Origin of the sequence: Acinetobacter sp. UBA6526 (assembly GCF_002434875.1) — a bacterium.
GTDB lineage: Bacteria > Pseudomonadota > Gammaproteobacteria > Pseudomonadales > Moraxellaceae > Acinetobacter > Acinetobacter venetianus.
In genome coordinates this window covers 1-57,671 of sequence record NZ_DJLC01000050.1, presented here as the reverse complement: position 1 = coordinate 57,671, position 57,671 = coordinate 1, and the positions used below count along the sequence as shown (strand labels likewise).

Here is a 57,671-nt window from a genome sequence, read left to right as displayed (position 1 = left end):
TTGCTGCGGGGATTTTCTTGGAAAGTAACCCATTTAATTTGAATGTAATCGGTGTACAAGCACTGGGTGTTGGTGCGGCATTTATTTGGGGTTTTGGAGTTGCATTTATCATGTTCAAAGTACTGGATAAAGTTCTCGGTGGACTTCGAGTGTCACAACAGCATGAACAACGCGGTTTAGACTATACCGAGCATGCAGAGCTGTCTTATCCAGAGTTCCAGCGTGATTTAACGTTTGAAACTGACAATATTACTCATCGTCACTAAGAGGCGTTTGTTATGGCTGAATTAACTATTGAACAAAAGAAATTAGCAGTAGAGAAAGGCTTGGCTCAGTTTATGCCTGATACCGTTTTACAACGTGTTTTGCAATATTGGGAAAGTGAATATGGTAATCAACCTTCTTATGTTTTAAATCGTTTTCTGAGTGAGATTTGCACCAATGATGAGATGCGTCTACAGCGCAAAGATATGTTACGACAAGTATTGCATGAAATATCTGTAGTAGAAAAACAGCAACGCTTAAAAGTTAAAAATGACAAAAGCGTTGCTGTTCCAAAGCAAGGGGAGGAGGTCGTTGACTCATTTCAGGCATTCTATGATTTTGTCATGGCGATTTTAAAATCTGTGGCTCGAAATGATTATCTAGAGTTTGTTGAAGAAATACAGCTCAAAATGAAGAAGCATCGATCGCTTGCGGAGTATTGGTATACCGTTGGTTCTGAGAGGGAGTCTTTGCAACAGTTCTCACCACAAAATTATGCACCGATGATTACCGTACTTTATGCAATCTATTGTGACTTTTATGGTCCGATCAAAGCTGATCAGCTCTATGCGCTGATTAAAAATGATATCAAGCAACGCTATCCTGAGGTAGATGTAAAACAGTTTTTGTAGGCATAAAAAAGCGACCGATTCGGTCGCTTTTTTTGAGCTAATTTTTAAGCTACAGATTCTGGTGCACGCCATAAGCTTTCTAAGTCATAAAACTTACGCGCAGTAGGTAACATTACATGTACAACGACATAACCTAGATCGATTAAGATCCACTCTGCATCACGTTCACCTTCGACACCGAGTGGGCGGAAGCCTGCTTTACGTGCTTCATCAGCAACATTATCAGCAAGTGCTTTGACATGACGAGTTGAAGTGCCGCTTGCGATTACAATCGCATCGGCAACATTACTAATAGCACTTACATCAAGTTCTAAGATATCTTTGGCTTTTACATCAGTAAGGGCTTCATGTACAACTTTTAAACAAGCATGTACATCTTTGTTGGATGTTTTGATTTTTAGGTCGTGAGAATTAGAAGCGCTGGGCGATGGTTCTAAATTCATAGAGGGTATATTTTCCTGACAATTGCTCATTGTCAAATATACCGTTTTTCTCTATGGAATTCAAATTTCAGCAGTAACAGTTTATGTATTCACATCATTTGAAAAATACTTGTTTTTCCATGCAAAAGATTGATCTGATTGGGTTTTTGGTCTGTATTCAGCTGCGATTAGACCTTGGTAGTCACTTTGCAATAACCAGTCAAAGATCTGCTTGTATGGGATATTTCCAGTATCTGGCTCATTACGATTTGGGCAATCTGCAAATTGAATATGCCCAATTTGATGCAAATTTTCTTGCAAACCTGTCAGAACATCTTCACCCATCATTGCCATATGGTAGCAATCGTATTGCATTTTCAGTTTTGGATGATTAACCGCTTCAAGCATTTCTTGAGCTTGTGCAATATTTTGTACCAAAAAGCGGGGCATATCTGTGCCATTGATCATTTCAATAACAGGTTCAATGCCTTGTTCTGTGAGCATATGGCAAGCAAGTTTAAGGTTGTTTGAAAGCGTATTTAGGCAAGGCAGTAAATCAGCATCCAAGGGCTGTTTGCCTGCGAGGATATTTACACGAGATACATTGAGTGCATTTGCATATTCGATTGTAAGCTCTAAGGCATGATGAAACTCAAGCTCTCTTCCGGGTACACCTGCTAGTCCATTTCCGCCTTGCATGAGGTCGCCTGCTGGTACGTTGATCAAACCAAGCGATAAATTATATTGTTCGAGTTGAGTGCGTATATCCGAAATATCAAGCTCATAGGGGAACTGTATTTCTACGTGTTGGAATCCATGTGCGTGGGCTAAAGCAAAACGTTCAATTAACGGTACTTCAGTAAAAATCATGGATAGGTTGATGGCAAGTTGGCTCATTTTCAAACTCCCTGATTTCATAAATTATTGTTCTATATATTGAATGATAGTAGCTAAATCATTCTCAGCAAAGCCATTTTCTTGGTGGGCTTGTAACTGTTGTAGAGCTTTTTGTGCAACAGGTATGTTTAAGTTAAAGCCTTCTGCAAGTTGAACAGCATTATTTAAATCTTTAGAGAGAGTTTGTACTTTCCATTGCACGGGTTCAAAGGTATGAGTTGCCATGCGTGGTGCAAGAATTTGAAAGGGTTTTGAGTCAGCGAAGCCGCCTGCAAGTGCTGGTGCAAGTAATGTGGTATCGACACCAGCTTGATCGGCAAGTGCAACGGCTTCAGCAATTAAAGTACTATTTGCTGCCACGATTAACTGATTACAAATTTTGGTGGCTTGGCCAGTTCCAGATTCACCCATACGAGTGACACGTTGGGAAAGTACATCGTAAATTGGATTGAGACGTTGAATTGCCTCAGCATTTCCACCCGCAAAGATCACCAAAGTGCCTTGTTCTGCACCGAGTGTTCCACCTGAAACAGGGGAGTCAATCCATGTGACTTCTTGCTTTTGGCTTGCTTGAGCAAGTTCCAGTGTCACCGCTACGGAGAGACTGGAAAAATCTACAATGATTTGATTGGGTTGTAAGTAAGATTCAATTTGGGCAAAAACACTTTGTACAGCTTTATCATCGGCAAGACAGGTCAAGATCACGGGATATTTTGCGATTTCATCAAGTTCGAGTGCGAGTGCACCTTCTTGAATGAGCGGGTCGCAAGCATGTTGGCTACGATTCCATACAGCAACAGTATAGCCAGCCTTTAAAAGACGACTGGTCATCCTTGTGCCCATTAAGCCCATTCCTAAGAAGGCGATAGGGGTTTGTTGGTCGATTTTCATGCTGTTTGCCTATGCTTTGTTCTTGTCCTAAAGAAGTCTCGCAGAGTTGATGCGCTATTGCTAGTCAACCTTTACTGAATTAAGGGTTAGCTTGGAAAAGTGAGCTGTTGAATATAGGTAATCCATTCTTATTTTTATAGGAATGGATTTTTTTTGTTTATTTGTATTGGCGTGGGAGAAATTGCACTTCAGGGTTTTTATCCTTTTTACGTGCAAGTCCGCTATTTTTACCTAATAGCAGTTTAAGCTGCCACAGCTTTTCTAAGCGTAAAGCTTTCTCTGGTTGGTGTTCCATTGCGTCAAGTACACGTTTCGCTGCCATAATGGCATCTGGAGAGCGTTGAAGCATTTCTTGAGCAATCGTATTTGCTTTTGCTAATGGATCATTATCCAAATGCGTCACCAGACCAATTTCTTTAGCGTATTCAGCATCAAAGATACGTGCAGTGAGCGTAAGTTCTTTGGCTAAGTCAACACCAATAAGGCCTTTCAATGAACGAGTTAAGCCCATATCTGGCACTAAGCCCCAACGGCTTTCCATAATCGACATCTGAGTATTCGGTGTTGCAATCCGAATATCAGCAGCAAGCGCGAGTTGCATACCCGCACCAAAGCAATAGCCTTCGATTGCCGCAATCACTGGAATCGGCAGGTTCTGCCAAATCAAGAATGCTTTTTGGAATAAGCTTTGTCCTGGTTTGATTAGTTCCCATGCAGCAAATGTTGTATTTTTTGGATTGTTTAAATCAGAAAGGTCGATGCCAGCACTAAAGACATTTGCTTCACCCGTTAAAATGACACAACGAATTGAACGATCTTTTTCAATTTTCTTTGCAGTCGCAACCAATTCTTTCAGTAAAGCAAAGCTCATTGCATTACGTTTATCTGGACGATTTAAAGAGACTGTTGCGATTCCATTGTTCTTTTCAACGCGTAAAAGTGCCATCTGCCTTACTCTTATTGTGTTTGATGAGGCAGCATAGCATGAGTCCTAATCGCGAAACATGACACATCAGTCACATTAATTTTCATTAGCATATAGAACGAGATTTGCTGCTTGTCTGACTTGCTCAATCGCAAAATTCAACTCATTAAAACGATGATTGGTTTCATTAATGAATATCTCATCTGCTTTACGGCGTTCTTTGCGTAAGGTTGAAACAAATTGCTCAAATTCACCCGCAACACGTTGCAATGTCGGTGTCCCGACATATCGAGTAGCACCATATAAGCGATGTAGTACATGCTCTAATTGAGGGAAGTCTTCAAGTTCGATCAGTTGTTGCATTTCAGTGAGTTCACCCTCAAAGCTGTCAACTAACATTCGCAATAAATCTTGAGCAAGGTCTTCTTTATTTGCTGCAAGCTGGACACTTTGCTGCCAATTTAGAATTTGTGGATCAATTGATTCGATTGGGTGTTTTTGCTCTGTGGCGATGGGTTGAGCGATAAAATTATTCTTAGTCCAATGGGTAAGAATTTGAATGATCTGCTCCATTTGGATTGGTTTTGTTACATAATCATTCATGCCTACTTTTAATAGTTTTTGTTTCTCATCAGCAAGCGCATGGGCTGTAAGCGCAATAATTGGCAGTTGCATGCCTGTATCTAAAGTCGACTCTAATGAACGTATTGCACGGGTGGTATCAATCCCAGACATAACTGGCATTTGAATATCCATAAAGACTAAGTCAAATGGCGGAAGATTTTGTTCGATACGTTCTTGAATAATATCAATCGCTTTTTGACCGCTCAGCGCTTTGGTAGTCGTGACATTCAATTCACCTAATAATGCTTCGAGTACGATCAGGTTTGGTAGATGATCATCTACTGCAAGGATGTGTAACCCTTGACCATTAAAGTCTTCTGGCTCTTGTTCGAAGATGGGTTGATTGCCCAACAACTGCACTAATTCACGACGGCTTAATGGTTGATACAGTGGGCGGGCGCGGTATTCATTCAGCATGTTTGGCTCAAGACTCATTTGATAGCCATAAACTGCTAAATTGCCACTATAACGTTGGCGGATTTCTTTGAGTAATGCTTCAGTATCACCACTATGGTCGACGATCAGCCAAGTGCTTTCTTGTTGATTTAGATGATTTAATCGACTAAATAAATCTAATATCGACTGCGTTTCGATATGTGAAACATGATAATTTTCTAAATACGAGCGTAGCACGCTTGCAGTTGCAGGGTGAGCCAAATAAGACACCACTTGCAAATGATCAAAATGTGGGTGCTCTACAAAGTCATGCTCTTCTTCAACTTTAAATAGGGCTGTGAACCAGAAAGTTGAACCTTTATCCGTTGGCGCACGATCTTGGTTATCTTCAAAGCCAATCTGACCATGCATCAAGTGTACAAGTTGCTTGGAAATAGCTAAGCCGAGTCCTGTACCACCGAATTGACGAGTGACGGAAGCATCACCTTGAGAGAAAGATTCAAATAAACGTTTGCGGTCTGTGCCACTTAGACCGATACCACTATCCTGTACGCTGAAATGTAGTAAACATTGGCCAATGTCATCATCTTCCATGCGGACACGAACAATGATTTCGCCGTCTGGTGTAAATTTGATGGCATTAGAAATAAGATTGGTGAGAATTTGTTTAAAACGTAACGCATCGCCAATCACATGCTGAGGAATGTTTTTAGCATAGTAGAATGCCATGTTGATATGTTTCTGCGCCGCTAGAGGAGAGAGCATATCCATCACATCAAAGATGGCTTCCTCAAGATCAAAAGGTGCGGTTTCGAGTTCTAATTTTCCTGCATCAATTTTAGAAAAATCCAATACATCATTGATCAATGCCAATAGGTGAGCAGAAGATTTACGAATCGTTTGTAGATAGAGATTTTGCTCATTACTTAAATTTTGTTGACGCAATAATAAGTGAATAAAGCCATCAATACTGTTCAGTGGTGTTCTTAGTTCATGGCTGATATTGGCTAAAAATACTGATTTTGATTGGTTTGATGAAATCGCTTGGTCGCGTGCTTGACGGTAAGTGATGTTCTGGACTTCTAAGGTATCTAAAGTACGACGTAAATCTTCTTCCGTTTGTTCTGTATGTTCTTTTAATTCTAAAAAGCTAAAGTGCAGACGCTTCACGACATTGGCAATATCTCTTTGCAATAGGCGTAACTCACCTGTGCTGTTAACGACAATATGTTGATCTAAAGTATCAGCATTAAGGCGTTGCATTTGCATACGAATTTCGTAGAGCGGTGCTAACCAGCGACGTGAGAATACATTTAAACAAAACAATAAAATAAGAAGTGTGATTAAGCCTGTCACAACTAAAGAAAGTAAAATTTTATAGCGTGCCAGCTCAAGCGGCTGGTTATCTAACTCGATCATGAGCCAAACAGAGTTTGGATTGCCAATATCTAGTTTTGAGCCATAGATACTGTTGTGATTATGTTTGATTGGCCCAAAGAAATTGCTGTTGTTTGGAAAGCTTGGCCAGAAGCGGTTATTTTGATAACCAACACTGAGATAAGTTTGACCTTTGTTGTCGATTAAAACCGCACGTTGTAGATTCTTTTCATCAAACATTTTTTGCAGAATGTTTTGCGCACGATCATATTGATCCGGACGTTCTTGTACGAGTCGGAGTAAATCAATTGCCGTTTGGTGATAGCGCGCTAAAATTGCTGAAGCATCAGAACGTTGCTGTTGTTTTGCTGCATTTGTTGTTTCAGATAAAACCCAAAGTGTCCCCACGCTGGTCAAAATAGCAATCGGCACTAAAATAAGTGCAATCAGTTGTCCGTAAGCATGATTGAGCCGTAATCGTTTCGATAAAGTTTTATTGAAATTGGACATAGTGCGGTCAGATTTATCATTCTGCAAAACATCTTAGCACGCTTTAATAACAGCGAGGCATTAGCAGCCAATAAAAAGCATATTGAAAAGGTGCAGTATTTCCGTTTTTTTCATACAATAGACGCCACCTTAATATCGGTGTCGATCATGACGAATACGCAAACTGATTTTCTAGCAGACGAATTTTTACTCGACTATTATGTTGGTAAAAGCCCACTGGTGCGTTTACAGCGTTTAGCAAGTCATACAAGCGCAACGGTATTAGCAAAATTAGAAGGCAATAATCCTGCTGGTTCAGTGAAAGATCGTCCAGCGTATAACATGATTATTCAAGCCGAAAAGCGTGGTCAAATTCAGTCGGGCGATACCTTGATTGAAGCAACCAGTGGTAATACAGGCATTGCGCTCGCTATGGTTGCAGCGATGCGTGGTTATAAAATGAAATTGATTATGCCAAATAATATGAGTCAAGAGCGTAAAGACGCAATGTTGGCTTATGGCGCAGAATTAATAGAAGTGACGCAGCAACAAGGTATGGAAGGTGCGCGTGACCTTGCCATGCAAATGCAAGCAGAAGGCAAAGGATATGTGCTCAATCAGTTTGGTAATCCAGACAATGTAGAAGCTCATTATCTGACTACAGGTCCTGAAATTTGGAAACAAACAGGCGGAAAGATTACCCATTTTGTGAGTTCAATGGGAACTACGGGTACAATCATGGGTGTTTCGAAATACTTAAAAGAACAAAATCCAGAGATTCAGATAGTTGGTTTGCAACCTTCAGATGGTTCAAGTATTGCTGGTATTCGCCGTTGGCCTGAAGAATATTTACCAACGATTTTTGATCGCAGTCGTGTTGATCGTATTATTGATATTCCGCAAATTGAAGCTGAACGCACTATGCGTCAACTGGCGCGTAAAGAAGGCATTAGCGCAGGTACTTCTTCAGGTGGCGCGGTTTGGGCTTCATTACGTATTGCGGAAGAAAATCCTGATGCGGTCATTGTTTGTATCATTTGTGATCGTGGTGATCGTTATCTATCAACGGGATTATTCTCCGTACAAGATTAGAATCTCCCTTGCGGAACTATACCGCTACTCATCTCGTTAATAAAGAGAAAAAGAGGGAGCTTGGGTAGCAATGCTACTCAGAAGTGATTTAATGAGATTTTAATATGAGCTTACGGTTTCCAATTTTAGTTTTTGATATTGAAACGCTAACTGATTTAAAAGCTGGCGCTCATTTATATCATCTTGATCTACCTGAAGCTGATGTTGAGCAAGCGCTGACTAAAATTCGTCGCCAAGAATCTGGGATGGATTTTCAGCGTCTTCCATTACATGAGATCGTTTGTATCTCAGGTTTATGGATCGATGAAAAAGGGTTTAGATTATTCTCTTTTAGCCAAGAGCAAAATTCTGAAGCTGAAATGCTGGCAAAGTTCTTGTCTATTTTTGATAAGAAGCAGCCAACGCTCGTGAGTTGGAATGGTTCGCAATTTGATTTGCCTGTGATTCTATTCAGAGCAATGTATCACGGTCTGTCAGCACCGAGTCTTTTTGACCAAGGTGAAATTGATAACCAGAAACGCTTCAATAACTATCAAAATCGTTATCATCATCGTCATGTTGACTTGATGGATGTGATGGCAATGTTTAATGGTCGTAATTTCCAAAAATTAGATGATATTGCTTGTCTTTTGGGCTTTCCGGGTAAGCGTGGTGAATCGGGTTATCATGTGCCTGAATATGTACGAACTGAACAATGGTTAAAATTAACGAGCTATTGTGAGGGTGATGTGCTTAATACATGGTTGGTTTACTTACGTTGGTTATTACTGAAAGGTCAACTGAATCAACAAGATCATCAACAGCTTACGCAAGCAACGATTGATTATTTACAAACTCAAACGCAACAATCAGATTTTTTACAGGTATGGCAACAAACATCGCAATATACTGTATTCACCGCTCAAACTTTTGCGCCCCAAATTTAGGTTCATCTTTTGAAACATAAAGCGAAACATCGACCAGTCCAAAATCCTATTTATACCTTTCAGATTGAAGCATTTTCGCATGAGGGGCGAGGGATTGCGCATTATGGTACGCATCCTGATCATCCTAAAGAAAAGCATGGTAAGAAAGTTTTCATTCGCTATGCTTTAGTTGGTGAAACGGTTCAGGCGAAAGTAACCCATCAGACCAGTCGACTTGAAGAAGCTGAGATGGTGAAATTAGAAAGTGAACCAGCAGCCTCGCGGATTGACCCCATTTGTCAGCATTTTGGGACTTGTGGTGGTTGTAGTTTGCAACATATAGATCCAATTGAGCAGATTCGTTTAAAGCAAAATGTTTTGCAGTCGCATTTGCAGCACTTTGCAGGTTTGCAACCTGAACAATGGTTAGAGCCAATTCGCGCAACTAAAACAGACTATCGTCGTCGTGCAAGAATTGGTGTTCGTTATATTGCGAAGCAGAATCGATTGGTGATGGGTTTTCGTGAACATCACAGTAATCATTTAACTGCGATTCAGCAATGCAAAGTACTTGATCAAACTTTGTCTGATGCGTTGCCAGAGTTGCGAAAATTACTCGAAAGTCTAACAGGCAAAGCGCATATTGGTCATATAGAATTAGCCATGGGCGACAAGGAGGTTGCGTTATTAATTCGTCACTTAGATGAATTAAATGTGTCGGATGTCAACCAATTGCGTCAATTTTCGTTACTCAGAGGGTGGCAGTTATACTTTCAACCGAAAGGTATAGAGAGTTTACATCGCGTTGATGATTCTCAGGCTGAGATGCGTTTGCACTACAGTTTGGACGATTTTGCAGTCAAATTTGCGTTCTCTCCACTCGATTTTACTCAGGTAAATAGTGAAGTAAATGCAAGAATGGTTCATTTGGCATGTGAATTGCTTAATTTACAAGAAGGTGAAAGGGTTCTTGATCTATTTTGTGGATTAGGTAATTTTTCTTTACCTTTAGCACGTTGTGTTGGTGAGACTGGTCAAGTCGTTGGTGTTGAGGCGAGTGATGAGATGGTACATAGAGCAACTGAGAATGCGAAAGCAAACCAGTACACTCAAGCCGTGTTCTTTTCACAAGATTTAACAAAAGACTTTTCGCATCATTCTTGGGCGAAGCAAGGATTTGATGCATTATTAATTGATCCTCCACGATCAGGTGCTTTTGAGGTTATGCAATATGTACCGAATTTTGGAGCGAAAAGAATCGTTTATGTTTCATGTAACCCATCTACACTGGCAAGGGATGCAGGTGTACTGGCACAATATGGCTATCAGCTCAAAAAAGCTGCAGTGATGGATATGTTTACGCATACTGAACATGTTGAATCAATTGCCTTATTTGAAAAAAATGAGCAGCTTGAAAAGATCGAAGAGATAAACGATTAGAAAATGAGTTACATATCCAGAGGAGAATGGTATGGTCACAGTACGTGAGCAGTTACCTGGACCGCTCCATGAGTTGTCCGAGGAAACGACTGTAGAACATGCCGCTGAAGCGCAAAGTGGTCTAGTGTCTTGGCTAGATCGAGTGCGTGATATCTTGGAAGGGGCAGAGCTAAAACAGCTTGAAAAAGTTGCACAGCTCACCTTGGAAAGAGAGTTGGAGTCCACGGTTAATCATCGTACCAATACCTTTAGTACAGGGATTGGTATGGCAGATATTTTGGCGCATTTACACGTCGATGAAGACACATTGTCAGCGGCAGTGTTATATCGTAGTGTGCGTGAAGGGTTCATTACTTTAGAGGATATTCAAGCACATTTTGGCGAGCAAGTTTTAAGCCTTGTAAAAGGTACGCTTGCGATGGGTAAACTGTCTGAGTTAATTGAAAAGAACAAACGATTAGAAGATCATTTCAATAATAATCAACGAGAGCATTTAAGCGGCATTTATAAAATGCTGATCTCGGTCACAGAAGATGTGCGCGTTGTTTTAATCAAATTGGCAGAACGAACCTATGCACTACGTGAACTTGCTACAGCAAGTAAAGAGCGTCAAGAGCGTGTTGCACGTGAAATTCTGACCATCTACTCGCCACTGGCGCATCGATTAGGTATCGCACAACTTAAGTGGGAGCTTGAAGATCTTGCATTCCGCTATTTAGCGCCTGAACGTTATAAAGAAATTGCATCATTACTTAATGAAAAGCGTTTAGAGCGTGAGCAATATATCCAGTTTGTGATTGATAAGCTTAAAAATGAATTAAGTGAAAATGACATCCAATCTGAAATAACAGGACGAGTAAAGCATATTTATTCGATTTATCGAAAAATGAAAAGCAAGAATCTGAGCTTTGATCAGCTCTATGATATTCGTGCGGTTCGCGTGCTCGTGAAAAACGTACCTGATTGTTATCATGCTTTGGGCATCGTGCACCAAATCTGGCGTCATATTCCAAACCAGTTTGATGATTATGTTACCAATCCAAAAGCCAATGGCTATCGCTCATTGCATACGGCTGTAATTGCTGAAAATAAATCTTTGGAAGTACAAATCCGTACTTTTGAGATGCACGATGAGGCTGAGCTTGGCGTTTGCTCTCACTTTAATTATAAAGAAGGTGAGAAAAATACCGACCATTCATTTAACCATCGTTTGCATTCTTTACGTGCAGTTCTTGAACATTATCAAGAACGCACAGAGACGACGCCACATGCTGAAGATGAAGAGTCAAATGGTATAGATCAGATTCAAGATTTTGAAAATTTTGAAAAGATTTATGTGTTCAGCCGTGATGGTGACATCAAAGAATTACCACGCGGTTCGACAGTTCTTGATTTTGCCTATCATGTGCATACAGAAGTGGGTAATAAGTGTTACGCTGCGCGTGTCAACCAACGTTATGTACCATTAACCTATACGCTTAAAACAGGTGAGCAGGTTGAAATTTTAACCAAGAAAGATCGTGAGCCAAATCGTGATTGGTTGGTAAATTCTTTAGGTTATATCAAAACAGCCCGTGCACGTGACAAGCTACGCCATTGGTTCAGACAACAAGATCGCAGCAAGAATATAGAAGTTGGACGTGAGCTGTTAAACAAAGAACTTGCTCGTTTAGCGATTCACCCAAAAAGTATTGATCTAAAAGATTATTGCTCACATTTTAATTTTAAATCTGGCGATGATATTTTAGTTGCGTTGGTCAGTGGTGATATCAGTCTGCATGCGTTGATTAATCAAGTTAATCGTCAGATGCATTTGGATCAAGATGAGCCAGAACTTGTTTTAAAACCTGCGTTAAATCCTCGTGCTAGTCATACGTTATCTGCGCATGGCATTTTAATTGATGGTTTGGATAACGTTGAACTACATATTGCTCAGTGCTGTCAACCAGTACATGGTGAGTCGATTGGTGGTTATATTACGTTGAATCGTGGTGTAAGCATTCATAAAGTTGCTTGTCCTGATTATATTCGTATGACGACACAAGAACCTGAGCGAGCTGTTGAAGCGGATTGGGAAATGCAGCCAACGCGTGGTCAGAGTGTACAAATCGTGGTTGAAGCATATGATCGTCGCGGCTTACTCAAAGACTTAACGCAAGTGATCTTCTCCGATCAAATTAATATCCGTCAGGTCAATACCATTTCTGAAGCAGATGGGATTGCCAATATGAAATTGTTGATCGAAGTGAAAGGCTTGGCTCAATTATCTCGCTTGCTTGCTCGTTTAGAACAGCAACCCGGAATTATTAGCGCAAGACGCTTGGTTCAGGGAAGTTAACAAAAAAGCTGCATGTAAATGCAGCTTTTTTTTATTAAGAACGTTTCGATAAGAAAATATTGGTGAGTCGATTTAAGAACTGTGGACTAATACTCGACAATTGATACATCAGCTTAGTTTTGATACCTACAGGGGTATGTGTAGGAATCAGGGCATGATCTTTTTGTTGTGCCAAATGCAGCACCTGCTTCGCCACATCGGCAGGGGTTAAATCCACACCAATATTTTGAATGCTCCCTGCATCCATATTTTTCACCATATTGGTTTGCACAAATAAAGGCATAACATCGAGTACCCGAATATTATGCTTTTGCCATTCCACATCAAGGGCTTCGGTTAAACCACGCACTGCAAACTTGCTTGCGGAATAAGAAGCCAAATCTGCTTGGCCATAAATAGCAGAAGCTGAGGAGAGGTTGATTACTCGTGCAAAACTAGCTTCTTTCAGATGAGCTAAAGCTGTATGACAACCATTTAAAACACCTTTGATATTAATATCTACTGTGCGGTGATGAGATTGGATCGTCGTATTTTCAAATGGCCCTGAATATAAAATTCCTGCATTATTCACTAAAATATTGAGTTCACCAGCCCAGTTTTTAAACTCCTGAAGTGCAATCTGCCATTGGCGATAATTACTGACATCAAGATAACCTGCTTTTGCATCTGTACCGAGTTCTGTTGCTAAGGCTTGGGCTTGTTCCTCATTAATGTCATAGATCCCTACTTTATAGCCATTTTTGTGAAATAAACGCGCGATTTCAGCACCAATTCCTTGTGCAGCCCCACTAATAAAAACACTATGTTGCATTACTTTCCCTTACTTTATATTGATACTTCTTGAGTGCGTGTATATTACGCATATGCGGCTTTAAGCTGCAACAATTTGCTTTAGTTTGGAGTCGATCATGGAAAAATTATTAAATATCATGCAAGAGTTAAGACAAAAATGTCCATGGGATCAACAACAAACACCAAGTAGTTTGACGCGTTATGCGATAGAGGAAGCTTATGAGGTGGAAGCTGCGATTCGAGTCGGTGATCTCGATGAAATCCGTAATGAATTGGGCGATTTACTTTTACAGGTTGTATTCCAATCTCAGATGTATAGTGAGCAGGGCGCTTTTAATTTTCAAGATGTCGTTGAGGCGATTAGTGAAAAGTTGATTCGCCGCCATCCTCACGTTTTCCAAGCAGGACAATATCAAAATTTAAATCCCGAACAAGTCAGTGAATTATGGAAGCAAATCAAGCAACAAGAAAAACAAGCTAAAGCAAAATCTCGATTAGATGAAGTCAAACATGCGCCAGCTTTAATACAAGCGCAAGAAATACAAAAAAAAGCTGCACAATTGGGTTTTGATTTTGAAACTTTAGAAGATGCTTATGGAAAGTTAGATGAAGAGTTGGGTGAGTTGCAACACGCGATAAAAGCACAAAAAGCCGATGAAATCGAAGAAGAATTTGGTGATTGCCTATTTTCTTTGATCAATGTTGGACGTAAACTTGGCCTGTCGAGTGAGACCGCATTGTTAGCAACGATTCATAAATTTAGAAGCCGTTTCGCTTTTATAGAACAACAAGCACAACGACAACATAAAGACTTGCAAGAAATGAGTTTGGCAGAGATGGATGAACTTTGGGAGCAAGCAAAAGTACAATTAAAACATCAGGGGACATCGAATGAATTTGCCGCAGCTACGCAGCAAACCTAATTTTTTATTTATTATTGTTTTATGGTTGGGATGTTTTTCTCAAGTGTATGCACAACAGTTTGATCAATCCTATGAAAAGTGGAAAGCACAGCAGCAAGCACGAGATCAGCAATTGGCAAAACAACCCAACAATAATTATTATTTATCTAGACCAAGCCAACAGCAAACAAATAAACAACTTTCATCTTCTGTAAATATTTCAGGCGATAAAATTAGTTTAAATCAAGCGAACTTAGCACAATTGCAAAGTCTAAGTGGTGTTGGGGTAAAAAAGGCACAAGCCATTATGGAATATCGCCAAAAGAATGGTGGTTTTAAAACGGTTGATGAGCTGGTAAATGTCAAAGGAATTGGGCCGAAATTGCTTGAAAAGAATAAAGCTCGACTCATTTTATAAGAGAAAAAATGAAATGCTGTTGCTAATCATGGCCGCTGATCTGTTGAAACTTCAACAGAATAAATTGCCCTTTGTGAGCGTTAGAGCTATGATTAGCGACAAATTGTTATTTACGTCCTGACGTAGGAGACAGTGTCTTTTGCAAACTTTGCGCGCGTCAAAATGTGGTTTGTCCACAACTCAACTTCCATCCTCTATTCTAGATGTAATTGATAGCCTGACTAAAGCTGGCTATGAGGCATATATTGTGGGCGGTGGTGTTCGCGATATGATGTTAGGTTTAAATCCTAAGGATTTTGATGCTGTAACTAATGCAACTCCAGCTCAAGTCAAAGAGGTTTTTGGTCGACGTTGTCGTATTATCGGACGACGTTTCGAGTTAGCTCATGTTTACTCTGGTCGAGAGTTAATTGAAGTTGCAACTTTCCGTGCCCCCCCTAAAAAAGCAGTCACTAGCGCATCTGGTATGATTCTGCGTGATAATAACTGGGGAACGATAGAGCAGGATTTTGCTCGTCGAGATTTTTCAATCAATACTTTGTATTACCAACCTCGTAAAGGTGTGGTGCTTGATTTCTGTCATGCGGTTGATGATATTAAAACACGCACATTACGTTTTCTAGGCGAGCCAGCACAGCGTTTTGAAGAAGATCCTGTGCGAATGTTACGTGCTTTACGTTTTGCTGCGAAACTCAACTTCGATATTGATCCATCTATTCTCGATGTTTTTGATATTGAAATGACGCAGTTATTGCGTGATGTCTCTCCTCATCGTTTATATGATGAATCTCAAAAGTTATTCACGATGGGGCATCTCAGTCGTGTGCTACCAATGTTGATTGAGTTTGGTGTTTGGAAGCAATTATTTGCAGAAATTCGTCCTGAGATCACAGCATTTATCGATCGAGCTGCAAGAAATACAGATCAACGTATTCAAGTCGGTAAAACCATTAACCCTGCATTCTTTTATGCAGTGTTATTGTGGAAGCCTTTCTTAGAGCGTTGTGATTTTTATCTCAACAAAGGTGTTGTGCCCGCTGAAGCGCGTGCGCAAGCTGGACTGGATGTATTAAAGCGTCAAGCAACGCGGACCATCATTCCACGGTTCGCTGAAACTTTTATTCGTGAAGTTTGGGAAATGCAAACTCGCTTACTCAATCCAAAACCTCAGCAAATTGAAGCACTCGCTGGGCATGCACGTTTCCGTGCAGGATTTGACTTTCTTCTATTGCGTGAGAAATCTGGCGATAACAGCACTGAAGGAATGGGCATTTGGTGGGAAAACTACCAAGAAATGACCATGGATCAAAAAGAAGCTGCTATTCGTCAATATAATCGTCAGCGTAGTAAGAATCGTCGCAAAGTTATCGAAGCTGATGAGCCTAAAACGACTGAAATCGAACCCTTGGTCAATGTACCTGAGCCAAGAAGTCGTCGCGCGAAAAAAGAGCGTGTGCGTGTAGATGAATCAGCAAACCGTTTTATTGAAAAAGCAACAGCTGATTCAGGGCAAATAAATGCTGATCATCCAATATTGAAACGGAAACGTGTACAACGTGATTTGAGCCAAGTTATTTTTGGGCCAACACAATGACGGTTCGTAGTTATATCGGTCTTGGTAGTAACTTGGGTGATTCTGAGCAAATTCTCCGAGAAGCAGTTGAGAAATTGGCAACATTGGGTTCTGTTCAGGTGTCTAGACTGTATCAAAGTCCACCAATGGGGCCACAAGATCAACCACATTACTTAAATGCAGTTGTGCGATTAGATACGATGCTTGAGCCTTTACCATTGTTAGATCAGTTACAGCAGTTTGAGCAAGACGCTGGTCGTGTTCGTTTACGACGTTGGGGCGAAAGAACCTTAGATCTTGATTTATTGATCTATGGTCAAGAGCAGATCCAAAATGAACGTCTTACCGTGCCGCATATTGGTATTTTAGATCGTGACTTTGTCATTATTCCCTTATTAGATTTAGATGCTCATTTACAGTTAAATGGTCATTCTTTAAAAGATTTAGAACTGGTACAGCAAGCAAACTTGACTGTAATAGCAGACCAGTCTTGGGCAACAGCTTAAGACTGTTTCGTTCTGGAAACGCCTGTAGAGGACATCATCATGATTAGTCTAAGTGACTTAAGAAAGTTTAAAGCCGAAGGACGCAAGTTCTCATGCCTCACTTGTTACGATGCAAGTATGGCTAAAGCTATGGAATTGGCTGAAATTGATACGATTTTAATCGGTGACTCTCTAGGAATGGCGATCCAAGGAAGAGATTCGACGCTTCCTGTAACGGTAGAAGATATGGCTTACCATACTGCGGCAGTTCGCCGTGGTAATGCTCATGCTTTAATCATGACCGATTTACCTTTCATGAGTTATGCAACTATTGAAGATGGCTTAAAAAGTGCTAAAGCCGTCATGCAAGTCGGCGCACAAATGGTAAAAATTGAAGGTGGTGCTTGGTTAAGTGATCTTATTCAAGTCCTTACCCGCAATGGCATTCCTGTGTGTGTGCATTTAGGTTTAACACCGCAATCTGTACATGTATTTGGTGGTTATAAACTTCAAGCGAGAACTCGCGAAGCAGCAAATCAATTGATTGCTGATTGCCAAGCAGTTGTAGATGCGGGTGCAGCAGTACTTTTGCTTGAATGTGTTCCAGCACAATTAGGTAAAGAAATTGCAGAGTTATTCCCGAATACACCTGTAATTGGAATTGGTGCGGGTCATGAAACAGATGGTCAAGTTCTCGTTGTCCAAGATATGTTAGGTCTTACCTTTGGTAAAGTTGCACGTTTTGTTCGTAATTTCATGAAAGAACAAGCGGGTGAAACGGCAATTGTAGATGCAATTAAAGCGTATCACGTTGCGGTGCAAGATCAGTCTTTTCCAGCAAAAGAACATACTTTCCAAGTTGAGCTTTAATTCATGAAAACAGAAACAACGATACAAGGCTTAACTGCTTCGCTTGCACCTGCACGTAATACCAAAAAAATGATCGGTTTTGTGCCAACGATGGGTAACTTGCATGAAGGTCATTTAACCTTAGTGCGTGCAGCGAAAAAGATCTGCGACATCGTCGTGGTGAGTATTTTTGTGAATCCAATTCAGTTTGGTGCTGGTGAAGACTTTGATAGCTATCCACGAACGTTAGAGCAAGATAGCCGTTTATTAGCTGATGTGGGTTGCGATATTATCTTTGCACCTTCAGTTGAGCAAATGTACGGTTCACAGCCACGTTTGACCAATATCAGTGTGGGTCAAATCACTGATGATTTATGCGGTAAGTCTCGTCCAGGGCATTTTGATGGTGTTGCTGTGGTGGTGACGAAATTATTTAATATTGTACAGCCTGACTATGCCTTCTTTGGACAGAAAGATTATCAGCAACTTGCTGTTATTCGTCAGTTCGTACAAGATTTAAATATTCCGCTTGAAGTCATTGGTGTCCCAATTGTACGCGCTGAAGATGGTTTAGCACTCAGTTCACGCAATGGATATTTGTCTGCTGAACAACGAGAAATTGCACCAACGATTTACCGTTTGTTAAAGCAAGCAGAGCAATCATTGCAAGAGGGGAAAGCCCTTTCTGAAGTGTTAGCAAATATCTCTGCTCAATTGACACAAGCTGGTTTTGTTGTGGATTATGTGGAGGCGCGTCAGCCTAATTTGCAACCTGTAGAACAATTTGACCGAAATTTGGTTTTATTTGTTGCAGCTAAATTAGGTTCAACGCGTTTAATTGATAATTTAGAAGTTGACTTTAAAACATAAAAAACAAAGGGCAAAACGCCATGAAGCGTATTCTTATCGTGACAGGACAATCTGGCTCTGGTAAATCCTCTGCGTTACAAGTGCTTGAAGATTTGGGCTATTATTGTATAGATAACTTACCTTTGGCGTTGCTGCCTGAAATTGTGGCAAAGCTGGATCATGAAAATAATCTTGAGCAACTCGCACTTGGGGTCGATATTCGAAGTACCCGTGCAGATATGCAAGAGTTTGATCTAGTTTTTGAGCAATTAAAAAAACATGGTTCAGTCGATATTATCTATTTGACTACTCAGGATCAGGACTTGATTGCACGTTTTAGTGCATCACGAAGACCTCATCCCTTAGCGAGTCGTTTCAATAGCTTGTTGCAATGTATACAGGAAGAAAAACAGCTTTTAATTCCGATACAATTTCGCTCCACAGTACATATTGATACAACAGATAAAAGTGTCCATGATTTAAAACATATCTTGCTGTCTAAACTTGGGCAGTCTGATAATTTGATTGTCATTTTACAATCATTCGGCTATAAGCATGGCATTCCGTTAGATGCGGACTATGTTTTTGATGTACGCCATTTACCAAATCCACATTGGGATTTAGAATTACGCCGCTTTTCGGGTTTAGATGAGCCTGTACGCCAGTTTTTAGAAAGCAGTCAACAAACCAATGAGATGTTTGAGGACATTTATGCTTTCTTGGAAAAATGGTTACCTGCTTTTGCAGAAGGACATCGGCATTACATGACTATTTCTGTCGGTTGCACAGGTGGTCAGCATCGTTCGGTTTATATTGTGGATAGACTCAAACAGGCCCTTGAGGCAAAATGGTCTGTCCAAATCTTACATAGAGAAATGAAGCACTGGTCATGATAGACACAACAATTGATGTAATTAACAAACTCGGCTTACATGCTCGTGCGTCTGGTAAACTCATCGAGGTGACAAGCAAATTTCGTTCTTCTATTCAAATTGGTAAGGGCGATAAATTAGTTGATGCAAAAAATATTATGTCTTTGTTGATGTTAGGTGCTGGTAAGGGCACAACGCTTCGTTTAGTCATTGACGGTGCAGATGAAGATAAAGCACTGGAAGAAATTCAAACGCTGTTCGCAGCAAAATTTTATGAGGCAGAGTAAATAGTGGCACGTGGCACACAACGTTATACCGATGAAGATTTTGAATCGTTAGAAGGACGTGCGAGCAGAACTGAGCAAAAAAAAGCAGTACAGCGCATGGCAGCTTTGGGTGAGCAATTGGCTCAACTTAATCCAAAGCAAATTCAAAAGCTTCCTGTCGATGAGCGTTTAATTGATGCACTATTAGAAGTGCAGAGAATCAGTTCATTTGAAGCACGTCGTCGTCAGTTTCAACGTGTTGGCAAGCTATTGCGTAATGAAGATGAAAGCACGATTTTATCTTATCTAACGCCGCAACAAGGCGCAAAAAAGCAAATGCAATTGATGCGTTGGGTTGATCGCATGATCGAACAAGGCGATCCTGTAATTAATGAATTTAGTAAAGTGTTTAATGCTTCTGAACGCCATACTTTACGCCAGCATGTATTGCGTATTCATCGAGATATGAAAAAAGAAGTGAGTGAGGAAGAGCTTGCAGCTTCGAAGCTCAAATTTGTGAACTATGTACAGCAAGTGGCATTACTTTCTGATCAAGGTTAAATAAAAAGAAGTTTCCGAGGAAACTTCTTTTTTTGTCTATCAATGACCAAACTCGCCTGTCGCTCTTTGTTTTGCCCATTCTCTTAAAATAAATTTTTGCAATTTTCCTGTCGATGTTTTTGGAATCTCTGTAATCACAACATCTTTTGGGACTTTAAATCGTGCAAGCTCTTTTTGGCAGTGTGCAATAATTTCCTCAGATGATGCAGAAGCACCTTGTTTTAACTCAATAAATGCACATGGCACTTCTTGCCAGCGTTCATCAGGTTTTGCAACAACTGCTGCTGTAAGAACTGCTGGATGGCGATACAGTACATCTTCAACTTCTAATGATGAAATGTTTTCGCCGCCTGAGATAATAATATCTTTAGAGCGATCTGTGATTTTGGCATAACCATCAGGGTGGCAAACGGCTAAATCACCTGTGTGGAACCAACCACCTTTAAAAGCATCTTCTGTTGCTTGAGGGTTTTTTAAATAACCTTTCATCACGATGTTGCCACGGAACATAATTTCACCCATGGTTTCACCATCATTTGGAACTGGCTGCATAGTCTCAGGATCGAGAACGCGCATACTGTCTTGCAATGGATAAGGGACACCTTGGCGAGAATGTAGTTGCGCTTGTTCTTGAATAGATAAATCACTCCATCCAGCTTGTGATGCGCAAAGTGCAGAAGGGCCATAGGTTTCAGTTAGCCCATAAACATGATTGACGTTAATGCCAATATTTCGCATACCTTCAATGATTGCTACGGGTGGGGTAGCCCCAGCGACCATGACTTCAACATGATGTTCAAAAGCAATTTTTTGTTCTTGCGGGGCATTGATTAGCATCGATAAAACAATCGGCGCACCACAGAAATAATCGACTTTATGTTCAGCGATATATTTGAAAATGAGTGCAGGGTCTACACGACGCAAACAAATGTTGGTTCCACCACTGGCTGCAATTGACCATGCAAAGCACCAGCCATTGCAATGAAATAATGGTAGTGTCCAAAGGTAAACTGCGCGAGGCTTCATGCCACAGGCCAAGATATTACTTGCTGCATTTAGATAAGCGCCACGATGATGATAAACCACGCCTTTAGGGTTGCCCGTAGTACCTGAGGTATAGTTGAGGCTAATCGCATCCCATTCATCTTGAGGTAATAACCAATCAAACTCTGGATTGCCTTCTGCTAACCATGATTCATACTCATATTGTCCAAGTGCAATCTGTTCGCCTTCATACTCTTGATCAAATACATCAATCACAATAATTTGTCGCGTGACAAGTGTTAGTGCTTCTTCTGCGATTGCTCTGAACTCAGGATCGACTAGAAGGACTTTTGTTTCCGCATGTTGCAGCATGAAGGCAATCGTTTTCGCATCTAGGCGAGTATTGAGTGTATTTAAAACAGCACCACTCATCGGTACTGCAAAGTGTGATTCAATCATCGCAGGTACATTTGGGAGCAATACCGAAACCGTATCGTTCTTTTTTATGCCAAGATTAGAGAGTTGATGTGCAAATTGACGGCAGCGCTGATAGGTTTGTTGCCATGTGATATGTCGTTGACCATGAATGATCGCTGCTTGATTAGGGTAAATATAAGCAGCACGTTCTAAATAACGTAATGGGGATAAGGCAACAAAATTCGCGGGTGTCCGCGGTAACTCATCATATGCACTAACCATGTGTTAACTCCATTTCTGTTTTTGTCTTTTATATCTATATAAACATAGTGTGTCGTTTAGTCTAAATCATTTAGGCTTTAGTCTTGTATATGGGTTTTTCTGATTCAGAGGTTTCATCCTCAGCTAAACCTGTGTAAAATCTTGGATACTTTTTTATCCGCCGTTTTTTATCTTTTGAGGTTCTCCTCAATACATAATCTCGCGGTGATATGCTCCATTGTGCGGGGCATCACTCCTTAAGGATTCTATTATGCCAATCATTACTTTACCAAATGGTGATCAAAAACAGTTTGATCAACCGATTTCCGTGATGGAACTTGCTCAAAGCATTGGTCCGGGTCTTGCAAAAAATACCGTTGCAGGTCGTATCAATGATCGCTTGGTGGATGCTTGTGATTTGATCACAGAAGACGCAACAGTTCAGATTATTACCCCTAAAGATGAAGAAGGTTTAGAAATCATTCGTCACTCTTGTGCGCACTTGGTAGGACATGCAGTTAAGCAGTTGTTCCCAGAAGCGAAAATGGTGATCGGTCCTGTGATCGAAGAAGGTTTCTATTACGACATCTGGATGCCTCGTCCATTTACTTTGGATGATATGGCAGCGATTGAAGAGCGTATGAAAAAGCTCATCGATCAAGATTATGATGTCATTAAAAAGATGACACCTCGCGATGAAGTGGTTGCTGAATTTACTGCGCGCGGAGAAGAATACAAACTACGCTTGATTGCAGACATGCCAGAGGAAACTCAAATGGGCTTGTACTACCATCAAGATTATTTGGATATGTGCCGTGGTCCGCACGTACCCAATACTAAATTCTTAAAGTCATTCAAGCTCACAAAAATCTCTGGCGCTTACTGGCGTGGTGATGCAAAGAATGAACAGTTACAACGTATTTATGGTACTGCTTGGGCTGATAAGAAACAGCTTGCAGCATATATCAAACGTATCGAAGAAGCTGAAAAGCGTGACCACCGTAAAATTGGTAAAGCATTAGACTTATTCCATATGCAAGAAGAAGCACCGGGTATGGTGTTCTGGCATGCGAATGGTTGGACGATTTACCAAGTACTTGAACAATACATGCGTAAAGTTCAACAAGACAATGGTTATCAAGAAATTAAGACACCACAAATTGTTGATTTTACTTTGTGGGAAAAATCAGGACATGCGGCAAACTATGCTGAGAATATGTTTACGACACATTCAGAAAGTCGTAACTATGCAGTGAAGCCAATGAACTGTCCTTGTCACGTGCAAGTCTTCAACCAAGGTTTGAAATCATACCGTGATTTACCAATTCGCTTAGCGGAGTTTGGTTCATGTCACCGTAACGAACCATCAGGTTCTTTACACGGTATTATGCGTGTTCGTGGCTTTACACAAGATGATGCACACATTTTCTGTACTAAAGAACAAATTGGTAAAGAAGTTGCTGACTTCATTAAACTGACTTTAGATGTTTATAAAGATTTTGGTTTTGAAGAAGTGCAAATGAAACTTTCTACACGTCCAGAAAAACGTGTAGGTGACGATGCACTTTGGGACTTAGCTGAAAAATCTTTGGCAGATGCTTTAGATGATGCTGGCTTAGCTTGGGACTTACAACCAGGTGAAGGTGCATTCTATGGACCGAAGATTGAATTCTCATTGAAAGACTGCTTAGGCCGTGTATGGCAGTGCGGTACGATCCAATGTGACTTCAACTTGCCAATCCGTTTAGATGCTTCTTATGTCACTGAAGACAATGATCGTGATCAACCAGTCATGTTGCATCGTGCAATTCTTGGCAGTTTTGAGCGTTTTATTGGTATACTAATTGAACACTATGCGGGCTTCATGCCACCTTGGCTTGCACCAATCCAAGCTTGTGTAATGAACATTACCGATTCACAAGCTGAAGCAAGCGAGCAAGTGGTCGCAAAACTCAAAGAAAATGGTCTACGTGCTATTTCTGACTTGAGAAATGAAAAAATCGGATTTAAGATTCGTGAGCGTACTCTAGAGCGTATTCCATACCTTCTAGTTCTTGGTGACCGAGAAGTTGAAGAAGGTACAGTCAATGTGCGTACTCGCTCAGGAAAAAATTTAGGTACTATGTCAGTAGATGCATTTATTGACCTAGTGAAATCTGCCGTTGCCGAACGCGGCCGGTACATTGTGGAGTAATAAAGATTAAACAGCCTGACCGTAACCAACAACAAGGTGCTAAAAGTAACCGTCCTGCAATTAACGACGAGATCCGTGCAAAAGAAGTACGCCTCGTTGCTGCAGATGGAGAACAAAAAGGTGTCGTTTCATTAAATGAAGCATTACGTGCTGCTGAAGAGGCAAATCTTGACCTTGTTGAGATTGTTGCTAATGCAGAACCGCCTGTTTGTAAAATCATGGACTACAACAAGCACTTATTTGACTTGAAACAAAAGCAAAAAGATGCGAAGAAAAAACAGCATCAAGTGCAAGTGAAAGAAATCAAATTACGTCCTGCAACGGATGTAGGTGATTACCAAGTAAAATTGCGTGCAATTTTACGTTTCCTTGAAGAAGGAAATAAGGTGAAAATTACCTTGCGTTTCCGTGGTCGTGAAATGGCGCATCAGCAGCTTGGTTTGGCTCAATTACAGAAAATTGAGGCTGACGTTGCTGAGTTTGGTGTTGTTGAACAAGCACCAAAGATGGAAGGTCGTCAAATGGGCATGTTACTTGGTCCGAAAAAGAAAAAATAATTTTTTCTTAATAAAAAAGCACCGCTATTGCGGTGCTTTTTTATGTTCGCAAGTCTTGTGAGTAAAGAAAATAAAGCAAATCTAAATATGATAATATTAGTTGATAATTACACTATTTTAGAAAGGAGAAATAAATGACAGTAATAACAGGGTCAACTGAACTCTCCGAAATTAATCAAAAAGTTGTGCAAGATGGTGAGATTTTACCTCAAGTAAAACTTAAAGATGGTAGTCGTGTGCAAACGGGTACAGTCGCAACAATGTTGCACAATATCAATTTGTATAACACTGGTGTTCGTGGTGAAGTTGAGGATGAACTCATACTCGCAATCCCAACGCTATTCAAAGTTGGGATGTTTGAATTGTTTTCTGTTGATGAATGGATTCAAGGCGATAATCTCGGGCGTAGGTTTGTTGGAGAAAAAGCAAAAGCATTTTTGGAAAGCCAAGTGTAATTTGCATAACATGCTCTTTAAGAACATTTTTATTGTTTCTTTTCGTGCTTGTTTACTGATCGTGATAAGTGAAGTGTGCTATAACGCAACAACAGTCAAAATAAAGATGAATAGGGCAACATAAATGATTGACTTATATTATTGGGGCACTCCCAATGGGCATAAAATAACAATTGCTTTAGAAGAAATGGGACTCGAATATAAAATTTTCCCCATCAATATTTTAGAAAATGATCAGTTCCAACCTGATTTTCTAAAAATCTCTCCAAACAATAAAATTCCAGCGATTGTAGATCAAAATGGCCCTCGTGGAGAGCCGATCTCCGTCTTTGAATCGGGTGCGATCCTACAATATTTAGGTCGAAAAACTGGTTTATTTTATCCAACTAATGAACAAGAGCGTGTTGAAGTTGAGCAGTGGTTGATGTGGCAGATGGGTGGATTTGGTCCAATGCTAGGGCAGAATCATCACTTTAATAAGTTTGCTAAAGAACATATTCCTTATGCAATAGAGCGCTATGTGAATGAGACTAAGCGCTTGTATGCTGTGTTAAATAAACAGTTAATTGGTCAGAAGTTTGTTGCTGGTGAATATTCAATTGCAGATATGGCAATCCTACCTTGGGCACTGCGTTATGAGTGGCAGGGAATTCAGCTTGAGGATTATCCTTATGTCCAAGATTATATTGAGCGTTTAACAGCACGTCCTGCAATTCAAAAAGCTTTGTCGATTCAAGTTTAACTTTCTATTATGTTTATGTACGCCTCATGAGTTATTGGTTGTTATTTATATCGGCTTTTGGGGCTGCAACTTTATTACCATTACAGTCAGAAGCAGTTTTGATGACTCTGCTTGTAAAAGGTTTGGCAAATCCTATTTATCTGCTTATCGTCGCTACTTTAGGTAATGTGCTTGGTTCATGTGTGAACTGGTGGCTAGGTCTGAAAATAGAACATTTTAAAGATAAAAACTGGTTTCCTGTTTCAGAACAGCGATTATTACAAGCACAGCAGATTTATCATAAATATGGTTTTTATTCATTGCTATTAAGTTGGACACCAGTAATCGGAGATCCGATTACCTTAATCGCAGGCTTAATGAAAGAAAATTTTTGGCGATTCTTATTGATCGTCACGATTGCCAAAGGTGGGCGATATTTAACTTTGTATGCGCTGTATTTAGGTATTTTTTAGATTAAAAGGAAGGTTTTAAACCGTCCCTTTGTTGTTTGATTAATGATCAGACCCTTTGGTGATATCCACTTTAAACAGATCACTGGTTTTAAACCAACAATAGGTTACAACTGCCAGTGTCATGCAACCACCAAAAATGGTTGCAGTAATGGTTCCCATATATTTAGCTGCTAAACCAGACTCAAAAGCACCGAGTTCATTGCTTGATGAAACGAACATGCCATTGACCGCAGCAACACGACCTCGCATATTCTCCGGAGGGAAAATCTGTAAAACAGTTTGACGAACAACAACAGAAACACTATCACACGCACCAGTCATAGCAAGTGCAAAAAGTGATAGCCACATGTTATTTGAGAATGCAAATAAGATCGTAAAAATACCAAAACCAGCAACGGCTAAAAGCATATTACGCCATGCGTGATGCATCGGTGGAAATTTGGTAAGCACGATCATGGTGATCAGTGCGCCAATTGAAGGGGCGGCACGTAGATAACCTAAGCCTTCGGGGCCGACTTTTAAGATTTCTTCGGCGAAAATAGGCAGTAGTGCAATCACACCACCAAATAGAACTGAAATCAGATCTAAAGAAATGGCCCATAAAACAATTTTAGTTTTCCAAATAAAACGGAATCCATCAGTGAGGCTTTGTAAGACATTTTCAGTTTCCATTTTTGGAAAACTGCGTTTTTGTAATCGCGTAATTAAGACAAAGCAAGTTGCGAGTAACGCAGTAACAGCAAATAAGCTTGTTTCTCTTCCCATGAATGCCAACATGAAACCACCGAGCATGGGGCCGATGATCACACCACTCTGCCAACCAATCGTGGTCCATGTTGCACCATTGGCATAGAGTTCACGGGGAATTAAAAATGGTTTTAAAGATGTTGCTGAAGGATTGTAGAACCCTCGAATTGTTCCGAGTGCAAAAATAACAGCGTAAATTCCCCAAGATAGCGCGGTTATGCCTATTTTCTCTAAACCATGTAAATGGAATAAACTCCAGAGAATCAAGGGGAGTGGAATCGCAAAGAACAAACAGATTTTCATAATTGTTTGTTTATTTAGCTTATCTGCGAAATAACCGCCCCATAATGAAAGTGCGATAAAAGGAATAGCTTCAGCTAGACCAATAAAACCGAGCGTTAACGGGTCTCGCGTAATCTGATAGAGAGAGTATGCAACGATAATTTCTTGAATCAAAATAGCCAGTGTGAGGCAAAATTGATTGAGGGTAACAATCGAAAAATCGCGATAACGTAATGCCGCGAATGCATCATTCTGTATAGACATATTTGTGAGGATTCAATATTTTTCACATATTATAGGGGGTTATTTTTTATAGTTTTCTCATATTTTGAGAATTAGTTATGGGAAATAACGTTTGGCAAAAATAAATGCTTTGTTGTCAAAAAATGAGCATTTTACTTTTGTTTTATTCATAGATGCTATATGATACTGCCTTCCTTACCTGCAGGTCGATTTGTAATAGTGCAAACGTGCCGAACAGGTGCTCAAAAGAGGTTACTATGGCTAAGTTAAAAACTCGCCGTGGTGCAGCTAAACGCTTTAAAGCGACTGCAAACGGTTTCAAGCGCAAACAAGCATTCAAGCGCCACATTTTGACCAAAAAATCTGCTAAGCGTATCCGTCAATTGCGCGGTTGTGTAATGGTTCACGTAAGTGACGTTGCATCAGTTCGTGCTATGTGCCCATACATCTAAGGAGATTATAAATGGCTCGTGTAAAACGTGGTGTACAGGCTCATCGCCGTCACAAAAAAATTCTTGCTCGCGCTAAAGGTTACTATGGTGCTCGTTCACGCGTTTACCGCGTAGCGTTCCAAGCGGTAATCAAAGCTGGTCAATATGCTTACCGTGACCGCCGTCAAAAGAAACGTCAATTCCGTGCTTTATGGATTGCGCGTATCAATGCTGGTGCTCGTCAAAACGGTTTGTCATACAGCCGTATGATCGATGGCTTGAAAAAAGCTCAAGTGATCATCGACCGTCGCGTATTAGCTGACATCGCTATGCATGATGCAGTAGCATTTGCTGCTTTAGCTGAAAAAGCTAAATGCGCATTAGCTGCATAAGCTTAGAGATTCAAAAGAAGGCCGCTTTTAGCGGTCTTTTTTATTTTAAAGTATTTAATTTTTAATAATAGATAATAATTTGAGATCAACAATGAAAGATGACCGTTTCTTAAATGATTTAATTCATTACATCCAACAAGGACAAAAGTTTAAATATTTATATTTTTGGGGACATACACCCAAACAAGCTGATCTTGTTGATAAAAGTTGTTTGAGCCAGTGGTATCCATCAACATTTAAATTGGATGGCATTGAATATCTCACGGCTGAGCATTATATGATGGCGCAAAAAGCAAAATTATTTAATGATGAACTGGTTTTTGCACAAATTTTGCAAGTTAAACATCCAAATGAGGCTAAACAACTGGGACGAAAAGTGCAGCATTATGATGATCAGATCTGGAAAGAAAAGCGTTTTGATATTGTTGTACAAGCAAACCTTGCTAAATTTTCTCAAAATTCAGCGCTAAGGGATTTTTTGGTAAATACACAGGATTGCGTTTTAGTTGAAGCATCGCCAGTTGATAAGATTTGGGGTATAGGAATGGCTCAGGAACATGAACATATTCAGGATCCGTCTCAATGGTTAGGTTTAAATCTATTAGGTTTCGCTTTAATGCGTGTTCGAGAACAACTCATAGATTAGAAACTTCAAAAGAGTATTGTGGACTGACTCAATCGGTTCAAAAGTATTGATATCGAGGAAATCGTATTGCTGCAGTTGAATAATGGTGAAATACGCTTAGCCACTTCAAATGATTTGCCTCAAATTGCCGCAGTGCATATTGCATGCTGGAAGGAGACATATACAAATATCATTAAACAGGAGATATTGGATCAACTTGATGTTCAAGAAAAACTCTTGTTATGGCGAGAAATTTATATAAGTGTCGAGCATCAATTGTTGGTTTATGTGGAAAATGATCAAGTACTTGGTTTTTTGGATGGTTATTTAAATCCTAATAATGATGTTGCTGAAATTCGAGCTTTCTATTTGTTTGCAAGAACTCAAAATCAGGGTATTGGTCGTCAAATGTTTAAACAGTTTTATAGCCACGCGCTCAGTCAAAGTTATGCTTTCATTCGACTAGAAGTGTTTAATAAAAATCCAAGTCGCTTCTTCTATGAAAAAATGGGCGCTAAGTTAATAGGTGAAGCCGAACTGCCAGAGTTCGGCGAGGGCATAACAGAGTTACTTTATCAGTGGGAACTCTAATACTGTATAAAAATGATGGATTTTATAGTCCAAAATAATAAGCAGCGATACAGATAATAACTGTGATAACAATGAGTTTAATCACACTAGACGTGCTGACTTTATGATGTTGCGCCTGATTGAAATGTTGTGATGTTTCCATCGTTCTATCAATGATCTCTGGCTCAGCGGTCAGCTCGGCAGTTTGATAATGGTTCGCTATTTTTACAATCAGTTTAGAAAATAAATCATCCGTCTTTTGGGAAAAATTACGTAAACTAATTTGTTCTTCAGGGCTGATCAGTTCACCAGCTTCATTATAAGGATGTTGTCTTTGTTGTTCTAAATACTCGGTCAATGCTTCGCAACGATGTAGCAAGCGATGGGCGCAATCAGCTGGATAATCTGTTGGAATAATTGCAAGTTGATGACTTGAAATACTGCTATGGTCAACTTCATAACCATAAAATGGGAAGTCTTGTTGTGCTGGTTCTGAGAAGTATTGAGCGTATTTGCTGTCAAAGAGTTCTCGCTCCAAGTACCTTGTTACATCATTCCAATTTAGCTTTTGTAGATCAATATCAACTTTTTTTGCAAGTTTATCATTTAGGGTATAGCCCCAAAAAGTTTCTTGTCTTAAAGGGTTTCTTTGAGAAGTTGGCGCTTCAAAATCATTATCACTGTTATACCATTCTGCGAGTTCATGCCCACAGATCCAAGCTGTCTTTTTATTGGCTTGGTGGCTTACGATAAAGTGAGCAAAAGGGAATAGTTCAACATTGGCATTTGGGTTTTGTTCATCATTTAGCAAGTTCGATAAATGTAGACTTAACTTCTTCACACCTTGTTTTTTTAGGCCTTCAAGCCAAATTTGGAAATGTTGTGCCAGTAAATGTTGCGATATCAAGTCACGAAAATTGAAACTATGTTGCTCGAAGATTGGATGTTCAATCCAACGGCTGAAATTGAGGTCTCTAGATAGAAACTCATTACCATATGTGACAAGTGTGAGCTGTTGCTTCCAAATTTGATCAAGTGCCATCTTGGTCATTTCTCATTGACGATATCGTTATCTTATACATTTTATTAAATTATTGGCTAGCGTTAACGACAAATAACTGTATCTATTTCATATTATTATTGTTTCATCCATAAAGTAAAACTTATTAAGGCTCCAATTTTAACCACGGTTTAGCTTCATAAAACAGGTAAAAAGCTGATAAACTATAGCGTTTTATTATATTTTTAAATTTTGTTGCTTTGAGAGTTACTATGTCACTGGAAGCCCTGACCACTGAAGCGCTTGCTGCCATTGCAGCGGCTCAAGACCTTGCTGCACTCGATCAAGCTCGTGTGCAATTTACAGGGAAAAAAAGCCAGCTTGCAGAACAGTCGAAAGCACTTGGAAAAATGGATCCTGAAGAGCGTAAAGTACAAGGCGCTGCGATTCACGCTGTTCGTGAAGCAATTAATGCAGCATTGACTGAGCGTCAACAGACATTACAACAAGCCGAGCTTGCAAAAAAATTAGCAAGTGAAACGATTGATATTACTTTGCCTGGTCGCGGTCAGCGTATGGGAAGTATTCATCCTGTGACGCAAGTACAAGAACGTATTTGCCAATTCTTTACTAAAGCTGGTTTCCAAGTTGCACACGGTCCAGAAGTCGAAGATGACTACCATAATTTCGAAGCCTTAAATATTCCAGGGCATCATCCAGCACGTGCAATGCACGATACTTTCTATTTTGATGCCAAACATTTGCTTCGTACACATACATCAGGCGTACAAATTCGGACCATGGAAACGAGTCAGCCACCAATTCGTATTGTGTGTCCGGGTCGTGTGTATCGTTGTGACTCTGACCAAACCCATTCGCCAATGTTCCATCAGATCGAAGGGTTGTATGTTGCTGAAAATACCAGTTTTGCTGAGTTGAAAGGCTTATTGATTAACCTACTCAATGAGTTCTTTGAAAAAGATTTAAAAGTACGTTTCCGTCCATCTTATTTCCCATTTACTGAGCCAAGTGCAGAAGTGGATATCATGGATGAGCGTGGCCGTTGGTTAGAAGTTTTAGGTTGTGGCATGGTGCACCCAAATGTACTTCGTGCTGCAGGGATTGATCCTGATAAATACAAAGGTTTTGCTTTTGGTTTAGGGGTAGAGCGTTTTGCGATGTTGCGTTATGGCATCAATGATTTACGTATGTTCTATCAAAACGATGTGCGTTTCTTACGCCAGTTTGCCTAACAGTTTTTTCAGGATTAAATAAGGTTTATACAGATGAAAATTAGTGAAAATTGGTTACGCACTTGGGTTAATCCAGCGATTGATAGCGAAATACTTTCTGATCAGTTGACTATGCTTGGTTTGGAGGTGGATGAATTAGCACCAGTTGCGAAGCCATTCACAGGTGTGGTGATTGGTGAAGTTCTCACGGTTGAACAACATCCAGATGCTGATCGTTTACGTGTAACAACAGTAAATATTGGTTCGGGTGAGCCGCTACAAATTGTATGTGGTGCTCCAAATGTTCATGTTGGTATGAAAGCGCCTGTTGCAACAATTGGTGCCGTGTTACCGGGTGATTTTAAAATTAAAAAAGGCAAACTGCGTGGTGTGGAATCACAAGGGATGCTTTGCGGTGCTTCTGAAATTGATTTAGAAGATAAAATTGATGGTTTGTTGGAATTACCTGCTGATGCACCAGTGGGCGTGAATATTCGTGAATATTTGAAACTTGATGACAATGTGATTGATATCAGTATCACGCCAAACCGTGGTGACTGTTTTAGTATTCGTGGTATTGCGCGTGAAATTGCTGTCATTAACCAATTACAAGTGAATGAACCTCAAATTCAATCAATTGCAGCAACTATTAGCGATGAAAAAACCGTAACGATTAGCACAGAAGGCACACCTCGTTATTTAGGTCGTATCATTAAAAATGTAAATGTTAAAGCAGCTACTCCTGAGTGGATGGAACAAGCGTTAACGCGTTCAGGGATCCGTAGCCATAGTATTTTGGTTGATATCACTAACTATGTCTTACTTGAACTAGGTCAACCGATGCATGCCTTTGACTTGACTAAAATCGAAGGTTCGATACACGTTCGCCAAGCGCAGCCGCAAGAAAAATTAACATTGTTGAATGATCAAGACGTTGAATTGCAAGATGACATCATGGTCATTGCCGATGATCAGAAAGCTTTGGCAATCGCAGGGATTATGGGGGGATTAGCTTCGTCGGTCACTGATGATACGCAAGATATTTTTCTTGAAAGTGCTTTCTTTGCGCCATTAGCAATTGCTGGTCGTGCACGTCGTTTCGGCTTGCATACTGATTCATCACAGCGTTATGAACGTGGTGTTGATTTTGAATTACCTATGATCGCGATGCATCGTGCATCTGAACTTATTCAAGCCTTCGCTGGTGGTGAATTTGCACCAATTACAGTGGCGGAACAAACAGATTTATTACCAAAACGTGAAGCGATTAAGCTGCAACAAGCACAAGTTGATCAATTGCTTGGCTATCAAGTTGCGGGTGATTTTATTGCTGATGCACTGACTCGTTTGGGTTGTGTGGTTGAAACGATTGCGCAAGGTGAGTGGAGTGTTGTACCACCATCACATCGTTATGATATGGCAATCTATCAAGACCTCATCGAAGAAGTTGCTCGTATTGATGGTTACGATAATATACAGATCAGTTTGCCAAAAATTGACGTGAAATTAGAGACGTACCAAGATCGTTTTGAAACGGCTCAGTTACGTCAAACTGTTGCAACATTGGGTTATCAAGAGGCAATTAGTTTTAGTTTTGCTGACGCTAAACTTGAAAAACAACTTAATCCAAATGTACAGCCTTTGATGCTTGCTAATCCAATTTCAAGTGATTTGGCGGCAATGCGTAGTACTTTGTTATCAAGTTTAATTCCTTGTGTACAATACAACTTAAACCGTCAACAGCAACGTGTGCGTTTCTTTGAGTTGGGTTTGCGTTTTGATTATCAAGATGCAAAAGATATTCATGATCTCAAGCAAATCCCAACTTTAGCACTAATTGCAGTTGGTTCTTTAGTGCCTGAGTCATGGCATGCAAAGCCACAAGCAATGGATTTCTTCGATTTTAAAGGTGAGATTGAAGAAATTTTGGCAGCGGGTCGTATCAACGTTGAGTACGCACGTAGTGAGCGAGCTTGGTTACATCCAGGACAATCTGCTGAAATTTTGCTTGATGGAAAGTCAATTGGCTATTTAGGGCGATTACACCCATCTTTAGAAAATGCACTTGATTTGGGCATTACTTGGGTTGCAGAGCTTGATCAGCAGGCCGTTTTGCAATCTTATGTATCTAATTTTACAGAATTATCACGTTTTCCATCGGTTAGACGTGATATTGCGCTTTTAATCTCTGATAAGATTGAGGTAAGAGATATTCAGCGGTTAATTAAGCAAACTGGTGGAGAGTTATTAGACTCAACATGGTTGTTTGATGTGTATACGGGGCAAGGGGTTGAACAAGGTAAACGCTCTTTGGCATTTGCATTGTTATGGCAACATCCAACTCGTACGCTTGAAGATGCTGAAATTAAATCTGGTATGGATAACATTATTCAAGTGTTGGAAAACACTTACCAAGCGACATTGAGGGCCTCATGACAGCATTAACAAAAGCAGAGATGGCGGACCATTTGAGTGAGCTTACTAGCTTAAATCGCCGTGAAGCAAAACAAATGGTCGAGTTATTTTTTGATGAGATCAGCCAAGCATTAATTGCTGGCGAACAAGTCAAACTATCAGGGTTTGGCAATTTTGAATTACGTGATAAACGCGAACGTCCTGGACGTAATCCTAAGACTGGTGAGGAGATTCCAATTTCAGCCCGTCGTGTGGTGACATTCAGAGCGGGTCAAAAATTTAGACAGCGCGTTGGAAATGAGCAGATCGATTGATCTGCTTTTTTTATTTCTGTTTAAATAATACAAATTCTGAGCATAAAAAAAGAGAACCGAAAGGTTCTCTTTTTTATAATCTATAAATAGATTATTGAGCAGCAGACGCTGGAGCAGCTTCAGAAGCAGCAACGTCAGAAGCAGCTTCAGCAACGTCAGAAGCAGCAGCAGCAACGTCAGAAGCAGCAGCTTCAACAGCATCAGTAGCTTCAGAAGCAGCAGCTACAGCTTCAGAAGCAGCAGCGTTAGCGTCAGCAGCTGGAGCTTCTTCTTTCTTAGAGCAACCAACGAAAGCTAAAGTAGTAGCAATAGCAGCAACAACAGCAAATTTTTTGAATAACATGGCATCACTCTCATAAAATTGTGAGATTAAAAAAAACCTGAGCTAGTCTGTTTGTGCTTTTATTATTCCTAAACGCTTTAGGTAACAACGCAGGGAGCAGCCTAACTGGTCTGGAGCTATCGTATCAAAGCAAATCATGAATTACTACTGTTCTGTCCAACAAAACGACAAAAATGGACAGAATTTGGCTTTTTTTTGATAGAAAATAACTATAATTATTTTATTTAATATCGGTTTTAGGCTGTATCTTTCTGATTTTTCTTAAAAAATAATATATAAAACAAAGGATTGATGTTTTTGTGAGAATTTAAATCAAAATGTAAATATTATGTAATCCTGTCAACCAAATAAAAAAAGCTACCATTAAGGTAGCTTTTTAAATAATGATTTAGGTTGATGCTTTTCGTTTCATTTGATCAAAGAAATCATCATTGGTTTTGGTTTCTTTCATGCGATCTAATAAGAATTCCATCGCTGCAAGCTCATCCATTGGATGTAGTAACTTACGTAAAATCCAAACCTTACGTAGATTTTCTTCGCCCATAAGGCGTTCTTCACGGCGAGTACCAGATTTCTTGATATTCATTGCTGGGAATACACGTTTTTCAGCAATACGACGATCAAGTGTAATCTCTTGGTTACCTGTACCTTTGAATTCTTCGTAGATCACGTCATCCATCTTACTGCCCGTTTCAATAAGAGCAGTAGAAATAATTGTGAGTGAACCACCTTCTTCAATATTACGTGCAGCACCGAAGAAACGTTTTGGACGTTCCAAAGCATGAGCATCCACACCACCTGTAAGCACCTTGCCTGATGATGGGATCACAGTATTGTATGCACGTGCTAAACGGGTAATTGAGTCGAGTAGAATCACAACATCTTTTTTATGTTCAACTAGGCGTTTCGCTTTTTCGATGACCATTTCGGCAACTTGAACATGACGAGCAGGTGCTTCATCAAATGTTGATGCAACCACTTCGCCGCGAACGGTACGCTCCATTTCAGTCACTTCTTCAGGACGTTCGTCAATTAAAAGTACAATTAAGAAGACTTCTGGGTTATTACGCACAATTGATTGAGCAATTGTTTGCAGCAACATTGTTTTACCCGCTTTCGGTGGTGCAACAATAATAGAACGTTGACCTTTACCGATTGGTGCGATCAAGTCGACGACACGGGAGGTTAAATCTTCTGTTGTACCGTTACCGAGTTCCATAACCAATTGTTCGGTTGGGAATAATGGCGTAAGGTTTTCAAATAGAATTTTATTACGTGAGTTTTCAGGTGTATCGTAGTTAATTTGGTTTACTTTTAATAAAGCAAAATAACGTTCGCCTTCTTTTGGTGGGCGAATAGTACCTGTAATGGTATCACCAGTACGTAAATTAAAGCGGCGAATTTGTGATGGGCTGACATAAATGTCATCAGGGCCTGCTAAATATGAACCAGCCGCAGAGCGTAAGAAACCAAAACCATCAGAAAGGATTTCTAGAACGCCATCACCAAAAATTTCTTCGCCATTCATTGCATGGCGTTTTAAAATAGCAAAAATAATATCTTGTTTACGGTTACGCGCCATGCCTTCAAGGCCCATAAACTCCGCAATTTTAATGAGTTCGCCAATGGGTTTTTTCTTGAGTTCAGTTAAGTTCATAAGTGGTCAGACAGAATGGAATAAGTGGAGGACTATGTTAGGGAAAGAGTAAAAATCGACCGCATACATACATGCTGATGTAATTGTATTTACACAACCACAATTCAGTAGTCTGGTTCATTGTTTCAGAGAGAAATGTGAAAACAATTGTTATTGCCGAGCGGCGATCTTATGTTTTGTGTCTTGTAAGAAGTGCAATGAAGTAGATTCCATTCAAAGCTTCTTGATCCAGTAATATAGGTTAAATAAAGAAATTTGTCAATGTAAACTCAGAAATACGCCATCAATTGAATAGCGTATTTCTGAGGGATCGATAACCTAAATTAAATTAGATATTTTGATCAATAAATGCAGCAAGTTTTGAACGTGGCGCAGCACCAACTTGCTGAGCGACAACTTCACCGCCTTTGAACATTAATAGTGCTGGAATATTACGGATATTGTATTTCACAGCCGTATCTTCACATGCAGTCACGTCGACTTTTACGATTTTTACTTTACCTGCATATTCGTTAGACAAGTCTTCAAGTACAGGTGCGATTGCTTTACATGGCGCACACCAGCCTGCCCAAAAGTCAACAAGTACAGGAGTTTCAGCATCTAAAACATCTGCTTGGAAGTTTTCATCAGTTGTATTAACAATAGTCGCAGACATGAGGTTGCTCCAAAAATAAGAAATAAAGTGCGAATTCAATCATCATCAAGATGAATATTACATCGCTACTTTACTCAATGTAAGGGTTTGTTCTGATTATTCAAGTTTAGTAGATAAAAGTCCAATGGATGCTGACGATGTTCAGCATCGACATAAACAATCATTTCAGCAATAAAAAATTAAATACGGTACTTTTATTGCTTAAAATGACTTTAAAATTGTAAGCATGTGAATTACTCTAATGCGTGAATTGAACATGGGTTTATATAAATAATGTCTGATTTTCTGATTGATGAAGAATTGCTTGCTGCGATTGATATGGGATCGAATAGTTTCCATCTCGCAATTGCTCGTGTTGATCACGGTGAAGTTAAGAAAGTTGCTTCAATGTCAGAAAAAGTACAGTTAGCTGCTGGACTAGATGAAAATAAGAATTTAACAGAGGCTGCCCAGCAACGTGGGCTTGCATGTTTAGCTCGCTTTGTTGGGCGATTAAGTTCAGTGCAACCAAATCGTCTACGGATTGTTGCCACAAATGCATTAAGACAAGCGAAAAACGGCCACGAATTTATTCAAAAAGCAGCAGAAATTTTACCCAAACCGATTGAAATTATTGCTGGTCGTGAAGAGGCTCGCCTCATTTATCTGGGCGTTTCACATACCATGGCCAATGGTGGTCGACGTTTAGTAGTTGATATTGGTGGTGGTTCAACGGAATTTATTATCGGTGAAGAGTTTGAGCCATTACATACTGAATCATTACAAATGGGTTGTGTAGCATATAGCAAAGCTTATTTTGCTGATGGCGAAATCACCAGTAAAGCATTTGATAAAGCAGTGGTTGCTGCCCGTAAAGAACTCTCTGCAATTGCGAATACTTACAAATCAGAAGGTTGGGATACTGTTGTTGGCTCAAGTGGAACAATTAAAGCTTGTCGTCAAATCTCAGTAAATTTAGGTCTAAGTGACGAACAAGAAAATTTAACGCGTGAAGGCTTATATAAGTTAAAAGATCGTTTGCTGAAATTTAAGAATGTTTCAGAAATTGATTTTGAAGGACTACGTGAAGATCGTCGAGCAGTTTTGCCAGCTGGTCTTGCGATTTTATATGCCATTTATGAAGTATTAGATATCGACAAATTGGCATATTCTGACGGTGCATTGCGTGAAGGTGTCATGTATGACTTGTTAGGTCGTTTTAAGCATGAAGATATTCGTGATCGTAGTGTGCAAGCATTAATGGGTCGTTATAACGCAGATCCAAAACAAGCAGAACGAGTGGTAAATACAGCACAGCAGCTTTTCGATGGGGTTGCGCAATCTTTGCATTTAACTACGGAAGACAGTGACTTACTGCGACGGGCTGCATATTTACATGAAATTGGTTTGGCAATTAGTCATGGTGGTTATCACCGTCATGGAGCTTATTTGCTACAACATTCTGACATTCCAGGTTTCTCGCAAATTGACCAAAATCATCTCTCACATCTGGTTTCGCATCATCGTCGTAAGTTACGAGCAGATGCAAAAAATGACTTGATGAAGGTGGGGGGTAGCCATTTACTTTATCTTTGTTTATTGCTCCGTCTCGCAGTTTTGCTGAACCATAGTCGTAGTGATCAGATGCTTCCTGCCATTGAACTGAGTGTTGTAAATGATCAACAATGGCAGCTAAGCGTTTCTGGCGATGCTAAACAATGGCCTTTATTGGTTGCTGATCTGCATGATGAGCAGGTGCAGTTTAAGCATTGGGACATTGAGTTAAATATTCAGTCAGACAATTTTGTTGATTAACAATACATCCTTGTTAGGGATTATCTACGACTTATGAAAAATAAAGCGACTCAGTCCAAGGCTTGGGCTACGGTTCAAATTGCACGACATCCTGAACGTCCGCAATTTCTAGATTATGTCAGTGAAATCTTTACTGAATTTGATGCACTTCATGGTGACCGTTTATATGGTGATGACGGTGCGATGATTGGTGGACTTGCACGTTTTGATGGTCAACCAGTGATGGTCGTGGGTCAACATCGTGGGCGTAGTACCCGTGAAAAGTTGCAGCATAACTTCGGTATGTGTAACCCAGAAGGCTATCGTAAGTCACAGCGTTTACTCGATATGGCGGAACGTTTTAACTTACCTGTGTTTACTTTCGTTGATACCATGGGTGCATATCCGGGTGTTGGCGCGGAAGAGCGTGGCCAAGCTGAAGCAATTGCAACGAGTTTGGCGCAACTTTCAAACTTAAAAGTGCCAGTAATCGCAACGGTTTTAGGTGAAGGTGGGTCTGGTGGTGCACTTGGGATTGGGGTGGCGGATCGCGTGATCATGTTGTCACATAGTATTTATTCTGTTATTTCTCCAGAAGGCTGTGCGTCTATTTTATGGAAAACAGCAGATAAAGCGGCTCAAGCGAGTGAAGCACTTGCGTTAACAGCAGATAAGTTAAAAACTTTAGGTGTTGTTGAATATGTTGTGGATGAAGGTGAAGGGGCGCATTTAAACCCTGAGCAAGTCATGCATGATTTAAAAGCTGTATTAAAGCAAGCCTTAGATGAATTGCAACCAATGGGTGCTCAAGAACGATGCGAAGCACGTTATCAACGTTTAATGAAGTTTGGAAGCAGCAATTTAGGCATCGCGTCTTAACAGAGACACAGCATTTCTCAGAACAAACTCAATTTTTGATTGGGTGTAGCGGCGGCATGGATTCCATGCTGTTGCTGTATCTGATGGCTGAACTTTTCCCAACACATACTCGCGCCCTTTATGTTGATCATCAATTGCAACAGGCGAGCCGAGCTTGGGGGGCGTTAGTTCAACAGCATTCAGATCAACTCAATATTCCCTGCATTATTCAAAAAGTTTCGGTTCAAACTGGGAATCTAGAACAACAAGCACGCCAAGCACGTTATCAAGCTTATCAGCAGCACTTACAACCCAATGAAATTCTCGTATTGGCCCATCATCAGCAAGATCAGGCTGAGACAGTATTATTGCGCTTGCTTTCGGGTGCTGGTGTAAATGGTTTGTCTGCAATGCAACGGATAGATATTCGTCGTGAGATGACCATTTGGCGACCCTTTCTCGAGTTAAGTCGCGAACGTATTGAACAATGGACACAGCAACTCAGTCTTGATTATGTGACTGATCCAACCAATCATGATACGCATTATGATCGTGCGTGGTGTCGAGAAATGCTTTGGCCTGTTTTACAACAACGTTTTCCCAAAATGCAGGATGCAATATCGCGTAGCAGCTATTTAATGCAAGATGCTGTTGAAATCTTAAATGATGTTTTAAAAAACGATATACAGCAATGTGTGACTGAAAATGTCTTAGATTTGGATGCGCTTTTGCAGCGATCTGAAGCACGACAACGTCAATTACTCTCAGCATGGATCAAAGGAACAGACCAATATCGACCTAGCTTTGACATGGTGCAACGTCTACAGCAGGAAGTCATTTTAGCAAAGCCTGATGCTCAAGCAACTTTGCATATCAATCAGCATTATTATGTGCGTTATCAAAAGAAATTGTATCGACTTCGCTATGATGAGTTGTATGCAGAAAAAGTTTCTCCGTTCCCCAATTGCATAGAGCAGTATTATCAAATCGGAAATTTTATTCAGATGGCTTCAGGAAGATATAAAATTGATACGCAAAAAATTGGGCTTTCAACAAAATTATTAGGACAAAATTTAAAGCTGATTAAGCGTCAAGGTGGTGAGAAAATTCATCTCTATGGGCGAGTTGGACATAGGCCACTGAAAAAAGCAATTCAAGAAGCACAGATTTTGCCTTGGTTACGTCATACAATTCAAATATTAGTCTTGGATAATGTTATGCTTGGGGTCTTTAGCCCAAAAGGTTTTTGGTTGGCGCAATCTGATTATCTAGAGCAGGGCGGTTGGCAACCAAGTTTAATTACTGACTGTAATAATTTTTCTTTTCAGTCTTTTTTACATGACGAGTAGAACATGGCGACATCATTGAATCAAAATATCTGTTTTATTGGCGGCGGTAATATGGCGCAAGCCTTGATTGGGGGATTGCTTTCGCGTGGATTGCCAACAACCCGTATCACGGTTTCTGATCCTGTTGAGCAAATTCGCCAAATTTTGGAAGAAAAAGGCATCCAAACCACAACAGATAATCTTGAAGCAATTAAAAATGCAGATGTCGTTGTATTGGCGGTAAAACCTCAAGTTTTAGCAACGGTATTACAACCATTAAAAGATTTGTTATCAGATAAACTCGTCATTTCGATTATTGCTGGTGCTGAAATTCAAACAATTTCAGACCTGATCGGTGGTAGTCAGCGTATTGTGCGTGTGATGCCAAATACCCCAGCACTTGTTCAAACGGGTGCGCATGGTATTTATGCATCTGAAGCCGTAAATGCTCAGGATCGTGAATTAACCAGTCAGATTCTTGCTGCGACAGGATTAACGATTTGGGTAGATACTGAGGCACAAATTGATGCAGTGACAGCTGTATCTGGTTCTGGACCTGCATATTTCTTCTATTTAATGGAAAGTATGATTCGTGCAGGTAAGAATTTAGGCTTGGATGAGAAAGTAGCAACAGCTTTGACCTTACAAACTGCATTAGGTGCAGCGCAAATGGCAATCACGAGCTCAAACTCTCCAGCGGAATTACGTAAAAATGTGACGTCTCCAAATGGTACAACTCAAGCGGCTTTAGAAGTGTTTGATCGTGCTCAGATTTCACAGAACATTCAAGCAGCGCTTGCAGCAGCTCAAAAGCGTAGCCAAGAGCTTGCACAAGAGTTGAGCGACAAGACTAAATCGGTTTAAGTAGGATAAGACAATTATGGGTGCAAGTTCTGCGCTAATTTTTGGTGTTTTGATCAATGTTGCAATTTTATTGGTCTTTTTCCGTTTTTTAATGCAATTGGCGGCAGTAAGTCCTTATAACCCTGTAGTGCTTTCGACAGTGAAAGCTACCAAGGTTGTAGATATTTTTAGTCGTATTTTTCCAACAGTAGGCAAGGGCCGTGTCAATTTGGCTGCTGTAGCTCTGTTGGTTGTTCTTTATTTACTGAAAATATTTGGTTTGATGTATTTGTCAGGGCAAATGCCACATAGTGCAGTGTATCTGGTGATCACAACCTTTGTGACCATGATTCAAGATTTAATTCGTTTCTGTCGTTACTTGATTTTTGCAACCATTATTTTAAGTTGGGTGGTGATGTTTACACAAACTCGCTCTCCTTATATTGAAGTGATTCAAGAACTTGCTGAGCCATTGCTTGCGCCTTTCCGTCGTTTGCTCCCAAACATGGGCATGATCGATTTATCTCCGATTTTGGCATTCTTGGCTTTGTATGTCGCTGAAATCTTAATGAATGAAGCAGCTAAAGTGTTATTAACAGGTCTTTAATTGACTTGAAAATAAAAAGGGACTGTGTTGAACACGGTCCCTTTTTTTAGCTTATATGTTAGTGGGCCGCGTCCCAGTTTAGACCTTGTCCGACTTCAACGACAAAGGGCACTGATATTTCTAATACAGACTGCATTACATCTGCAATTTGCTTGGACAACTCGTCAGCAATGTCTGCGTCTGCTTCAAACACCAATTCATCGTGTACTTGTAATAACAGCTTGGCTTGATCTTTAGGTAATACTTTATCAACTGCGATCATCGCTAGTTTGATGATATCCGCTGCACTGCCTTGGAGTGGTGCATTGATTGCTGCACGTTCAGCCGCTTGTTTAATCATTTTATTGCTTGCCAAAATATCAGGTGTATATAGACGACGACCTAAAATCGTTTCGACAAAACCTTGTTCTCGTGCGATCTGACGTGTACGTTCCATATAGTCCAAAACACCTGGATAACGTTGGAAGTAACGCGCAATATAGCTACGTGATTCTTCACGGGTAAAACCAAGTTGGCGAGTTAAGCCAAACTCAGACATGCCATAGAGCAGACCAAAGTTGACGGCTTTGGCTTGACGACGTTGATCATTGGTCACATCTTCAATGGCGATACCTAGAACTTCAGATGCTGTACGGCGATGCACATCTTGACCTTGTTGGAATGCATGGACTAAAGCATCATCTTGAGAAAAATGTGCCATTAAACGCAATTCGATTTGTGAGTAATCGGCCGCCAATAACACACGTCCTTCAGGTGCAATAAAGGCTCTACGAATCTGACGACCAATGGGTGTGCGGATTGGAATATTTTGTAAGTTTGGATCAGTTGAAGACAAACGACCTGTCGCTGTGAGTGCTTGATGGTAGCTGGTATGCACACGATGTGTTGAATCATGTGATTGCTCGACCAAACGATCTGTATAGGTGTTTTTCAGCTTAGCCAACCCGCGATGTTCTAAAATAACTTCCGCTAGTGGGTGCTCTATTTTCTCTAAGATACTTTCGCTGGTGCTGTATTGACCAGTGGCAGTTTTTTTGCCGCCTTTCAGACCGAGACGATCAAACAAAACTTCGCCCACTTGTTTAGGCGAAGCGATATTAAAGGCTTCACCTGCAAGTTCAGTTGCTTGATTCTCAAGTGTTTGCATCGTTTCAGAAAACTCGACACTGAGTTGATCAAGAAATTGATGATCTAATTTAATCCCATCTTCTTCCATTCCTGTCAAAACGCGAGCCACAGGCATTTCGATGTTGTGGAGGATATTGACCAGTTCAGGATTACTTTTAAGTTTTGCTGAAAGTACTTCATATAAACGATAGGTCACATGGGCATCTTCGGCTGCGTAATGTGCCGCAATTTCGAGTTCAATCTGATTAAAGGTTTTTTGCTTTGCACCTTTACCAGCGATTTGCTCAAAAGTTGTCGTGAGATGACTGAGATAAACTCGTGCTACATCATCCATACCATGTCGAGTTGCAGCCGCATTGAACACATATGAAGCGAGCATGGTATCGAAATACCAACCTTGAATATGAATGCCATGGTTAGCAAAGATATGTGCATCATATTTTAAATGATGACCAATTTTTCTGACGTTGTCATTTTCAAGAATTGGTTTAATTTGAGCGAGAACTTGCTCACGATTAAGCTGTTCAGGTGCGCCTTCATAGTCATGTGCCACAGGTACGTAATAGGCATCATTCGCATCAAAGGCGATAGAAAAACCAACCAGTTCCGCAAAGCGATAATCGAGATTGGTGGTTTCTGTATCAATTGCAAAGTGATCAGCTTGCTGCATTCGGTCGAACAATACATTCCAATTTTGCTGGGTGAGCACCGTATGATAGGTGGCTGTACCGAGTTGATCATCTTGACTAGAAAGATTGGCATGATCTTCGGTGACAACTTGCTCAGTTTTCTGTTCTGCTTTGACGATACTTTTTGAAGTTTGTTGGTATGCAGAATTGTTTGGATTATTCGGATGATCCAAAGACTGTAGTTGGTTACGGAATTCTAGCTCAGTGTAAAGATCACGGAGTTGATCAACGTTTGGATTTGAAAGTTTAAGATCATGCCAATCTAAAGCTAAATCAAGATCGCAGACAATGCTGGCCAACTGATGATCAATTTTGATGTTGTCTAAGTTATCTTTAATATTTTGGCTAATTTTGCCTTTGAGCTGATCAACATTGGCGATGATATTGTTTAATGAGCCATATTCAGTCAGGAGTTTTGCTGCTGTTTTTGCACCAACACCCGGCACACCCATGATGCCATCAGATGCGTCACCCATGAGGGTGAGATAATCGATAATTTGATGTGGATGTACACCAAATTTTTCTAAAACACCCGCTTCATCGAGTACACGTTCTTTAAAACTATCCTCAAGTTTGACATGCTCATTGACCAACTGCGCCATATCTTTGTCACCTGTTGAGATGAGCACATGATGACCTTCAGAGAGTGCACGTTTGGTAAGTGTTCCAATAATATCATCGGCTTCAGCGCCCGGCAGACTGTATAAAGGAATGCCTAGAGCTTTAATTAATGCATGTAAATATGGGATTTGTTGAGACAACTCCTCAGGCATGCTTGGGCGATCGCCTTTATAAATCGGCGATAATTTATGACGAAATGTTGGCTCAGGTGTATCGAAAATAACTGCCATGTGCGTCGGTTGAGTGCGGCGCATCAATTTTTGGATTGCAGAAATTGCACCACGAATTGCGTTGGTGTGTAAGCCAGTAGATGTTGTTAATGGCGGCAGAGCGTGAAAAGCACGAAATAAAAAATATGACCCGTCAACCAAGACAAAAGGTGGCATTGTGCAAATCCTTATTATGAACTGATGCGTATTTTACGTGAAAAAGTCATGCCTGTCTTATTTCGAGGTGGATCAATACGACTTGCCATGTCGTCTAAAAATTGCAGAATTTTGTATGTAAAGTGGGTTGCTTATGGACTGATCAAGTAATATAGCTGCAATGAAGTTATCTGAACTGATATAAGTCCATGTATAAAAAAGATAAACAGGGAATTGTCATTGTCTTGGTTGCTTTGACTGTGTTGTTGGGTTGCGCAATTGCCTTTAGATGGCAAGGTATTGTCGTTGCTTCAGCAATTGGACTAACCGTTGCAATTGTGCACATACTTTCGGAAATTCATCAGCGTTTGCAGCAGCTTGAACGCACTGCACCGAGCTATTTTGCCCAATCAACGAGTATTACTTCGCAAAAGTTGGTGATCTATGCATCTGCATTAGTTACTTTATTTGCTTATGCTAATACATGGATGTGGTTAGCGGGTGGGGCTTTATTAGTTCTGATGTTGTGCTTGATTCAAACCATCAGTTCATTTCAGACACGTTTATTGCATTTAGAGCAATACGCGATACATTCTGCTGAAACTAAGATGCCAACGCCTCAGGCTTCTATTGATGATCAAAATCTTGAATTAGCACCAACCTATACCTCAAATGAGCTTGCAAATGATCATCATCCGACTTGGATGCAAACTGATCAAGCGATTCCACAAAAACAAACTAATGAAAATCTAATTTCTGAATATCCTGAAACGAAGCGAAAACAACCTGCTTGGTGGCAACCTGCGATCGATTGGATGATTCATGGTAATCCGATTTTAAGAATCGCTGTTGCCGTGTTGATGGTGGGAATCGTTTTATTATTGCGTTTTGCCAGTGAGCATTGGCAGCTTAGTTTAGGTGTGAAGTTGGGATTTATTGCCAGTGCAGGGATGGTGACGACTATTGCTGGTTATTGGTTGCAAAAAAAGAATCAACTATTTGCGGTCGCATTGCAGGGGCTTGGTTTAGCCGTTGTGTTTCTGACACTTATTTTTTCACATCATTTTGCTGTAATTGCCAGTCTAGGTACAGCCAGTACTTTATTTGTCATTTTATTATTAGTAACTGTTTACCTAAGTTTAAAGCAGCAAGCGTTATATTTGGCCATGTTGGCATTAACAATGGCTTATCTTGCACCATTGCTTATTCCACAGAATCATCCTGATGTGATTTTCTTATTTGGCTATTACTTTTTGATTAACTTAGCCGTGGCTGCGGTTAACTTTATTCAACCTTGGAAAATCCTGCACCAAATTGCATTTTTTGCCACGATGTTTATTGGAGGCACAACGATTGGGATTTATGCAGAGACGCATCAATTCGATACCTTAGACTGGATTTTATGGTTGCATATTGGGTTATTTATTTGGTTGAGTATTAGATATAGTCAATTAATGCTACGTGCTCAAAATCAAATTAAAGAGGTAGAACCCAAAGCCCAACGTTTGCAGCCTATTTTAGACGTTGGACTGATTTTTAGTGTACCTGTATTGGGTTTTTCACTACACGCCTATCTGATGCATAACTCAACACAGGCACTTACGATTGGAGCTGCTGTTCTAAGTTTAACTTATACTTTGCTGCATGTTTGGATTAAACGTCAGCATCCACAACTTTCGATCTTGGCAAAAAGCTTTTTTATTCTTGCTATGGTGTTTACTGCACTGATTTTCCCACTTGCGAAAGGAGCGCATTGGACATCTGTGGGCTGGGTGATTCAGGGCACAGCACTGATTGTTTGGGGAGTGACTGAACGTTATCGTTTAAGTCGTTATCTTGGTGTAGCTTTGGTGTTACTCAGCTCAGTCGCATTGTTATTCCAAGCTTGGTCAAATGATCATTTCCCGATTTTAAGTACAGTTATTTATGCTTCGGCTCAATTTATTTCGGCTTTCTATTTATTGCATTATCAAGAAGTTGAAAAATATTTTAGTGCACGGATGTTGAGTGGTGTTTTCCTCGCTTTAGGGATGTATGCAGGTGCAGTTGCAGGTGTTGAGTATCTACATTGGCAACATTATGGCTTAAGCCCTTATTTGATGATCTCAACTATCTGTTTGGCTTTATTTAGTTTGGTTGTTCAATTCAAATCTAGGATGCAATGGCATAACGTACAATTGATTTTGTTGAGTGGATTGTTATTTTTATTGTACGGAGAGAGCTTTGCTGCAAATGTCTATGTAATTTGGCATTGGCCGAGTGCTTTAACGCAAATAACGTTTGCCGTAACGGCGATTGTTCTTGCAGGTACATTGATCAGTTTGCAATCGACGTCATCAAAAACATTACTCATGATCGGTGCGACTCTGCTATGGCTAAGTTTAGCAATCATTGGTTTAGCGATTTTCCCAATCATTCCTGTTGTTGCCTTGGCGATTATTCCTGCTGTGTACGGTCTATGGTTATTTTATTCCAATAGAATCCAACAACTTCAGCAGTTCCCGATTTGGTGTCTCACTTTATTTTGGCTGGTGATTGTGAATATTGACCCATATTCAGCAACGCAATTCTATTTCCTGCCAGTGCTGAACCCAACAGACTTATTGAGCTTGTTGATGTTCATCGGTGTGCTCTGGGTGATTTACCATCATGACTTCAATGTCGAATCGTCAATTGAGTGGGGTTTTAAAGTAGCGACTATTTTGACAGGTTTATTTGTACTGAGCAGTGTTGTTGTGCGTGCAATGCATCATTATCTTGGAACACCATTATGGGGTGGTGCAATTTGGTCAAATGGTGATGTTCAGCTGAGTTTGACGTTACTCTGGGTAATTTTGGCATTCATCCTAATGACTTTTTCCAGTCGTCGTCATATTCGCCAAATTTGGTTTGTCGGTGCGGCGCTATTGGGAATTGTGGTGTTAAAACTATTGCTATTAGACTTATCGCAAAGCGGAACTTTAACTCGAGTGATTTCATTTATTGGATCGGGTATCGTCATGCTGGTGATTGCATATTTAGCACCTTTACCACCGACCTTGAGTGAAAATAAAAAAGAGAGCTGATTAGCTCTCTTTACCTTCACGTTTCAGTGCTTTCTGATTCGCATATTGATCTATTTCATCATTTGCTAAGGGTTGAGGTCGGTCAATTAGCCCCATCTTCGGTACTGGAATCTCAATTTCATTATCAAGGAAACCGTTACGGATGCGTTCCTGCATTTCATCCCGCACTTGAATATAGTTTTCTTGACGACACCAGACCGCAAAAAGGATCTCAATCGATGACTCTTTAAATGCTGTAACAGTCACAGCAGGTTTAGGATCATCCATTACATATGGGTATCTATTTGCAACGTCTAACAGTACTTGTCTAACTTTGATGATGTCTTCATGGAAATTGATGGCAAGCGTAATTGGGATACGCCGAATTGGATATTTGGATAAATTCATGACTGGAGTTCGAATGAGTTGTTCGTTCGGCAGTCGAATATAAACATTATCGAGGGTGAGTAATTTTACGGATAATAGATCAATTGAGATGACTTCACCTTCAATCGTTTGTCCGCGAATCAAGGTAATCTGAATGGTATCTCCAACCTCAAAAGAACCTTCACCAATCAAAAACAGTCCACTAATTAAATTGGATGCGGAAGTCTGAGAGGCGAAACCCAAAGCCACAGTTAAGATACCCGCTGCACCCAAGAAGACACTGATTTTAAATCCTGCTTCTCTCAAGCTAGTCATGATAAAGAGTAGGAAAATAAAATAGAAAATACCTCTACGCCATAACAAGCGTTGATGTGCATTAAAGCGGCTACCAATCGTTCGAATAAATGCATTCGATATCAAACGTGCGATGACAAAGCCGATAAAGCACAGAATCACGGCAACAGTGATTTCACTGAGTCGTTCTAAATTAATATTGGTAAAGATGCCAGTAAAGCTAGATGCGACATCCTTAGGAATATTGGTTTGCGCCATATCAACCTCTTAAAAGAATGAATCAAACATATTGAATAAGTTGCCACCTGGTGCGCGTGGTGGATGGACATAGGTCACAGCCCCAGCTTGGGTTGGTGTTTTATTCTCAATACGAATGCGCGCGGGTTGATCTGCCCCTTCATAATACACTTTGATTTGAGAAGTCCAGAGTCTGCCTGTTTCTTCACTATAAAATAACGGTAGTGCAGGGACGGGAACATTCATACGATCAAACCGTAATTGATGTTGACTAATGTTGTGGAATTCAATTGGAGTAACTGCTCTAAAAGCACGTGGCTTTAACAGATTTAAATCAGTGCGACCGTCGACAGATGTTGCATAGCAGATTTCACCATGTTGAGCATCTTTACCAAACCAAGTATCTTTAGGTTGGATCACTGGAACTTCAAAAAGAGGCTCTGAAATACCATCAACTAAACCTGCAATCCAAAGAGGCGTGCTGATATACAGTGTTCCTCGCTGCCCAGCAGGAATATAGATCGGATCAACGGGTTTAATTACCACTGAACGATCAGCCAAACGCGGCATTAACAGGAATGAATCATTCGTTTTTTGAAACATGTATCGTTCAATGCTGGCGGGTTTTGGCATCGCAAATTCAGTATCGTTTAATACTTGCCAATGTTGCTCGTAATCATGTTGGGTAAAAGGGCGATGATATTCCAAGCGCCATTCTTTAATGCCGCGAGTCAGGCGAAATAGCAGCGAACCGAATTGCCAAGCTTTGGCTTGTTGTATTTCAAACTGTTGTTCACCCCACCACTTCAAAGTGTCGGAATGGGGCATTTCATATTGATTATTTTGAGACAAGATGCAAAATTCCTTTGTGAGTATGCTAAACAGACTTCACGCTGTAATCTGCTTAGAGTACACTCAACTATCCCTTTCATCATTATAATTTGTGATGCAAATACTTAAACAAATACAAATTCCTTATAGTTTTGCGAAAAGACATGGCGTTTTACTGCGTTATGAAGGTGATCAAGTTTTTATCGTGCGACGGAAGGACACCGCACGTATTGCTTTGCAGGAAGCTCGTCGAATTTTGGGGAAAGCTGCTCATGATCAACTTTGTACAGATCAAGAGTTCCATGCCTTATTAAGTTCTAGCTATGCTGGTGATACTGGCGAATCTCAACAGGTTGCAGCAGGCTTGGAGGATCATCCTGATCTATTGAGTTTGGCAGATCAAGTTCCTGAAGCTGAAGACTTAATGGATCAAGAAGATGATGCGCCGATTGTTCGTTTGATTAATGCGTTATTGTCGGAGGCGATTCGTGTTAGTGCATCGGATATCCATATTGAAGCCTTTGAAAAGAAGCTTTCTGTACGGTTGCGTGTCGATGGTCAATTACGAGAGATCGTGCAACCGCGCCGTGAACTTGCACCTTTGCTTGTGTCTCGTATCAAAGTGATGGCTAAACTGGATATCGCTGAAAAGCGTGTTCCTCAAGATGGTCGTATTTCTTTACGTTTGGCTGGTCGTGAAGTCGATGTGCGTGTATCAACGTTACCATCTTCTCATGGTGAACGTGTGGTGATGCGTTTGCTGGATAAGCAAGCGGGCCGTTTGAATATGACGCATTTGGGCTTAATGCAGAATGACTATGAACGACTGACGCAGTTGGTACATCGTCCGCATGGCATCATCTTGGTTACAGGGCCTACGGGTTCGGGTAAAACGACGACTTTATACGCAGCATTATCTGATCTAAATGATAATACACGTAATATTTTGACAGCCGAAGATCCTATAGAATATCAATTGGAGGGGATTGGTCAGACACAAGTCAATACCAAGGTTGATATGACCTTTGCGCGTGCGTTAAAAGCAATGTTACGTCAAGATCCGGATGTGGTGATGGTTGGTGAGATTCGTGATCTTGAAACTGCTGAAATTGCGGTGCAAGCATCTCTAACAGGTCACTTGGTCTTATCTACACTGCACACCAATACTGCGATTGGTGCAGTGACGCGTTTGAAAGATATGGGTATTGAACCATTCTTGCTTGCAAGTTCATTAATCGGTGTTATTGCACAACGTCTCGTTCGAACACTCTGTCCTCATTGTGTAACATGGCGCAAAGCAGATGATTTTGAACGTCAAGTTTTCCAACACTTAAAAGTAGACGAACATCTAGAACTACCAGAACCCCATGGTTGCGAAAAATGCTCTCATGTTGGTTTTAGTGGACGAACAGCGATTTATGAAATTGTGCCTGTTGATGAATCTATGCGTCGTTTGATTCATGGCAATGCGGCAGAATATGAGTTAGAAAATCATGCTCGACGTCAGGCAGCATCCATTCGTGATGATGGTTTACTAAAAGTTATGGCAGGTAAAACGACTTTAGAGGAAGTTTTACGTGTCACTAACGAAGCTGCGGAAGAATAAATCAGTTCAATATTTAAAAAAGCATGGTTAACCATGCTTTTTTTATCTTAAAAATTAAGCTGTTGTCACAATATTGAAATTCACATCAATATTATTGCGTGTTGCATTTGAATATGGGCAAACAATATGAGCAGCTGCGACAAGTTGTTCTGCTTCGGCCTGTTCCATACCAATCAAATAGACATTTAAAGTCACTTCGATGCCGAAACCATTTGGAATAGGGCCAATGCCCACTTCGCCTTCAACGTATGCATCTTTACTAATTTTAAATTTATCGCGGTTTGCAACAAATTTCATAGCACCTAAGAAACATGCAGAATAGCCCGCAGCAAAAAGTTGTTCTGGATTGCTGACTTCACCACCTGCACCACCCATTTCTTTAGGTACACCTAATTTAACATCTAGTACACCATCTGATGATGTTGCACGGCCATCACGACCACCAGTTGCTTTAGCTTTCGCACGATAAACGACTTGTTCTAGAGACATTTGTTCTTACCTTTAAATAAATGTTGTTTACAATTAAATCGTACACGATATAAATTAAAAAACAAGTTATTGGTTTGTAAATTTGTATATTATTTTGTCAGATTAAGACGCAGTTCTGAGAGCTGCTGTTTTAGTTCAGATAGAGTTGCAGGGGTGCATGAGGCTGCTTGAGCAATTTGATTCGGTATATCAATTGCTTGTTCTTGTAGTTTTTCACCCTGACCAGTTAGGGTAATAATCACTTGTCTTTCATCTTTTGTAGAACGTTGGCGAGTAATTAATTTTAATGTTTCTAGTTTTTTCAGTAGAGGTGTTAGGGTAGAGGATTCAAGAAATAATCTTTCACCGATTTCGGACACAGTAAGCTGATCTTTTTCCCAAAGCACGAGCATAACAAGATATTGAGGATAAGTCAGACCAAGTGGTGCGAGTAATTGGCGATATACATGATGCAGGGCAAGATTGGTCGAGTAAATTAGAAAACATAACTGATTATCGAGTAACAGTTGATTATGTTCTTCGCCCATGTACATCTCTAAATGATTTCAATTCAATTAAGTATATCTTGATCTACGAATAGCTAAAGCGTTTGCAGGTGATTAAAATAAAAAATAACGAAGCGTTTGAATGCTGATCGTACTTATGCAGATATTTTAACTACCAAAATTCAGCGATTCTTTTCATCAAACGTGCTCGATAACGTGCGGTTGGATTATCCAAACTTTTCTGTGCTTCTTGTTCATAATACTCTTGCCATGCTTTGATCATTTCTAAAGTTGTACCTTTTTGCTTAATGATCTCAACATCTTCACGTTGAATGCTACTCAAACGTTGTCTTGCACCCTCAGCACCTGTTCCCCATCCAATAATCCATTGACCAAAAAAGTTCAGTGATAAATTTTGTGGAGTAGGTAAAGAAGAACTAACCACATCAACCTCTGTATTTGCTGATGCAGTATGGATTTGTGCGGCTGCCCCTATAAAAAATAAAATAGGAATAAATTTAAACATGAATAAAACTTAATTGCTGTGAGTGGCGAAGGGTACATCAACTTACAAGCAGAACGTATTTATTTTGTTCTACGATGATGAATAATGCTTATTAAATCATGATCATAGTTTTTATAGCTACATAAAAATTGACTGCTAGAGTCAAAAAGTGAAAGTTTTATAAATGATTTAGAAGAATTTAGTAGTTGATGATTCGACGATGTTGCATTAGAGGCATTGATGAACGCACAATTTCTTGTTCTTCAAGTTCAAAAGCGCTGGTAATTAACCCAGTACCTTCATGATTGACCATTTGCAATAACTGACCACGACTATCAGTAATTCCTGAATGACCCCATGTTTGACGCTTTTCGCCGTGCCAACCTTGCTGCGCTGCGCCTAAAACATAACATTGGCTATCCATCGCACGCGCTTGTAGCAACAATTGCCAATGTAACTGTCCTGTTGTATAGGTGAAGGCTGCTGGTGCAGTTAATATGTTGGCACCGTGTTGGCGTAGTGTTAAGGCAAGCTCTGGAAAACGTAAGTCATAGCAAACCATTAAACCAATATGACCAAAAGGTGTTTTTGCAACAATAACGTCTTCGCCAGGCTCAAAGAATTTAGACTCTTGATATCCTCCGACAGCATCACTGACTTGCACATCAAATAAGTGAATCTTATCGTAACGAGCCTCTGTTCTCTCTGGACTAATGCATAGACTAACTGTACGAACTCGACTATCGGTAATTATTGAGCCATTTGGGCGAAAAGGACATGGCAGAGTGCCTGCAATGATCCAAATTTCATAACGATGTGCAAGTTGCTCTAAGCGAGCTTGAATACTTTCAAATTGTTCAGCCGTTTCGCGTTGTTTACCCGCAGCAAAGCAGACGAAATTTTCAGGAAATACGATGAGTTCTGCACCTTGAGCCTTACTTTGCTGGATCAATGATTCAATGACAACGAAGTTCGCTTCAATGTCATTTTGAGAGTTCATTTGGGAAACAGCAAATAAGGTCATGTAGGTGCCTCGATAGTTAGTTTAACGATCAAGCATTTTGTTTTTGTACATCGTGATTTAAACAATCTTGTTCTTTCTGCAATTGTTTAACTAGAGGTTCAAACATATTTTGATTATTTTCGTTTAAGCGCATAAGTGTTTTATGTGCATCAAGAACCGTGTTTAACATTGCACTGTGGGTGACATGTTGTTCTTCAGTCAACTCTAAAGTACAAACACTTGGATCACCACAGTAATTTAAAATCACAAAAACCTGCCCTAGCCCCATGCTGTTGGCCAAGGTTGTAATATCTGGATTCGTTGATAGCATAACTGCTTGGATATGATGAACTTGTTTAAGCTTTAAACCTAATTTTGCAAGTACACCTAAAACAGTGCTGTCAATAAACGTCGTTTGGGTTAAATCAACGATTGCGCCAACAACATTTTGCTGTTGTTCAATCTTGTTGAGTAGTTTGTCTAAACTTATACAAGAATGAGCACGGACTTCGCCAATAAGCTTGAAAATATGCGTTCCGTTCAAACTTGCATATTCAACATGACCTGTTGACATATAAATGCCATTTTCAGAGAAAGGATATAAAATTATCCCATAGTGATATTCTAGACACAAGTGGTTAGATGCTTTTAAAAAAATAACTTTTTGATTTTTATATTAATTCATTCGGCATATGCTGAGAATTGCAATATCATCTGCTACATGATCTGGTGCTTGAAATGAATCATTTTGTAGATGTTCGACCAATTGGTTGAACTGATCATTGAGTCCACCATCAAAAGGCTCTAGAGCACCATCTGAACACAAAATAAACCGAGAGTGATGGCTTAATACACAATGATGTTCTTCAACTTCTAAGTCTTCAGTTAAACCTAGAGGAAAGCTACTTGTTGTTAAAATTTTTGGTGGTCGGTTCTGTTCTAAAATAATTGGAGGAGGGTAGTGGCCTGCACTAGACCAACAAACGGTATTGGTTTTGAGGTTTAATGTACCTGCAACCATGGTGATATGTTTTTCAATATTTTCTTGAACTAACATTGCATTCAGTTTTTGAATGAGTTGACGAGGTGTTTTTGAACGGCCATGAAAAGCAGCCATCCATGAGGTCAGTAAACTACTTGTGACGCCATGACCAGATACATCTGCTAAATAAAAAAGCACTTCATGATCATTTAACTTCCAATAGTCATACCAATCACCAGATAAATAGGCTGATGGTTGGAAAAAAGATTCAAATTGATAATTTGGTAGTTCAATTGGATTGGGCAAAAGACGTTTTTGTAATTCAGCAGCAGAGGGTAAATCCCTACTATCTTGATTACGCTTATATTGTGCATCTATCTTAAATAAAGAGTGAACAGGATTTTTAGGCAAATTATCCCAAACCCAACCCGCTAAAGCACCTTGCTCCCAGGCCTGTGCCAATGCTGCACCTTCATGTTCAAATGCAAGAACAATTGTTGGTAATTTCCATTGATATTTTAAAAAATCTTGTACATCAGCAATAGCAATAATTGTTTGATCGTATAAATCCAAGTCATCAATTTGAATGATTTGCAAACTTGGTAACTCTGTTAAAGCTTGATCTAAACAAGGTATGGAACGCGTGGGTTGAATGAAATACATAGATGAATAGCCAATCCTTTGTATGATCATTATAAATTCATCATAGATGAAAGATGACTTAAATCAAAGCATTGCCAGCAGTTAAACGTGCTGACAATACAGAACGTTGTAAATGTTGATTGCGATACATCATTGTTCTTCAGATGAAGCATTATCTAAATCATCGCTATCCCCAACGAAAGAGATATCATTCGAATCACCACGTTTCTCCGCGATTTGGAATGCTTTGCGTTGTAAATAAAAATCGCGAATCATTGAATATTTATCACCTTGCAGACTTTCTTCAATATCCAAAATTTGAGAGCGAGCATCGATAGCTTGCAATACATTGGTTGACCAGTAAATTCCTTCTTGATCATCCAGTAAATATTTTTGCGGGCGACCATAGCTATCAGCTGCTAAACCAAAGCCATCACGAAAAGTGCTTGGGCCAAAGAACGGCAACATAACGTATGGGCCGGATGGAATACCATAATAACCTAAAGTCACACCAAAGCTTTCTTCTTCGGTTGGTAAGCCTAATCGACGAGCAGGATCTGCGAAACCTAAAGTCGTTAATGTATTTACGGTAAAACGACCTAAAGTTTTAGCCGCACGAGCTGGGCGGCCTTGAATTAATTGGTTTACTGCATTCCACGGCTCACCTAGGTTTTTTCGGAACTGACGATAAGGACTACGAACTTGTTCAGGAACTTTTGCGACATATTGAATTGCAACAGGCTTTAATACATTACGGTCTACCATGTCATTGAAAGCATAAAACTGACGGTTCAACGGTTGTAATGGATCTTTAACTGAATCTGGTTGAGCGGCATTTGCATTCACTTTTAAATCATTTTTAGTGAGATGCTTTAAATCTTTGATAGCCTGAATAGTAGAAGGCTTCTGCTCTGTAACAACTTGAGTGCTTACAGCATTAGTTTGATCTGCTGTTTCATTGGATGTCTCTTGTGCGAATGCGGATGAACATGCTCCAGCAGTTAGCAATCCAAGCAAGATAAAATTCGAGTAATGCATATAAGTCCTTAATCGCTGTTAGAGCGAAATACAGTCATTAAAATGATTGCGTCACTTAACGCAAAACATATATATGAGGAATACAATTTAGTTGTTCTCATAGTATTAAAACAAATTCGCTCGAAAAATATAAGAAGAAATGTAAATTTGGCTTAAAAATGTTCACTCGATAATAAAAAATAAAAAAGGGGGTTGCAAGCGTTGAGGAATGCTGTAGAATGCACATCCATCGGCGGTGATGCAGATAAAAACTTGTTGAGAAACAAGGATTTGGCTAGATTGGTTAGATTCTTGGGTTGGTTGATAAGTTTATAAAATATCTAAATTACCTGTTGACTTTAAAGAAATTTAGAGTAATATAGCCGACCTAGCTTGATGGTGACGAACCATTGAGAAGATCATTAAGAGAATAGAAGAACAACTTGTGTGGATTTTTACTAGTTGATCAATCGATAAATATTATCATTGATAATTGGTAGAAATTTCTCGAAGTTTATTTGAGCAAATTTTTTGTCAGTAATTGATGAGCCAGAATTAGCACCTTGTCTTAACTAAGGTGCAAAATGATTTTAACTGAAGAGTTTGATCATGGCTCAGATTGAACGCTGGCGGCAGCGTTAATACAGGCAAGTCGAGCGAGAAAGTTTCTTCGGAAGCGAGTAAAGCGGCGAACGGGTGAGTAACGCGTA

The 57,671-nt window shown here is 40.0% G+C and carries 55 protein-coding genes, 1 rRNA gene and 1 pseudogene (1 of these 57 running past the window's edge); 35 read left to right on the top strand and 22 right to left on the bottom strand.

Going from position 1 to position 57,671, the window contains the following annotated elements; translation table 11 throughout:
* Positions 1-266: pseudogene (locus B4237_RS03525) on the top strand (ammonium transporter) (its annotated part extends 33 nt beyond the left edge of the window); the annotation flags it as partial.
* Between the two features lie 12 nt (positions 267-278).
* The gene (locus B4237_RS03520) at positions 279-896 is read left to right on the top strand and encodes a hypothetical protein (protein ID WP_286941411.1); all 618 of its coding nucleotides are present in this window, start codon (positions 279-281) and stop codon (positions 894-896) included.
* Between the two features lie 44 nt (positions 897-940).
* Here the strand turns inward: B4237_RS03520 and rsfS are convergent, their stop codons facing one another.
* From rsfS to B4237_RS03495, 5 genes are all read right to left on the bottom strand, one after another.
* Positions 941-1,339, bottom strand: a complete 399-nt coding sequence (gene rsfS / locus B4237_RS03515; protein WP_286941409.1) for a ribosome silencing factor — start codon at positions 1,337-1,339, stop codon at positions 941-943.
* Between the two features lie 81 nt (positions 1,340-1,420).
* Positions 1,421-2,215: a hydroxypyruvate isomerase family protein gene (locus B4237_RS03510; RefSeq protein ID WP_286941407.1), complete on the bottom strand. Its 795-nt coding sequence runs from the start codon at positions 2,213-2,215 to the stop codon at positions 1,421-1,423.
* A 24-nt stretch (positions 2,216-2,239) separates the two neighbouring features.
* Entirely contained in the window at positions 2,240-3,106 is an 867-nt protein-coding gene (locus B4237_RS03505; protein ID WP_286941405.1) for an NAD(P)-dependent oxidoreductase, read from the bottom strand.
* A gap of 157 nt (positions 3,107-3,263) precedes the next feature.
* On the bottom strand, positions 3,264-4,052 hold the full coding sequence (locus B4237_RS03500) for a crotonase/enoyl-CoA hydratase family protein (RefSeq protein ID WP_286941402.1): 789 nt from the start codon (positions 4,050-4,052) through the stop codon (positions 3,264-3,266).
* A gap of 75 nt (positions 4,053-4,127) precedes the next feature.
* Positions 4,128-6,938 (bottom strand): GacS-like sensor histidine kinase, encoded by a 2,811-nt coding sequence (locus B4237_RS03495; RefSeq protein WP_286941400.1) that lies wholly within the window; start codon positions 6,936-6,938, stop codon positions 4,128-4,130.
* Positions 6,939-7,085: 147 nt separating this feature from the next.
* Here B4237_RS03495 and cysM point away from each other — a divergent pair, with 147 nt between their 5' ends.
* The 4 genes from cysM (at position 7,086) to B4237_RS03475 (ending at position 12,692) form a co-directional block, all read left to right on the top strand.
* Entirely contained in the window at positions 7,086-8,009 is a 924-nt protein-coding gene (gene cysM, locus B4237_RS03490; protein ID WP_286941397.1) for a cysteine synthase CysM, read from the top strand.
* Positions 8,010-8,113: 104 nt separating this feature from the next.
* On the top strand, positions 8,114-8,935 hold the full coding sequence (locus B4237_RS03485; RefSeq protein WP_061516027.1) for a 3'-5' exonuclease: 822 nt from the start codon (positions 8,114-8,116) through the stop codon (positions 8,933-8,935).
* Positions 8,936-8,944: 9 nt separating this feature from the next.
* The gene (rlmD, locus tag B4237_RS03480; RefSeq protein WP_286941394.1) at positions 8,945-10,354 is read left to right on the top strand and encodes a 23S rRNA (uracil(1939)-C(5))-methyltransferase RlmD; all 1,410 of its coding nucleotides are present in this window, start codon (positions 8,945-8,947) and stop codon (positions 10,352-10,354) included.
* 31 nt (positions 10,355-10,385) lie between these two features.
* Positions 10,386-12,692, top strand: a complete 2,307-nt coding sequence (locus tag B4237_RS03475; RefSeq protein WP_004881758.1) for a RelA/SpoT family protein — start codon at positions 10,386-10,388, stop codon at positions 12,690-12,692.
* Between the two features lie 34 nt (positions 12,693-12,726).
* Here B4237_RS03475 and B4237_RS03470 read toward each other — a convergent pair whose 3' ends face one another.
* Complete coding sequence (locus B4237_RS03470) at positions 12,727-13,503, bottom strand: SDR family oxidoreductase (RefSeq protein ID WP_286941391.1); 777 nt, start codon at positions 13,501-13,503, stop codon at positions 12,727-12,729.
* Between the two features lie 97 nt (positions 13,504-13,600).
* On the opposite strand from B4237_RS03470, the gene mazG reads away from it, so the two are divergent.
* The 9 genes from mazG (at position 13,601) to yjgA (ending at position 20,259) form a co-directional block, all read left to right on the top strand.
* A complete protein-coding gene (gene mazG, locus B4237_RS03465; RefSeq protein ID WP_286941389.1) occupies positions 13,601-14,407 on the top strand; it encodes a nucleoside triphosphate pyrophosphohydrolase in 807 nt (268 codons plus the stop codon).
* Positions 14,376-14,804, top strand: coding sequence for a ComEA family DNA-binding protein (locus tag B4237_RS03460; RefSeq protein WP_061517997.1), 429 nt, complete (start codon positions 14,376-14,378; stop codon positions 14,802-14,804). The genes mazG and B4237_RS03460 overlap by 32 nt, the downstream gene beginning before the upstream one ends.
* A gap of 139 nt (positions 14,805-14,943) precedes the next feature.
* Entirely contained in the window at positions 14,944-16,398 is a 1,455-nt protein-coding gene (gene pcnB / locus B4237_RS03455; RefSeq protein WP_286941385.1) for a polynucleotide adenylyltransferase PcnB, read from the top strand.
* Positions 16,395-16,883 (top strand): 2-amino-4-hydroxy-6-hydroxymethyldihydropteridine diphosphokinase, encoded by a 489-nt coding sequence (gene folK / locus B4237_RS03450; protein WP_023013681.1) that lies wholly within the window; start codon positions 16,395-16,397, stop codon positions 16,881-16,883. Before pcnB ends, folK begins: the two co-directional genes overlap by 4 nt.
* A gap of 39 nt (positions 16,884-16,922) precedes the next feature.
* Positions 16,923-17,732: a 3-methyl-2-oxobutanoate hydroxymethyltransferase gene (gene panB / locus B4237_RS03445; RefSeq protein WP_061392077.1), complete on the top strand. Its 810-nt coding sequence runs from the start codon at positions 16,923-16,925 to the stop codon at positions 17,730-17,732.
* Positions 17,733-17,735: 3 nt separating this feature from the next.
* Positions 17,736-18,581 carry a pantoate--beta-alanine ligase gene (panC, locus tag B4237_RS03440; RefSeq protein WP_061523609.1) on the top strand — a complete coding sequence of 282 codons (846 nt, stop codon included), beginning with the start codon at positions 17,736-17,738 and terminating at the stop codon, positions 18,579-18,581.
* Positions 18,582-18,601: 20 nt separating this feature from the next.
* Positions 18,602-19,453 carry an RNase adapter RapZ gene (gene rapZ, locus B4237_RS03435; protein ID WP_019385177.1) on the top strand — a complete coding sequence of 284 codons (852 nt, stop codon included), beginning with the start codon at positions 18,602-18,604 and terminating at the stop codon, positions 19,451-19,453.
* Positions 19,450-19,719, top strand: a complete 270-nt coding sequence (locus tag B4237_RS03430; RefSeq protein WP_004881777.1) for an HPr family phosphocarrier protein — start codon at positions 19,450-19,452, stop codon at positions 19,717-19,719. Before rapZ ends, B4237_RS03430 begins: the two co-directional genes overlap by 4 nt.
* A 3-nt stretch (positions 19,720-19,722) precedes the next feature.
* Entirely contained in the window at positions 19,723-20,259 is a 537-nt protein-coding gene (gene yjgA, locus B4237_RS03425; protein WP_004881780.1) for a ribosome biogenesis factor YjgA, read from the top strand.
* A 39-nt stretch (positions 20,260-20,298) separates the two neighbouring features.
* Here the strand turns inward: yjgA and B4237_RS03420 are convergent, their stop codons facing one another.
* Positions 20,299-21,942, bottom strand: a complete 1,644-nt coding sequence (locus B4237_RS03420; RefSeq protein WP_286941378.1) for an acyl-CoA synthetase — start codon at positions 21,940-21,942, stop codon at positions 20,299-20,301.
* A gap of 250 nt (positions 21,943-22,192) precedes the next feature.
* Here B4237_RS03420 and thrS point away from each other — a divergent pair, with 250 nt between their 5' ends.
* From thrS to B4237_RS03395, 5 genes are all read left to right on the top strand, one after another.
* The gene (gene thrS / locus B4237_RS03415) at positions 22,193-24,115 is read left to right on the top strand and encodes a threonine--tRNA ligase (protein WP_136458367.1); all 1,923 of its coding nucleotides are present in this window, start codon (positions 22,193-22,195) and stop codon (positions 24,113-24,115) included.
* A gap of 5 nt (positions 24,116-24,120) precedes the next feature.
* On the top strand, positions 24,121-24,672 hold the full coding sequence (gene infC, locus B4237_RS03410) for a translation initiation factor IF-3 (RefSeq protein WP_079281829.1): 552 nt from the start codon (positions 24,121-24,123) through the stop codon (positions 24,670-24,672).
* A 134-nt stretch (positions 24,673-24,806) separates the two neighbouring features.
* A complete protein-coding gene (locus B4237_RS03405; RefSeq protein ID WP_286941375.1) occupies positions 24,807-25,127 on the top strand; it encodes a DUF7709 family protein in 321 nt (106 codons plus the stop codon).
* A 124-nt stretch (positions 25,128-25,251) separates the two neighbouring features.
* Positions 25,252-25,869 carry a glutathione S-transferase N-terminal domain-containing protein gene (locus B4237_RS03400; protein WP_286941373.1) on the top strand — a complete coding sequence of 206 codons (618 nt, stop codon included), beginning with the start codon at positions 25,252-25,254 and terminating at the stop codon, positions 25,867-25,869.
* Between the two features lie 26 nt (positions 25,870-25,895).
* Entirely contained in the window at positions 25,896-26,321 is a 426-nt protein-coding gene (locus tag B4237_RS03395; RefSeq protein ID WP_286941372.1) for a YqaA family protein, read from the top strand.
* Between the two features lie 39 nt (positions 26,322-26,360).
* Here B4237_RS03395 and B4237_RS03390 read toward each other — a convergent pair whose 3' ends face one another.
* Positions 26,361-27,614 carry an MFS transporter gene (locus B4237_RS03390; RefSeq protein WP_004881787.1) on the bottom strand — a complete coding sequence of 418 codons (1,254 nt, stop codon included), beginning with the start codon at positions 27,612-27,614 and terminating at the stop codon, positions 26,361-26,363.
* Positions 27,615-27,850: 236 nt separating this feature from the next.
* Here B4237_RS03390 and rpmI point away from each other — a divergent pair, with 236 nt between their 5' ends.
* From rpmI to B4237_RS03370, 4 genes are all read left to right on the top strand, one after another.
* Positions 27,851-28,045 (top strand): 50S ribosomal protein L35, encoded by a 195-nt coding sequence (gene rpmI / locus B4237_RS03385; RefSeq protein WP_004637967.1) that lies wholly within the window; start codon positions 27,851-27,853, stop codon positions 28,043-28,045.
* An 11-nt stretch (positions 28,046-28,056) separates the two neighbouring features.
* Positions 28,057-28,416, top strand: a complete 360-nt coding sequence (gene rplT / locus B4237_RS03380; RefSeq protein ID WP_286941370.1) for a 50S ribosomal protein L20 — start codon at positions 28,057-28,059, stop codon at positions 28,414-28,416.
* 91 nt (positions 28,417-28,507) lie between these two features.
* Entirely contained in the window at positions 28,508-29,062 is a 555-nt protein-coding gene (locus tag B4237_RS03375; protein WP_286941368.1) for an NADAR family protein, read from the top strand.
* Between the two features lie 66 nt (positions 29,063-29,128).
* Entirely contained in the window at positions 29,129-29,632 is a 504-nt protein-coding gene (locus B4237_RS03370) for a GNAT family N-acetyltransferase (RefSeq protein WP_286941367.1), read from the top strand.
* Positions 29,633-29,654: 22 nt separating this feature from the next.
* Here B4237_RS03370 and B4237_RS03365 read toward each other — a convergent pair whose 3' ends face one another.
* Entirely contained in the window at positions 29,655-30,653 is a 999-nt protein-coding gene (locus B4237_RS03365) for a hypothetical protein (protein WP_286941366.1), read from the bottom strand.
* A gap of 230 nt (positions 30,654-30,883) precedes the next feature.
* Between B4237_RS03365 and pheS the strand changes: the two genes are divergently transcribed.
* Genes pheS through B4237_RS03350 form a run of 3 tightly spaced genes read left to right on the top strand, consistent with a single transcriptional unit; the run spans position 30,884 to position 34,572 of the window.
* Positions 30,884-31,864: a phenylalanine--tRNA ligase subunit alpha gene (pheS, locus tag B4237_RS03360; protein ID WP_007479552.1), complete on the top strand. Its 981-nt coding sequence runs from the start codon at positions 30,884-30,886 to the stop codon at positions 31,862-31,864.
* Between the two features lie 33 nt (positions 31,865-31,897).
* Complete coding sequence (gene pheT, locus B4237_RS03355; RefSeq protein WP_286941364.1) at positions 31,898-34,279, top strand: phenylalanine--tRNA ligase subunit beta; 2,382 nt, start codon at positions 31,898-31,900, stop codon at positions 34,277-34,279.
* Positions 34,276-34,572: an integration host factor subunit alpha gene (locus B4237_RS03350; RefSeq protein WP_004664224.1), complete on the top strand. Its 297-nt coding sequence runs from the start codon at positions 34,276-34,278 to the stop codon at positions 34,570-34,572. The genes pheT and B4237_RS03350 overlap by 4 nt, the downstream gene beginning before the upstream one ends.
* A 91-nt stretch (positions 34,573-34,663) precedes the next feature.
* Here the strand turns inward: B4237_RS03350 and B4237_RS03345 are convergent, their stop codons facing one another.
* From B4237_RS03345 to trxA, 3 genes are all read right to left on the bottom strand, one after another.
* On the bottom strand, positions 34,664-34,915 hold the full coding sequence (locus B4237_RS03345) for a hypothetical protein (RefSeq protein ID WP_004881793.1): 252 nt from the start codon (positions 34,913-34,915) through the stop codon (positions 34,664-34,666).
* A gap of 388 nt (positions 34,916-35,303) precedes the next feature.
* Positions 35,304-36,572: a transcription termination factor Rho gene (gene rho / locus B4237_RS03340; protein WP_004881796.1), complete on the bottom strand. Its 1,269-nt coding sequence runs from the start codon at positions 36,570-36,572 to the stop codon at positions 35,304-35,306.
* A gap of 328 nt (positions 36,573-36,900) precedes the next feature.
* Positions 36,901-37,227, bottom strand: a complete 327-nt coding sequence (gene trxA, locus B4237_RS03335; RefSeq protein WP_004881797.1) for a thioredoxin — start codon at positions 37,225-37,227, stop codon at positions 36,901-36,903.
* Positions 37,228-37,500: 273 nt separating this feature from the next.
* On the opposite strand from trxA, the gene ppx reads away from it, so the two are divergent.
* From ppx to B4237_RS03310, 5 genes are read left to right on the top strand one after another with little or no spacing between them, the layout of a single operon-like run.
* On the top strand, positions 37,501-39,021 hold the full coding sequence (gene ppx / locus B4237_RS03330) for an exopolyphosphatase (protein ID WP_286941363.1): 1,521 nt from the start codon (positions 37,501-37,503) through the stop codon (positions 39,019-39,021).
* Between the two features lie 33 nt (positions 39,022-39,054).
* Positions 39,055-39,879 (top strand): acetyl-CoA carboxylase carboxyltransferase subunit alpha, encoded by an 825-nt coding sequence (locus B4237_RS03325; protein WP_004881800.1) that lies wholly within the window; start codon positions 39,055-39,057, stop codon positions 39,877-39,879.
* Entirely contained in the window at positions 39,816-41,207 is a 1,392-nt protein-coding gene (tilS, locus tag B4237_RS03320) for a tRNA lysidine(34) synthetase TilS (RefSeq protein WP_286941362.1), read from the top strand. The genes B4237_RS03325 and tilS overlap by 64 nt, the downstream gene beginning before the upstream one ends.
* Positions 41,208-41,210: 3 nt before the next feature.
* Positions 41,211-42,050, top strand: a complete 840-nt coding sequence (gene proC / locus B4237_RS03315; protein WP_007479561.1) for a pyrroline-5-carboxylate reductase — start codon at positions 41,211-41,213, stop codon at positions 42,048-42,050.
* Positions 42,051-42,066: 16 nt separating this feature from the next.
* The gene (locus tag B4237_RS03310; protein ID WP_007479563.1) at positions 42,067-42,636 is read left to right on the top strand and encodes a YggT family protein; all 570 of its coding nucleotides are present in this window, start codon (positions 42,067-42,069) and stop codon (positions 42,634-42,636) included.
* A 58-nt stretch (positions 42,637-42,694) separates the two neighbouring features.
* On the opposite strand, the gene polA is transcribed toward B4237_RS03310, so the two are convergent.
* Positions 42,695-45,460 carry a DNA polymerase I gene (gene polA / locus B4237_RS03305; RefSeq protein WP_286941361.1) on the bottom strand — a complete coding sequence of 922 codons (2,766 nt, stop codon included), beginning with the start codon at positions 45,458-45,460 and terminating at the stop codon, positions 42,695-42,697.
* Positions 45,461-45,648: 188 nt separating this feature from the next.
* On the opposite strand from polA, the gene B4237_RS03300 reads away from it, so the two are divergent.
* Complete coding sequence (locus B4237_RS03300; RefSeq protein WP_286941360.1) at positions 45,649-48,504, top strand: DUF2339 domain-containing protein; 2,856 nt, start codon at positions 45,649-45,651, stop codon at positions 48,502-48,504.
* On the opposite strand, the gene B4237_RS03295 is transcribed toward B4237_RS03300, so the two are convergent.
* Both B4237_RS03295 and B4237_RS03290 read right to left on the bottom strand, forming a co-directional pair.
* Positions 48,505-49,422 (bottom strand): mechanosensitive ion channel family protein, encoded by a 918-nt coding sequence (locus B4237_RS03295; RefSeq protein ID WP_007479568.1) that lies wholly within the window; start codon positions 49,420-49,422, stop codon positions 48,505-48,507. It abuts the gene before it with no gap.
* A 9-nt stretch (positions 49,423-49,431) separates the two neighbouring features.
* Complete coding sequence (locus B4237_RS03290; protein WP_007479570.1) at positions 49,432-50,253, bottom strand: hypothetical protein; 822 nt, start codon at positions 50,251-50,253, stop codon at positions 49,432-49,434.
* A gap of 94 nt (positions 50,254-50,347) precedes the next feature.
* Between B4237_RS03290 and gspE the strand changes: the two genes are divergently transcribed.
* A complete protein-coding gene (gene gspE / locus B4237_RS03285) occupies positions 50,348-51,838 on the top strand; it encodes a type II secretion system ATPase GspE (protein ID WP_007479572.1) in 1,491 nt (496 codons plus the stop codon).
* Between the two features lie 54 nt (positions 51,839-51,892).
* Here gspE and B4237_RS03280 read toward each other — a convergent pair whose 3' ends face one another.
* The 7 genes from B4237_RS03280 to B4237_RS03250 form a co-directional block, all read right to left on the bottom strand.
* Positions 51,893-52,327, bottom strand: coding sequence for an organic hydroperoxide resistance protein (locus B4237_RS03280; RefSeq protein WP_286941359.1), 435 nt, complete (start codon positions 52,325-52,327; stop codon positions 51,893-51,895).
* A gap of 89 nt (positions 52,328-52,416) precedes the next feature.
* Positions 52,417-52,854: a MarR family winged helix-turn-helix transcriptional regulator gene (locus tag B4237_RS03275; protein WP_004881814.1), complete on the bottom strand. Its 438-nt coding sequence runs from the start codon at positions 52,852-52,854 to the stop codon at positions 52,417-52,419.
* 130 nt (positions 52,855-52,984) lie between these two features.
* On the bottom strand, positions 52,985-53,338 hold the full coding sequence (locus tag B4237_RS03270) for a DUF4951 domain-containing protein (protein WP_007479575.1): 354 nt from the start codon (positions 53,336-53,338) through the stop codon (positions 52,985-52,987).
* A 178-nt stretch (positions 53,339-53,516) separates the two neighbouring features.
* A complete protein-coding gene (locus B4237_RS03265) occupies positions 53,517-54,341 on the bottom strand; it encodes a carbon-nitrogen hydrolase family protein (protein ID WP_286941357.1) in 825 nt (274 codons plus the stop codon).
* Positions 54,342-54,369: 28 nt separating this feature from the next.
* The gene (gigB, locus tag B4237_RS03260) at positions 54,370-54,894 is read right to left on the bottom strand and encodes an anti-anti-sigma factor GigB (RefSeq protein ID WP_004881820.1); all 525 of its coding nucleotides are present in this window, start codon (positions 54,892-54,894) and stop codon (positions 54,370-54,372) included.
* Positions 54,895-54,996: 102 nt separating this feature from the next.
* Complete coding sequence (gene gigA / locus B4237_RS03255; RefSeq protein ID WP_286941413.1) at positions 54,997-55,965, bottom strand: RsbU family protein phosphatase GigA; 969 nt, start codon at positions 55,963-55,965, stop codon at positions 54,997-54,999.
* A 129-nt stretch (positions 55,966-56,094) separates the two neighbouring features.
* Positions 56,095-56,982 (bottom strand): MlaA family lipoprotein, encoded by an 888-nt coding sequence (locus tag B4237_RS03250; RefSeq protein ID WP_286941355.1) that lies wholly within the window; start codon positions 56,980-56,982, stop codon positions 56,095-56,097.
* Between the two features lie 570 nt (positions 56,983-57,552).
* Here B4237_RS03250 and B4237_RS03245 point away from each other — a divergent pair.
* Positions 57,553-57,671: ribosomal RNA gene (locus tag B4237_RS03245) — 16S ribosomal RNA — on the top strand; the annotation flags it as partial.

Coding starts and splice junctions, on each gene's coding strand:
- B4237_RS03520 (WP_286941411.1), top strand. CDS start 279: ATGGCTGAATTAACTATTGAACAAAAGAAATTAGCAGTAGAGAAAGGC.
- rsfS (WP_286941409.1), bottom strand. CDS start 1,339: ATGAATTTAGAACCATCGCCCAGCGCTTCTAATTCTCACGACCTAAAA.
- B4237_RS03510 (WP_286941407.1), bottom strand. CDS start 2,215: ATGAGCCAACTTGCCATCAACCTATCCATGATTTTTACTGAAGTACCG.
- B4237_RS03505 (WP_286941405.1), bottom strand. CDS start 3,106: ATGAAAATCGACCAACAAACCCCTATCGCCTTCTTAGGAATGGGCTTA.
- B4237_RS03500 (WP_286941402.1), bottom strand. CDS start 4,052: ATGGCACTTTTACGCGTTGAAAAGAACAATGGAATCGCAACAGTCTCT.
- B4237_RS03495 (WP_286941400.1), bottom strand. CDS start 6,938: ATGTCCAATTTCAATAAAACTTTATCGAAACGATTACGGCTCAATCAT.
- cysM (WP_286941397.1), top strand. CDS start 7,086: ATGACGAATACGCAAACTGATTTTCTAGCAGACGAATTTTTACTCGAC.
- B4237_RS03485 (WP_061516027.1), top strand. CDS start 8,114: ATGAGCTTACGGTTTCCAATTTTAGTTTTTGATATTGAAACGCTAACT.
- B4237_RS03475 (WP_004881758.1), top strand. CDS start 10,386: ATGGTCACAGTACGTGAGCAGTTACCTGGACCGCTCCATGAGTTGTCC.
- B4237_RS03470 (WP_286941391.1), bottom strand. CDS start 13,503: ATGCAACATAGTGTTTTTATTAGTGGGGCTGCACAAGGAATTGGTGCT.
- mazG (WP_286941389.1), top strand. CDS start 13,601: ATGGAAAAATTATTAAATATCATGCAAGAGTTAAGACAAAAATGTCCA.
- B4237_RS03460 (WP_061517997.1), top strand. CDS start 14,376: ATGAATTTGCCGCAGCTACGCAGCAAACCTAATTTTTTATTTATTATT.
- folK (WP_023013681.1), top strand. CDS start 16,395: ATGACGGTTCGTAGTTATATCGGTCTTGGTAGTAACTTGGGTGATTCT.
- panB (WP_061392077.1), top strand. CDS start 16,923: ATGATTAGTCTAAGTGACTTAAGAAAGTTTAAAGCCGAAGGACGCAAG.
- panC (WP_061523609.1), top strand. CDS start 17,736: ATGAAAACAGAAACAACGATACAAGGCTTAACTGCTTCGCTTGCACCT.
- rapZ (WP_019385177.1), top strand. CDS start 18,602: ATGAAGCGTATTCTTATCGTGACAGGACAATCTGGCTCTGGTAAATCC.
- B4237_RS03430 (WP_004881777.1), top strand. CDS start 19,450: ATGATAGACACAACAATTGATGTAATTAACAAACTCGGCTTACATGCT.
- B4237_RS03420 (WP_286941378.1), bottom strand. CDS start 21,942: ATGGTTAGTGCATATGATGAGTTACCGCGGACACCCGCGAATTTTGTT.
- thrS (WP_136458367.1), top strand. CDS start 22,193: ATGCCAATCATTACTTTACCAAATGGTGATCAAAAACAGTTTGATCAA.
- B4237_RS03405 (WP_286941375.1), top strand. CDS start 24,807: ATGACAGTAATAACAGGGTCAACTGAACTCTCCGAAATTAATCAAAAA.
- B4237_RS03400 (WP_286941373.1), top strand. CDS start 25,252: ATGATTGACTTATATTATTGGGGCACTCCCAATGGGCATAAAATAACA.
- B4237_RS03395 (WP_286941372.1), top strand. CDS start 25,896: ATGAGTTATTGGTTGTTATTTATATCGGCTTTTGGGGCTGCAACTTTA.
- B4237_RS03390 (WP_004881787.1), bottom strand. CDS start 27,614: ATGTCTATACAGAATGATGCATTCGCGGCATTACGTTATCGCGATTTT.
- rpmI (WP_004637967.1), top strand. CDS start 27,851: ATGGCTAAGTTAAAAACTCGCCGTGGTGCAGCTAAACGCTTTAAAGCG.
- rplT (WP_286941370.1), top strand. CDS start 28,057: ATGGCTCGTGTAAAACGTGGTGTACAGGCTCATCGCCGTCACAAAAAA.
- B4237_RS03375 (WP_286941368.1), top strand. CDS start 28,508: ATGAAAGATGACCGTTTCTTAAATGATTTAATTCATTACATCCAACAA.
- B4237_RS03365 (WP_286941366.1), bottom strand. CDS start 30,653: ATGGCACTTGATCAAATTTGGAAGCAACAGCTCACACTTGTCACATAT.
- pheS (WP_007479552.1), top strand. CDS start 30,884: ATGTCACTGGAAGCCCTGACCACTGAAGCGCTTGCTGCCATTGCAGCG.
- pheT (WP_286941364.1), top strand. CDS start 31,898: ATGAAAATTAGTGAAAATTGGTTACGCACTTGGGTTAATCCAGCGATT.
- B4237_RS03350 (WP_004664224.1), top strand. CDS start 34,276: ATGACAGCATTAACAAAAGCAGAGATGGCGGACCATTTGAGTGAGCTT.
- B4237_RS03345 (WP_004881793.1), bottom strand. CDS start 34,915: ATGTTATTCAAAAAATTTGCTGTTGTTGCTGCTATTGCTACTACTTTA.
- rho (WP_004881796.1), bottom strand. CDS start 36,572: ATGAACTTAACTGAACTCAAGAAAAAACCCATTGGCGAACTCATTAAA.
- trxA (WP_004881797.1), bottom strand. CDS start 37,227: ATGTCTGCGACTATTGTTAATACAACTGATGAAAACTTCCAAGCAGAT.
- ppx (WP_286941363.1), top strand. CDS start 37,501: ATGTCTGATTTTCTGATTGATGAAGAATTGCTTGCTGCGATTGATATG.
- B4237_RS03325 (WP_004881800.1), top strand. CDS start 39,055: ATGAAAAATAAAGCGACTCAGTCCAAGGCTTGGGCTACGGTTCAAATT.
- tilS (WP_286941362.1), top strand. CDS start 39,816: ATGCGAAGCACGTTATCAACGTTTAATGAAGTTTGGAAGCAGCAATTT.
- proC (WP_007479561.1), top strand. CDS start 41,211: ATGGCGACATCATTGAATCAAAATATCTGTTTTATTGGCGGCGGTAAT.
- B4237_RS03310 (WP_007479563.1), top strand. CDS start 42,067: ATGGGTGCAAGTTCTGCGCTAATTTTTGGTGTTTTGATCAATGTTGCA.
- polA (WP_286941361.1), bottom strand. CDS start 45,460: ATGCCACCTTTTGTCTTGGTTGACGGGTCATATTTTTTATTTCGTGCT.
- B4237_RS03300 (WP_286941360.1), top strand. CDS start 45,649: ATGTATAAAAAAGATAAACAGGGAATTGTCATTGTCTTGGTTGCTTTG.
- B4237_RS03295 (WP_007479568.1), bottom strand. CDS start 49,422: ATGGCGCAAACCAATATTCCTAAGGATGTCGCATCTAGCTTTACTGGC.
- gspE (WP_007479572.1), top strand. CDS start 50,348: ATGCAAATACTTAAACAAATACAAATTCCTTATAGTTTTGCGAAAAGA.
- B4237_RS03280 (WP_286941359.1), bottom strand. CDS start 52,327: ATGTCTCTAGAACAAGTCGTTTATCGTGCGAAAGCTAAAGCAACTGGT.
- B4237_RS03275 (WP_004881814.1), bottom strand. CDS start 52,854: ATGGGCGAAGAACATAATCAACTGTTACTCGATAATCAGTTATGTTTT.
- B4237_RS03270 (WP_007479575.1), bottom strand. CDS start 53,338: ATGTTTAAATTTATTCCTATTTTATTTTTTATAGGGGCAGCCGCACAA.
- B4237_RS03265 (WP_286941357.1), bottom strand. CDS start 54,341: ATGACCTTATTTGCTGTTTCCCAAATGAACTCTCAAAATGACATTGAA.
- gigB (WP_004881820.1), bottom strand. CDS start 54,894: ATGTCAACAGGTCATGTTGAATATGCAAGTTTGAACGGAACGCATATT.
- gigA (WP_286941413.1), bottom strand. CDS start 55,965: ATGTATTTCATTCAACCCACGCGTTCCATACCTTGTTTAGATCAAGCT.
- B4237_RS03250 (WP_286941355.1), bottom strand. CDS start 56,982: ATGCATTACTCGAATTTTATCTTGCTTGGATTGCTAACTGCTGGAGCA.